Source organism: Bacillus sp. ISL-46, from assembly GCF_018613205.1.
Genome location: NZ_JAGGQR010000038.1, coordinates 87695 through 145365 on the forward strand (window position 1 = coordinate 87695; position 57671 = coordinate 145365).

Here is a 57671-nt window from a genome sequence, read left to right on the forward strand (position 1 = left end):
AAGGGTATGATGCCCGTGAGGCTGGAAAAAAAGGTCCGACGGTAACCATAGGAAGTGTATGTTGCCCGTGAGGTCGGAAAAAAAGGTTCAATGGTAACCATAGGAAGGGTATGATGCCCGTGAAGCCGGAATAAAAGGTTCAACGGTAACTAGTGAATGCGACTAAAGCCCGTGGAGATAAAAATTAGAAACTAGCAAAACCTTTAATGAATTGTGAATTTGTTTAGACATTGGTTTACCTACTTTCCACTTCAAATGGTAATTAGTTTATGTAATTTTCTTAGTGTTGTTTAATAACTTTCTTTCCTTCTACGCGTTTAAAGATAGTTCTTTTCACATTAAACACCTCACCGTTATTTTACAACGTTTCATATCGTTTATAATATATTTCCAAAAAAACCATTAGTGGGTATAGAAAAGTCGTCTGTGTAATATGCTGAGTTTTTGATATTATTAAAACGTTAATGGGCCCAGTCGTAGGACTGGGCTTTATTTGTCTAGAGATAGTCTTTCATTGGGACATCAAAAAATATTCCAAACCTTATTGACAGAATAATTTAATGATTCTATGATTTAATTGTTAACCTTGTTGTGATTTTGGTTTACAATTAAAAGGCATATGGTTGGAATTTCGGAACTTTGGAATATTCGGAATTTATCGGATTTGCATGGTAAATGAAATAAAATGGAGGGATAAAGATGAATAACTGGATGGAACTTGCAGATCGTGTGTTAGATGGGGAGGAAATAACAAATCAGGAGGCCCTTTCAATTTTAGATTGTCCTGATGATGATGTACTTTTACTAATGCATGCTACCTTTCAAATTAGAAAGAGATATTATGGAAAAAAAGTAAAGCTTAATATGATCATGAATGCGAAATCTGGACTCTGTCCGGAAAATTGTGGCTATTGCTCTCAATCTTCTATTTCGACAGCACCGATTAATTCTTACAGAATGGTAGACAAGGATACTATACTTGAAGGTGCCAAACGTGCACATGATTTAAATATAGGGACGTACTGTATTGTTGCTAGTGGTAGAGGGCCATCTAATAAAGATGTAGATCACGTGGTGGACGCAGTTAAAGAAATAAAGACAACATATGGATTGAAAGTTTGTGCCTGCCTAGGGCTGTTAAAACCTGACCAAGCAAAACGATTAAAAGAAGCCGGGGTAGATCGTTACAATCATAATATCAATACATCTGCGAGCAATCATGCAAACATCACAACTTCACATACATACGATGATCGAGTCAATACGGTTGAAACGGTAAAAGAATACGGAATGTCTCCATGTTCAGGTGTCATTGTAGGGATGAAGGAGACAAAGCAAGATGTAGTCGATATGGCTAACAGCTTAAAAGCTCTTGATGCGGATTCAATTCCAGTTAATTTCTTACATGCGATTGATGGTACTCCGTTAGAAGGAGTAAAGGAATTGAACCCACTTTATTGTTTAAAGGTTTTGGCATTATTTCGTTTTATCAATCCAACAAAGGAAATTCGAATATCAGGTGGACGAGAAGTTAACCTACGTTCACTCCAAGCATTGGGTTTATATGCAGCCAATTCCATCTTTGTCGGTGATTACTTAACAACGACTGGACAAGCTGAAACGGAAGATCACAAAATGTTACTTGATTTAGGATTTGAAGTAGAATCCGTAGAAGAAATGAAAGCTAGCCTTAGCTAGAGGGTTTATTGTAATACCAAATCAAAGCAAGAGACACCCTGACCGAAGTCATTAGGTGTCTCTTTTTTTAGTATATAGCTTATAACCATCCGCCAATTTCTAAGATCGTCAGACCAATCTCAACAACAATGAGAGTTACGATGATCCATTCCACGAATAGGCCACGAATCGAATGGCTGATGGTGGAAAAACCATCCATGATGTTATATAAAATCTCCGTTTTGCTTTTTAAAATTTTATAGCGATCATTCAACTCAAAAAACTCCAACATCCTGTCATAAAAATCACCAGCTGTGCTGCTTGTCCATGTAATATCAGGCTTATCCAAAATCATGATATAGGCAAGCGTATTATACTCATGACGGACGATTTTTGCAGTGGTCCTTGCCAGTTCCTTGTTGCCGATTCTCAGTTTTCCTTTCTCTAGCCTGTCGATCATGGTTTCAAGTTTGTCGTGGATTTTCCCGAGTTGTTCCTCTGTTTTCTCGAGTGCCACTGATTTGGCGATTACTGTAGAAATCAATTCAGGATAAAAATCCTCATATTCTGGCACGACCACATATTCGTCGGTCAATTCAATATTCTCCGTTTCACAGATATGAAGGCAGTAATCGTCGCTATATCTATCAGCCTGTTCGATTTCAAAGTCTGGTTCAAAGGAATGGATGTAGTGAAGTAGGACTGTTATCTCATCAACGTGTGTGTGATTAATGAAGACAATGCTGCCAAAAGAAAAGACTAACACCATTTGCGAATCAACTACATTTTTATGGAGGATCGATTCTAGAATATCGCCTTTCAGGATTAGTGGCTGTTCCCAAGTGAATTTCTTGGGAATACCGCAATGGATGGCAATTTTGTTCAAGTCAATTTCATGGGTAATGGCAAATGCTTTAAAGGTAATTTCTTTCACTTTGATCACCTTTCCAGTGATTTGTCCTTTCTTTGATTTTATTCTAATCAACACAAAAACATGCTTGGACAATTCTTAGAGTAATTTATGGTGGATGTAAATCGCCAATGCATCGTATTACAAAAAAAGATAAAGGGACAAACTAGTTTTGAAAGGGGGAAGTTATGGAAGAGAATAAAAAGGTACCGCAGAAATTAAGTTATGAATCAGATGGAAAAAATGGGTAAAAATAACAATAATGTAAAGGCTAACAAAAAAGATCAGTCTGAATTTTTTAATACTACACAAAGCAGTGAATGAAAAAATAAAAGAGCCATCCCCGAAGCGGGTAGAATAAAAAAATCTTGGCAGCCTTAACTGCCGGGATCTTATGTCTAAAGAAATGCGAAGAAGTGCTCAAAATTTTGAGTGCTTCTTTTATTTTCTTTTTCAACTTAAGAGCAGTTCAGTTGCATTAGAGAAATAATTCCATTATGTCTCATATCATCCATAAGGATACCTCCATTTATTAGGATATAAGGTAGAGTTTTACTGGATGAGAAATAAATATATAAAATATGTGTGGCTTTTATAACTAAGATAAACTGAAATTTTTGGTTACATTAATACTCTGGAGGTGATTATAATGGTAGATAACAAAAAGCAAAGTAGGTCAACAGATGCTGAAGTACGTGCAAATCAAGCTGAAGCGTCTCGGAACCAAGCTGGATCTTCAGGTAAATACGGAACGGAATTTGCTAGTGTAGATAACAAAGTAACCAGAAAAATTGAACCAGTAATTGAACAACAATAGAAAAAAGGCACCCTTTATGGGTGCTTAGTGTGTAATTATTTGTTTTCTGGTTTGGGAATTATCAGAACAATGAAGAACAAGAAATTTCCTTCAAGTAACTATACTCCTTATGATGACACCGAACTAAAAAGACTACTAAGGATATAGCCTCTTAGTAGTTTTTATCTCAAGTAGTATATAACTAACCATTTTTGCGATTGCTTAAAAAAATATATCAATAATTATTATTTTTAGTTCCATCCGCAAAATTTAAAGATGGAATTTCCTTCTACTTGAAATAAACTTTCTAACTTAGCTATTAGATTTTTTATTTTTAACAGATTCCTCTAATAGCAGGGCGTTTTCTAAGCCATTATCACTAAATGCATTATCGCTATTTAAATTATCCACAATGGGAACGTGATCCATAGTATTATCTGTTTTGTTTGAACCTCTTTGTAACTTGTGATTATTAACTTTTATCATTTATTTTCCTTCTTTCCCTCATTTTATATTACTTTAACCTTTTTACAGTGTGAAAATGCAGAAAAATTTAATGAACTAATTTATTAAGTTTGTGAAAAATATACTTAAATAAACGGGTGCTTGAGTGGATGAAGGAGCTGCAAACAAATGCAGCCTATTTTATTCAACTCACGAGGCAGTTTTGATCGAAGTAGAGAAATGACTCCCTTATGTTGGAATTGACCGAAATTTGCAACAAAAAAAGGAGTTGTTTTGTATATATTTCAAAATAAATCAGAGAATAAAAAGATGAAAGAAAACAATGGAGGAATTGACAATGAAGGAAAGTAATCGAAATCAGAACGATCCTGAAAATAAAATGAAAATATTTAAAAACATAAATCAGTCAGCTTTAAACTACGTGCAGCCAGCTATTGAAAATGAGGCAGAGTCGTCTCGAGATGCAACTCAAAACTTAGTTAACAATACAATCAATAAACAAGAAACGTAATGGTTTAAGTCAATTTATATCTGATTGACTTATTTTTTATTACTACAAACTTAAAGCGTAAAAACGGAAGACCGAACTTACTTTAAGTCAAGATTCAGTGTGGTGAGTTAATAGTTACAAACATATAAAAACATATCGATGATTTTTACTAACGTTGGCGATGCTTCATTAACGAAGAATCGCTTTTCCTTTTTCAAGTAACCTGCCGCTTATATACAGTATCAGCAAAAAAACGTTGATGTGATGCACCTTTTATCATTGTTTATATATATCCAAAGATAAGCGTTTAAAGACTTGTCTTGGAGCCTCTGTAGGTACGATTTGTCTTGAAAGGCTGAAGCAGTTGTTTCATCAGGCATCCAAGCCTATCATACCCACCCCTCCAAGTAAAGTCCTATGTTTGTTAACGTTGAAAACTATAAATACTTACTGTAGATAATGCTTCTACAAAGATAAAAAACTGGCATTTTTACTATCTTTACTTACGTTGAATACGGTAGAAAATCATACTGTAGATAAGTAAGTTATTAGTTTAATAAGGAATCCGGTTCTGAAAGATGTCCACTAAGAATTAGAAATCCATTGGTGTTGAAATATATACGTTTTTCATTGTCGTTTTTTGTGTAGTATCGCGATTTCGAATGCAACGTGTAACAAAGTACACCACCTTTTTGAAAGAATTATGAGCAGTATAAGAGAGATTGTGAAGAAATTCACTTAAATTATCGGGTGCTTTTATTGAACAAGTACTTGTTTAAAAAAAAATTCAAAGAATGTTGATATATCCACCAACATCCCTTTTGTGTTGTCAATTACACTCCACACATTGTGAAGCGGTTGCGTGGTTGGAGTTGGTATAATAGAAAAGCAGTTGATATAGAAAAAATCTATACCATCTGCTTTTTTGTTTATAAAAATACCATTCAGGACCGATTTTCGTTAAAATAAACATTGCTGATTTTCACAATAGTTTTTCACACATTATAAATGTACAAATGTACTTGTGTTTGATAATAAGTTATTAAGCATGATATAAGTGTAAAAGAAGTGGAACATTTGGCTTTATATTTTTTGATTGAGAGTTTGAAGTTGTATCCATAGTGAGAGGATTTGAGTTTGAAATGATAGATAATTTTTGGCGTGATTTACCACGACCATTTTTTGTACTTGCACCAATGGAAGATGTGACAGATGTTGTTTTTCGTCACGTAGTAAGTGAAGCCGGTCGACCGGATGTATTTTTCACAGAGTTTACAAACTCGGATAGCTATTGTCATCCAGAGGGCATGAAAAGTGTGCGTGGCCGTTTGATTTTTACAGAAGATGAACAGCCAATGGTGGCTCATATTTGGGGGGATAATCCCGAATATTTCCGTCAAATGAGTATTGGCATGGCAGAGCTAGGATTTAAAGGCATCGATATTAATATGGGATGCCCTGTACCGAATGTGGCATCGAGAGGGAAAGGTAGTGGCCTTATTCTGCGTCCAGACGTTGCGGCAGAACTTATTCAAGCAGCAAAAGCGGGCGGACTGCCTGTCAGCGTGAAAACACGACTTGGCTATAAGGATGTAAATGAGTGGGAGGAGTGGCTAACGCATATTTTAAAACAGGATATTGCGAACCTTTCTATTCATTTACGTACAAGAAAGGAAATGAGCCAAGTAGAGGCGCATTGGGAGCTAATTCCGGAAATCAAAAAATTACGTGACCGTATCGCACCAAATACGCTACTAACAATCAATGGAGACATTCCTGACCGTCAAACTGGGCTGCAGCTTGCTGAACAATATGGTATTGATGGCGTTATGATCGGTCGAGGTATTTTTAAAAATCCTTTTGCTTTTGAAAAAGAGCCAAAAGAGCATAGCAGTAAAGAATACCTTGATCTTTTAAGACTGCAGCTTGATCTTCAAGATCAATATGCGGAAGTACTGCCACGTTCAATCACAGGGCTTCATCGCTTTTTCAAAATTTATGTCAAAGGATTCCGTGGAGCTGGTGAATTAAGAAATCAATTGATGAACACGAAATCAACAGATGAAGTGCGTGCATTGCTTGATAACTTTGGAAAAGAATGTTGATGGAACGGGGACAGTGAAATGATGTAACTCTCAAAAAGTTAGAGAAAAAATGAATCACATCAACTCATGTGTACTTATTTTATTCAGTTTCAAGTTCCTTTGCAGCCGGCAACTTTTGTTTTGATAAAGTCTGTTTTCTGAAAGAAAAAGGTCTCAAGAATGTAATAAACCCACCAGCACCCTTGTGTTGCCACATACACTCTGCACATTGTGAGGCTGTGGCGAAAATTGAATTGGTATGAGAGTAACAGGCTTGTCCATTAGCGATAAGCCTGTTTTTCCGTCCATTGGAGCCGAAGGTGGAAACAGGACTTTATCTTGTCTGGAAGAAGTATCAGATGTTTACAAAAGCAGCAAATGTGTTCTTGGAACAAATCTAGTGTAGTATATTCTAAGTTGAATAGCTCTTTTATCAAACTAACTATAGAAAAAAGACTTTCTAATGGGTTACTATTTTATAAACTAAAGGGGCTTATCTTAAATATTTGGATGGAAAATGCTGGATATTTTGTTTTGCGAAAAAATGGCAGCATTCTTGTGAAAATTGAAGGATGAAATAGGATTGTTTGTGAAGAAATACACTTAAACAATCGGGGGCATTTCTAAATAATCTGGCTGCTATGATGCAGCCTTTTCTTATTCGACTAAAGGGCAGGTTAGCGAAATAAGTGATATGAGAGGATGAGCATTATTTCAAGGAGGAAATATGCTCCTTTTTGCTGAATTTATATTAGAACTCTAAGGAGAATTTATGAGGTGAGCTATATGCTGGAAGAGTTAGATGAAGCAATTACAAAACCACACAATAAGACTGATGTGGATATACACCTTGTTGGTTTTAAAAAATATTTAGACAAAATAACAGTTAATATTAACCTAACATTTTGTTATGAAGAGGAAATTCAAGAGGAGTGGCAGATTGTATGTGAAGACATCGGAACTCATAGGTTTGAATACGATGTGTTTGAAGAATGGGAGGTACTTAGTGAACACGAGTTGCTATGGAATTATAACAAAGAATGGGGTGAGATATTCTTTAACGGAAGAACTAATTCGACTACAGAAGTTATTGGGGAACTTTATAAAACTCATAATGACAATACCGAAGGTTACATACCGTTCGGTGAATACATAAATAATAGAATTGATACACTTCTAGATGGAGGATTTGGACTTTTTGCTAAGGGACCATTAAACTTATTGGATTCATATAGGAATGTGTTAACAAAGTACGGTTATAAGACAACTGTGTTGCCACTACATTATAGAAACGAACAGGACTATTCAACAGATTATAGACTATTAGTAATGGGTAACTCCTATGTGGTTGCTAAGAATTTTTCAGCTCATAAGGTTAAAGGATGATATTTAAGGGAGTTTGTGAAATATTGTACTTAAGCTAACGGGTGCAAGAGTTTAAAATATGTTGTGGGGTGTTAATAATGGGGGCTTTATCCTTAGTCGCAGGTGTTGTATGTATCGTAATTTCGTTGAGTTTTTTTATACCAGATTTAATGAAAGCAAAAATCTGCTAAGGACAAATGGGGAGTATTTTTTGAATTTGTTATAGAGCCTTTTGCGGGATTAACATCCTTGTTTTATTTAGGACTTCTACTGATATTATATGGCTTATTGAAGGTTTCAAATTTACTATGAATTTTTTTCAACAGGCAAAACCGCCTGTCTGACGGGGTAGTTTGGAGAGATTGTGAAAGACTGTACTTAAACTACCATGAAAATATGTTTCTTCAAGATAAGAAAATGACAATACTTAAGAAGACCCTGCTCAAACGTTAAAAAAAAGAGGAGAGCGATAATAATAAGTCTATGGATTAGGGTTGACTGGATTAAGGTCAGTATCAGTATTGACCCATCCTAACCATTTTCATTCTCTGTGGTGAAGAGCCGATTTTTGCGATTCATGGATGGCTAACGGGTGCGTTTCTTTAATAAGGAGGAACGCTCTTTTTGACTAACGAAAACAATTTTTAAAACCGAACTTTATCAAAAAAATATATTTCTAAGGAAAATAAATCGTATTACAGCTTGTCCAGTATTGCTATTTCGAAGGCATTAGCAACCGGTGGAACTGTACATACACTGAACTACCGGCAATATTGTTTGTATTATTATTGAAATATTCTAATTTCGATGGGACAAATATATACTGTATAATAGATAAAAAATTAGGGAGGCAGTAGCATGAAACGATTAGCAGTCTTTTGCGGTTCAAGTTTCGGTGCTTCAGAGGCGTATAGAACAGGAGCTATTCAACTAGGAAAAGAGTTAGCTAAACGGGACATTACATTAGTATACGGCGGTTCAAGTAATGGGTTGATGGGTGCAGTTGCAGATACAGTATTAAATGAAGGCGGTCATGCGATTGGTGTGATCCCTAAAGTATTGGAGGAACGTGAAATATCTCATAAAGGCTTAACGGAGTTAATTACTGTTGAAACCATGCACGAGAGAAAGGCAAAAATGGCTGATTTGTCTGATGGATATGTGGTCTTGCCTGGTGGAACCGGTACACTTGAAGAGTTTTTTGAAATGTTCACGTGGGGTCAGATTGGTTTGCATCAAAAGCCATGCGGTCTTTTAAATATTAATCATTATTATGACCCATTGATCAGCTTGTTTGACCATATGATCGAACAAAGATTCCTCCAAGAGAAATTCCGTTCGATGGCAATTATTGCAGAACAACCAGACGTATTATTAGATAAATTTTTAGACTATATACCTCCAACGATCAAATCATATGAATAGGAAATGGATATGTCGTTGTGCCTGGGAAAGATTAAGAAGACCTATGCAGATATAGCTGGTTTTTATGGGATAAAGGAGAAGAACGGCCCGGCATTAGTATTAATCGGGGTGAACCTTATCAACAGTAAATGAGGTTTTTTAAACAATAAATACTCGCTTCTTACTTTATTGTGATGCTTTTACGTAGACACAGTGCATCGAACGGAACGATCAACACAAAAGTAGAAGCGAAATCCAAATTAGCTGCCGTAAGTGTAACTCTTCCTAAAACGGGAGGGGAACACTGGGATCCACTTGCTAACTTTTGACACAGCGGCAAAGGCAAAAGCTCAATTTCTTATCAATGATCCAATGCCTTAGTTAGCAATATTGTGTCGATCATCCGGGTGGTGCCTTGCACCATTTTTTATGTTTTTCCAACCCAGGCATTTTCTGAGTATCCACGTTCTTCCCAGTACCCAATATGTTCATCTTTAATGAGTTCAATCCGGTTTAACCATTTAACGGATTTGTAAGCGTACATTTTCGGGACGATTAATCGAACAGGACCGCCATTCTGTTGATTAATTAATTTTCCATCTAATAACATGGCGACCATTATATCCTTCTCAATTGCTTGCTTTAGGGATAAGGTATCGGTGTAAACTCCATCAGCAGAATAAAATTTTACGTATTTTGCCTCTTTTTTAATACCTGAATTCTCAAGAAGCTTCTTTAATGGTATGCCTTCCCAAGTGATATCATAAACGCTCCAGCCTGTTACACAATGGAAATCACTTACTTGTACATCCCGTTTAAGCTGTACAAATTCACTCCAATTATAATGTTTTTTCTGTTCAACTAGACCATCAATCGTCAAGTTCCAATTCTCATTGGTGAATTTCGGAACCTCTGTAACTGTATAATACCGAAAATCTCCCTTCTTGCCCCCGCCGATAGGCGGGGAGGAGTTTGGCTTAGGCTCGGGCAAGGGCTTTAGTTGATTACCATCCGTTAAAGCTTCTGTCTCCCCGTATGTTGGGAGATAAGACCTTATCCATTTTGTAAAGGTTGGTAAAAAGGTAATAGCGATTAGGCTTCCGCTTAACACTTTTAAAAAGGTTCTTCTTTTATAAATCGGATTCCGGTCATCAATGATGATAGGTTCCTGTAAGCTCTTTTCTGATTGTTTTCCTTCCCCTAGTCGATTAAACCATTTACTGCGGGTAATGCTGTGATAGATGGTATATGGGGCCCCAATCCATGTGGCTAAATCATGGACGAACAATGACCAGGAGCTAATATACGGTGGAAATTGTCTATGAAAGGTTAACAAAAAACCTGAAGCAATCAATAGAATTAAGATCGTAAAGATAAGATAGAGATTGCGACGATTATTTTCCTTTTTTTGAAGTGTCTTGAGATGCTTCTTCATCTTAGGAAGATAAAACATCAAAGGTAGACAAAGAATGACTCCACTCCAAATATGAAGATCCCTGATCCATACTCTGACGGATGGAAAAATGGAACGAAAGGAAGAAGAAAATAAGATAGAACCTGTTACACTTAATACTAGAAATAAAATGGCATTAGAATGATGTAGTCGAATAAGTCTTTTGCCGAAATTCAACTTCCTTTGAAAAAAAAGTCGATAATTCATTCCTTACACCGACCTAACGTTTAATAATGGGGATAGTAACAGTAAAAGTACTCCCTTTTTCAAGCTCACTTGTCACACTAATAGTGCCGTCATGACTTTCCACGATCGAATGATAAGAGTAAAATCATTATCCTTCCATAGCCTAATGGCTTCTTCCCCGTTTTTTGCCGTCTAGACAAGATAGCCCTCGCGATCCAAATACCGTTGGCAAACATCCAAAATAGAAGAGCAACAGCAATTGGTAAAATTAATAATAGAATATGCAAAACAATCTTCTACCGAAATTACATCCAAACAAATAAAAATCTCATTTTGAACTGTTCCTGTGAACGGTATCATAAGTAACGGCGAAATAAATTGACTTTAAAGAATTATCTTTGGAAAACTAAATTTCCAGCCAAATAAGTTTCTTTAACTAGAATGGTATCTATCATGTCGATACTAATTTCAAATATGTCCTGGTTTAGAACAATAAAGTCAGCATGATTGCCTATAGCAAGCTGTCCGACATGAGGAATCCGTGTGATCTCTTGTGCTGCTTTTGTGTAAAGCATGATCGCGGTTGATACATCTATTCTTTGCTCTTGTCCAGTATTAGAACCATCATACGCTAAGCGTGTAACAGCGGACTTGATTCCAACAAATGGATTTACAGGATCAGCCCAAGCAGTCGCAGGAGCATCGGAAGAAAACGCCACTTTTATCCCTGCTTGCAGCATAGATCGAATAGGATAGGTTTGTTTTGTACGCTCAGATCCAAGGTTTTTATGGTAGCTCTCAATTTCTGCAAATACAAAAATGGGCTGAGTAACAAAGGCAATACCTGTTTCAGCAGCCCGTTGGATGGCTCGGGCTGAAGGCATTGCCGCATGCTCAATGCGAATAGAGGGGCCATTTGTAAGCCAGCCTTTTTTGCCATAGAAAGTGTCAATAATTAAGTCAATCGCCTGCTCGCCCATTGCATGGACAACTAATTGAATATGGTTCTGTTCAGCGGCTTCTGCAGCAGCTAATAACTCTTCCTTAGTTGTCGTTTGAATACCGTAATTTTCATCTTCCCCTAAGAATGGTGGATTGACCCATGCTGTTTTTCCAGAGACGCTTCCGTCTGAGAATAACTTGATACCGCCAATGTGAATTTGATTTTCTCTTTTGATTTTATCTGCTTCCAATAAAGGTTTGTCCTTCAAATCATCCCACAGATAATAGAGAACAGTACGTTGTTTTAGTCCTTTTTTGACAGCTGATTTATACATGTCCATGTAATCAGTTGGTAGAATTCTACTCGAAAGGTCTGTAATGGCTGTGATTCCATGGGAAAGCAGGAAAGAACTTAATTCGGCAAGTGACGCAGCGTTTTCTTCAAGAGATTTGGTGGGCATAATGCGATGGACGAGATCTTTCGCATTTTCACGTAATATTCCTGTTGGTTCACCATTTGAATCCCGATCAATTTTTCCGCCTTGTGGATCGGGTGTATCTTTCGTAATGCCTGCTAGTTCCAATGCTTTGCTGTTTACTACGGCAATGTGGGTACATGTCCGGCTAATGAAAATTGGAATATCCGCTGTGGCTTCATCTAAATCCCAGCGTGTTGGCTCTCTTCCTTCTGATAATTTCCCTTCATCATAACCCCAGCCTTCAATCCATTTACCTATTTCATATGATTTACATAAATTCTGAATTTGTTCAATTAAATCTGCGATTGAATTGACGAGTGGAGGGGTGCAGGCAATCTGGGTTGATGCATTTGCAAGCCACAATGGGTGTAAGTGCGAATCGATAAGACCTGGAAGCACTCTGTGCCCTTTAAGATCAACACAGTCTCCTTTAATATTTTCTAGACCTGATTGCTCACCAATCCACAAAATCGTACCATCACGCACAATCATGGTGCTTGCATATGGTTGTTCTGGATTAGAGGTGAAAATTTTCCCATTGATAAAAGTTTGTATTGAGTGTTTTCGGATGGCCATTTGACTTTTTCCACCTCTCAATTATCTTGTTTTGGAAAGTGATAAGCATATATGAAGTAGAGGAAATCGTCAAAAGGAAGGGACGACTCGCCCTCGAGCTCACCATTTCCAAAAACACTTGTTTTGATGGAGTTTCCCCATACTTGAAGGCTGTCGTTATTTGGATTGTAAAAGTAAACGCGAAGGTAGCCTTTTGGGTCATGGGATACTCTTTGAATAAGTACTGCATGGGCTCCAAGCACTTGACCAGATTGGTTGTAAATGGTAATCCCAGCAGGCTGGGGAAGACCTTCATTGACATTTGGATTACTCGAAGGGTGATAGTGCCGATAGAATCGGGCTGTAAAGTCTGAATCACTATAAATATCTGAAAACTCGGGCCAAACTCCATTGATATGAAAAGAGGGGTTGATCCATTTATGGGGATCATGCCCGCGTCCATTCGCAGCCTTTAACATTTCAAAATAGATAGAATCAAGGTGAGGAATCAAGAGTAGTGAGACGGTATCAATATTTTCCTCATCGTCCAGTGAGACATGAGGAAGCGCATCTGAAGATATGGGTCTTCCTTCAAAATTAATGGTGATCTTTCCATGTTCAAGAAAATGATTAAATAATTTGAGCAACATGACAGGATCCTTTTGTGACCAATAACTGAGCGCTCTTGTTGATTGGCATGTTGGGTTAAAACCTTGGCCAATCCCTAGGGGCTGCCCTAAAACGCTTATCATTCCTGAGACTATAAGAGAACGAATTGCAGATGTATCTAATATTTTATGAGCGGCTATAAGCCTATTCTTAATGTGATCATGAATGGGAACGTCTACAAGTTTCACCAATTCACTTATAAATTCGCTCGTAAATACATCCCGCTGTAGAAGGCGTATCAAACCGTAAATGCTTCTCCTAGTATTCATCGTAACGGCTGAAGTGATTAAAGAAGAAACAAAAGGCAGATTTGAGCGCAAGTTTTCCTTGGCCGTTTCGTCCACGACCAGCAGGCTCTGCAGCAAGTCTGTCTTTTCTTTATTTATAAATTTTAAAAATAATACATGGAAGGGTGAAACAAGACCGGTATGCTTCGTGGATTCACGCAGCTGCTCGGCTTCCTTGATTAGTACTAAATCATTACTGGTTTTCAGTTTATTTTCATAACTTTTCTTAGCAGCAGCTGCTAAAACTGATGGTGAATAGACTACATTTTCGTATTTCATCAAGCTTGAATCCGCAACGTTCCGGTCGCCGGCTAATCTTCTTGCATTGGCAATCAATTTCAGGATTTTTTTCGTTACGATAGGCCTTTGGACAGCGAGATTATCTATTTCCTGATACAGAATTTGAAAAACATGGGAAGAAAAACAATGGTCTGAGATAAATCCCAGAAGCTCTGACGCTTGTTTGTCTTTGTAAAGCTGCGTTACCCGATTTTCTTCCGTTTCCTTCATTAAAAGAAGATCCAGATTCAAAGCCATGACCTTCGTTAAAAATTCAGTTGCTTCTTCCGCCGACATTTCTGGATGTACATAATCACCTCTTGCAATGGCGAGAATTCTCAGATCGCTCATTGCCTCAGCTGCTGCAGTGATGCAGCCGGCATGCAAAGTGCCTCTTACAAGAGTGGGATTAAGCTTGCGGACATTCTCCCATGGCTTCCCCGCAAATACCCCAGCTTCGTCAAAGAGATGCGCATATTTAAAAATCTTTGCCAATCCATTCGGTTCTTTGAGAAGGGCAGCAGCTTCTTCAAAAACTGCAGATTGAAATAAACTTTTGGTTAATGCGGAAGTTTTCCATAACTGATAAAAGGCTCTTTGAAATGAATCCTCCGAAGTAAATAGAAAAAGTCCCATATATCCATTCCCTTCTCTGCATATTGCCTTCACAGTATCATATTGACAAAATATAAAGAGAATTACTTATTAGGAGAAAAAAACACAAATGCTTTGTTCAGACCGAGAAATGATGGCGATTTAGCTGGCAGATTTGTTCTTCAATATTACCAACTGAACTGAAGAGGCTAAAATTGCAGGAGTGTAATAGTCTGTTTAATTTTATGAATATTCTTTAAATTGAAATAATTATTTGATTAATTTAACATAAAACGCTAGATATTTCAAATAAAAAAGAACCACGAAATAATATTTCGGGTTCTTCGAATCTTTTGACTCATAAATAATCAATCTACTATTCGGCTGACATATATTCTTTCTCCAAAACTTCTTTTATAATGTTAATTCCATTTTCCAATTCCTCTTTTTTTCCATTTTTATCAATCATCTGACTGCCGCTTGCTGATTCAGGTTCAATCTCCCAGCGTGCATAGGTTGGAAATAAGTTACTCAATTATGATCGGCTCCTTATCATATATTCTCGTACCATTCCAATTGCCATTTTCAAAAAATGTTTTTTTACCGGAAACGATCATGACGCTTTCAACGCCTTTTTCCAAAGAATTAAGAGCGGATTGAACTTTCGGAATCATCCCGCGGCTGATTTCCCCATTTGCAATATAGGTATTGACGTCTTGTTTTGAAAGGTAACTTGAAAGCGAGCCCTCAATGAATACTCCATCCACATTGGTAACAAATAGGCATTGTTCTGCATGAAGGGCCTTAGCCACCTCTGCTGCCACATAATCTGCATTAATATTAAGTTTTTCGCCGTTTTCTGTTATTCCTATCGGGGTAATGACCGGAATATAGTTCCCATTAACAACAAGTTCTAAGAATTCTGTATTCACCATGCTGATTTCTCCAACGAAACCAAGCTCTTTCCGGTTAATATAATCAGCTTGTAAACAATCGCCATCACTTCCATTTATCCCAATAGCGGAGAATTGGTGCTGCTGAAGCATTGCCACAAGCTTTCTGTTTGTTTGGCCTGATAGTATCATTTCAGCGATATTTAGTGTATGCTCATCTGTTTTACGAAGTCCATTTACAAATTGTGGTTTCACATTAAATAATTCAAGCATTTCATTAATATCAGGCCCGCCGCCATGGACAAAGACCAGTTTAAACCCACGCTTTTCCAAATCGGAAAGGCTTGTAAAAAAAGAGGGTGTTAACTCGTCCAAAACACTGCCGCCACATTTAATAACAATATATTTCATCTTTTTTCACCGATCCTTACGTACGATAGCTGGCATTAATTTTGACATAGTCATAAGATAGGTCACAGCCCCATGCCTTACCGGATCCTTTACCCACATGAAGATCAACTAAAATCTTAATAAATGGCTGATTTAAATAATTGTGTGCTTCGTCCTCTAAAAACACACACGGTACACTATTTTCTAACATCTTAATAGGACCGATGGCGATATCGACTGTATAAGGGTTGATTGCCGCCTTTGTCTGCCCGATCGCACCGATGATTCGTCCCCAGTTGGCATCGGCACCAAATATGGCGGTTTTCACTAAATTTGACCCAACAATTTGTTTGGCAATGAATCTTGCTTCCTCATGATCCTTTGCTCCTAGTACCTCAACTTCAACTAACTTCGTAGCTCCCTCTCCATCCATAGCAATTTGCTTGGCTAAATTTTCACAGGCCTTAGTTAAAAGCTCAACAAATGTTTCCCATTCTGGATGTTCTGGATTTAACGGATTATTACCTGCCAGCCCGTTTGCCATAACAAGAACCATATCGTTTGTAGAGGTATCTCCATCCACGGTAATTTGATTAAAAGTATTATTGGTTACCATTTTTAAGGCTGCCGATAAATTCTCAGGAGGGATGGCTGCATCCGTTGTTAAGAAACCCAGCATAGTAGCCATGTTAGGGTGTATCATGCCGGACCCTTTTGCCGATCCCCCAATTGTAATGGTTTTGCCGTTAATGATGGCTGAGTATCCGCAGCTTTTCATCACAATATCGGTAGTCAGAATAGCAGTTTGAAAATCAACGGCATCACTGTTTAAATTGCCTGGTGATAATGATTGAATGCCGTTTGTGATTTTATCCATATCTAAATACTTCCCAATAACACCTGTTGATGCAACAGCCACATAAGTTTCCTTAATGTTGAATTTTTCAGATGTTAACGAGCGCATTTTTAATGCATCCTTGTGTCCTCTTACTCCTGTACAAGCATTGGCACAGGCACTGTTTACAATAACAGCCTGTAAGAGTCCTTCACTCGCTATGCTTTCTCGGGTTACTATTAAAGGAGCTGCTTGGAATTGGTTTGTGGTATAAACTGCCGCAGATGAAGCCGGGATTTCACTAATAATGACCCCTAAGTCCTTTTTAGTATAGCGGAGGCCGGCATTGACCCCTGCTGATGTAAATCCTTGTGGTGATAGTATATTCCCATTTTCAATTTCAACTAATTTATCCTTTATCAAAGTTGGCATTCTGAATCCTCCTTATGGGTACAAGGGAATAAACTCTAATCCCGTTTTCTCATCTAATCCATTCATCAAATTGGCATTTTGAACCGCCTGACCGGCAGCCCCTTTCATGAGATTATCGATAACAGAAACGATGGTTAATCTTCCTGTTCTCTCGTCAACATGTAATCCAATATCACAATAATTGGAGCCTGCTACTTCCTTTACAGATGGGAAATAACCTTTCTTTCTTATCCTTACAAACGGACTCCTCAAATACTGTTCTTTATATAATTCAATGAGTCTATCAGTACTCATTTTTTCTGTAAGCTTTACATAAATGGTAGCCATGATTCCTCTTGTAATCGGCAGCAAATGGGTATTGAAAGTAATCGGTGAAACTCCTGCATTCCAAAGGTTCAATTGCTGCTCGATTTCAGGAATATGCTGATGTTCATTTACCTTATATATTCGGAAATTTTCATTAATTTCCGAGAATAGCAGGCTTTTAGATACAGATCTTCCAGCACCGGAAGCACCAGATTTTGCATCAATAATGATTAAATCCGGGTCGATCAGTCCTTCTTTTACCACTGGTGCAAGACCCAGAAGAGTGGCAGTAGAATAACAGCCAGGATTAGCGATTAATTTTGCATCAATAATTTTTTCTTTATTCCACTCACTCAACCCATAAACAGCTTTTTTCAATAAATGGCTATCAACGGGTTCATGCTTATACCATTTTCTATACATTTCTCCATTGGTAAGCCGCAGGTCACCGGATAAGTCAATCACTTGAATACCTGTATCTGCGAAGGCTGGGACAAGCTTACTTGATACCCCTGATGGGGCGGCTATAAAAACGATATCTGAATGCTTGGCTATTTCTCCAGCATCGATATGCTCCAGTTTTAAGTTTGTAATTCCGTTCAAATGTGGGAACTCTTCATATAATGGAAGCTCATCCCTGGTCGTATGCACAGATTGTATTCTAAATACAGGATGATGATGTAATATACGAAAAAGTTCACCACCGCCATATCCAGTAGTGCCAATGATAGATACTTTCATGACGCTCCTCCTTGAGACGGTGTGTATTCATTCCCACACATAATTTTTACCCCAACTGTCTTTTGCCAAAGCTTCGACTTCTTCCACACGGCTGTCTTCTACCATATAGATGTCTCCCTGTTCGTATGGGTTATAGTGAAAGGCATACATTCTTGACAAAAACTCATGAAATGGAAGGGACGATTCACCCTCAATTTCACCGAAACCGAAAACGCTTGGCTCTATACCTTGACCCCAATTCTGGCCGCTATCGTTGTTGGGATTGTAAAAATAAATCCGGTAATCCCCATTCTGGTCTTTTTTAATTCTTTGAATTGCTACGGCATGCAGACCGAGCAGCGCCCCGTGTACGTTTGTCGTAAAAATGCCAACCGGGTTTGGATAAATCAATTCGTATCCTTCGTTATAATCCGGATGGTGGGTGGCATAGAACAGCCTAACGAATGTGGAATAGTTAGCGACTTTCAGTGTGAATGGATTGATGACATTCATAAAGCCCTTTGGAATCCATTCACCATAAAATTCCGGGTTCACCCACTTATGACCGTCCTCTCCGCGAAGGATGGTTCGTTTCATCATTTCTGTATAAATTTTATCGAGGTGGGACACAAGAACAATGGATACAGGATCCAACTCTTGGTGGATTTCTCCTGCAACTCCGACCTCGAGGAAGCTTGAGTGGATGGTTTCACCTTCAAATGTCATGTCAATATCATGATCACGGGCGGCACGGGCAATGTATTCCAGCAACTGGCCAATTCCATGCTGGGACCAGAGGGATATGGCTCTCGCTGACTGGCAGGTTGGATTGAATCCCTGCCCGACACCAAGTGGCTGTCCGAGAACACTAACGACTCCAGCAACAAGTACACCATTTAGACTAATCCCGCACTGTTCATATTCAGGCTTTGAAAGGATCTGCTTTACCTGAGAATGAATTGGAAGCTCAAACAGGCGGCGAATGGCAGGGAGGAGCGAATCCTGCGAAAGAACCCCTCGGTCAAGCATTCTTGCAAGGCCGTAGATTGCCTGACGTGTTTCAGGAAAAATAGACAGCTGAATCATATCGTGAACCAGTTCTTTGTTGGCATTGAAGCTTGCAGTTCCTGTTTCCGATAAATCAAGGGCAGCTGGAATAAAGTCAGGATACTTCCGGTTAAGGAAACGCAGCAGCACGGCATGATAGGGTGAAACAAGCCCGGTATCTTTCATCGCTCCTGCAAAGATTCTAGCCTCAGCCTCAAGTTCATCCGAATAAGCATCCGCTAATTTAATCCTATATTTCCTTTGATTGGATGTTTCTTTGCTGAGCGGTGTTGGAGCATTGGCCGCACGTGAGTACTTTTTAAGAGCCTCGGCTGTTTTTTCATCCTTTACACTTTCAATTAATGGTTCAAACATGCTGATCATGTTTAAAATCCGTCCAGTCATAATTGGACGCTGAACAGTAAGGCGGTTGATCTCCTGAGCAATTTTATCAGCTATTGCTTTAAACGATAGCTCTTGACCCAAGTAGTGAAACAAGTGCTGAGCCCGTATCATATGATCTTCTAATTGAATACGGTTTTCCTCGATTTCCCTAGGGAACAAAAGATCGAGATTAAGAGCGAGGATTTCATTTAAAAATGCGCATGCTTCTTCTGAGCGGATGTTCTCGTGTATGTAATCACCTTTGGCAATCGCAAGCATTCTCATTTCACTTAACAATTCAATAATGGATTGAACACCTTTTAGCTTCAGTGAACCGCCGGCAAGCGGAGACTGCATTTTCGCAGGGTCTTCCCACGGGCCGCCATGAAAGACGCCAGCTTTGTCAAACCGAGGGGCATGTCCATAGAGGATCGGAAGACCGTCCTCTGAACGAGCAAGCTCAATCGCTAGTTGGAAGACGTCCGTCTGGTACATGCTTTTCGCAAATGGTTTAGCCTCCTCAAGCCTGTCAAGGGCCGTTTCAAATCTATTTTTTAAGACTGATGTTAGTTTACTCATTCTTTTCTTCTTTGTTTGATTCGTCATCCTTTTCTTCCCCCCTTAAAGGTAAAAATCATATTTTTCATATTGTTTCATGAGTGTTCTCATGACTTCACTGTCATTGCCGGAGAAAAAAATCGTCCCATAATGGTTCCCAAAGCCCACTCGTTCTGCCACTTTGGAGGTGACAGGAATGAACATATCATGTCTTTCAAAATAAGGATGGTTTTTGAGCTCCTCTGGCATATTCAGTCTTTCAATGATTTTTACGTTTGGGTAAACCATCAAGCTGCCGGCATATCCCTTTGCAGATACCACTTCCTCAGGGAAAAAGGCCTCAAGTTCTTCTTCGGTTGTATCAGGGTCGCTACAAAGCACCTGTGCTTGAAACGCACTGAAGCCGTATGCCTTTTCGATCAATTCAAAAATATGACCACCAGGAACACGTGCAGCCACCTCGCCGAAATTCAATGTTCCATCCGGGGCAATAAAATATTCAGGGTGTATCACTCCATATTTGATTTCAAAGGCGTCGACAAGCTTCTCGATTGCTTCCTTGATCTGCGGCCGCCATTCTTCAAGGGAAGGGGAAGCAGGCACGAAGTTCGAGTGACCTAGCTTTACGTATTCGGTTATATTTAGAAATCTTACCTTGCCATCATGGATAAAGGCCTCACAGGAGAATTCCTGACCATCTAGGTGACTTTCCATCAGAAGGGGAAATTCTGACTCGGAAATTTGTTCAATGTCTTGTCGGTCCCGAATCAACCGGTGGCCAACGGTTCCTGCCTTATTAAATGGTTTTACATGAATAGGGTCATTCATATCTCCATCCAGTTTGATTAATGCTTCATTTACTCTATTTAAGAAACGATAGATATCATCTTTGTTTTCAGCTTCTGCAAATACACCCACACGGATGCCTGCCATTTGTGCTTTACGCTTCATCAATCCCTTGTCTCTCAATAAAAGAGATTTTTGGAAAATGCGCGTGTTATTCTGTAGCCTAGCATTCAAGGCACCCGCCCATTCAACGGTTTCCTCGTAGATTGGTACAGCTACTTTTGTATTAAGATCCTTTAATTTTTCATAGAGATCATCAGACCGTTCATCTAAATTGTCGAATACCCATGGGATAAACTGGATGTCATGGGTGTCAGCAAACCCTTGAAATTCAGGGGGACCAACAACCACATAGGGTCGATTCATTTTGTCAATCGCTTCGATTGCGTGCAGGCTCCAGCCAAGCAATGCTGTTATTTTTCCCTTGTTTTTTTTCATCTGCAAAACTCTCCCTATTTTTGAAATATGTAAAAGATCATAACAGCCCTATTTTAGCAAAAAATATTATTGTAATTTTCAGATTTACAATAATAGTACAAATGTTTAAAACTGTCTTAACAAAATATTTACATTGATTAACTAAAATAAGGTAGACATCATGTTGTCATATTCAAATATTCGGGCAAAGGGGTATGTTAATGAGCGACTGGTATAGTAGATTGACTGATTATTTTCCAGAAAAAGAAATGAAATCCAAAAAGCATTTTGAAATCCTTTTTCACGAAAAACAAGGAATCTATCAATTAGAGGAAAGTACAGATTATGTAATAGTCTACTTCGAAATGTCTGATTGTATCTTCATAGATTATATACTAGTGACCCGAAACAACCGTGGAAATGGGAGAGGAAGTAAGATCCTTGACCAGCTAAAACGAAAGGGAAAAACGATCATACTGGAGGTTGAACCAGTTACTATTCTAGATCCCGACTCGGATAAAAGAATAAGATTTTATGAAAAGAATTCTTTCTTAAAGATGAATTCCATTCGTTATGAAAGAATCCATATGGTCACAAATGAGTTGAATAAAATGGACATTTTTTGCTGGACACCAGTACATAGAACGGAAGAATGGGTGTATGACCGAATGAAAGCTATATATGATGATGTACATGCTTTTAAAGCAAGTGAACTGTATGGGCGCAATCCCCAGCCTGTATCAGATGTCCTTTGGATAAGAGAATTAACATATAGTAAAGCTTAGTTGAAAATTGTTATAAAAGTCACTAGAGTCAGTCACACACTACGTTATTGTGTTGGGGACTGGCCCTTTTTTATTGGTGAAAGAGCCAGTAAGTTAAGGGGTGGGATAAAACTCTCTCTATTTTTATCGTCTAAAGTAAGGGTTAATAATATTCAAGTTCCAGTGTGAATAAATTATAATAGATAGAAAAATAGGGAGGCAGGATCATGCAACGATTAGCAGTCTTTTGCGGTTCAAGTTTCGGTGCTTCAGAGGCTTATAGAACAGGAGCTATTCAACTAGGAAAAGAGTTAGCTAAACGGGACATTACATTAGTATACGGCGGTTCAAGTAATGGGTTGATGGGTGCGGTTGCAGATACAGAATTAAATGAAGGCGGTCATGCGATTGGTGTGATCCCTAGAGTGTTGGAGGAACGTGAACTATCTCATAAAGGATTAACCGAGTTAATTAAGGTTGAAACCATGCACGAGAGAAAAGCGAAAATGGCTGATATGTCTGATGGATATGTGGTCTTGCCTGGTGGAACCGGTACACATGAAGAGTTTTTTGAAATGTTCACTTGGGGTCAGATTGGCTTGCACCAAAAGCCTTGTGGTCTTCTAAATATTAATCATTACTATGACCCATTGATTAGCCTGTTTGACCATATGATCGAACAAAGATTCCTCCAAGAGAAATTCCGTTCGATGGCAATTATTGCAGAACAACCAGACGTATTATTAGATAAATTTTTAGAATATATACCTCCGACGATAAAAACCTACTGAGAAAAGGCGAACAGTAACAGGTACTGTTCTCCTTGTAGTACTTAATGTGTCCCAGAAACATTTAAGGTAGTGTTGGTGACGGAGGTTTTCTTAAATGTGGAAGTGTTGATTTTTTCTTGTAATTTTTCATAATAAAGGTCTGGGTTGACTGGTAATTCTACCATTTCGTTTAACCAAGAAGATAAGTAAATGGCATTTGAAATTTCCAGCGCCTTTATTCCGACCTCACCTGGTGCCAATAACGATGAACCTGTTACAATCGAATCGATCCAATTTTGAACAATCATTGAATGATTCGCATTTTCAGACTTTACTAGAATTTCGACTTTCTGCCATTCAGGCTTACCGAATCCGCCTGTATACGAAGCATTAAATTCACGTTCTGATTGTGTTAATCGGTAAAAAGTAAGTTCTTCATTTTCAACAATGATTTGCCCGCGATCTCCAGCAACTTCGAAGCGATTCGACCCGGGAGCTTCTCCAGTTGAAGTAATAAATACACCTGTTGCCCCATTTTCATACTCCAAAAATGCGGTTACATCATCTTCTACTTCAATATCATGATACTTTCCTATTCTGCACATGGCACGAATGCTCTTTGGCAGTAACCCTGTTGTCCACTGGCAAATATCTAAATGGTGAAGTGCCTGATTCAATAGAACACCGCCACCTTCGCCTTTCCATGTGGCTCTCCATTTACCTGAATCGTAATAGCTTTGTGGACGGTAAATATCCGTAACAATCCAGTTGATCCGTTTGATATCGCCAAGTTCACCTGAGTGAATAAGGTCCCGTAATTTTTGATAAAGCGGATTGGCCCTTTGGTTATACATGATGCCAAACACTTTTCCACTAGATTTCGATGCCTCATTCATTTCTAGCACATCTTTTGTATAGACGCCTGCTGGTTTTTCAATGAGGACATGTATTCCTTTAGCAAAGGCTTTTTTGGCGAGTTCTGGATGACTGTAATGCGGTGTGGCAATAAGAACGGCATCAATTCCTGATTCATTAAAAAAAGTCTCTTCATCCTGGAAAATTTGCACATTTCCTTTTGTACTGTTTTTCACCCACTCGATTCGACTTTCATTCCTACTGCAAATCGCCGTTAAAGCTGCCCCTTTGATTTGTCCTTGATCCAGCATTTGAACATGGGAACTGCCCATATTTCCTATTCCAATCACGCCAACCTTAACTAAACCCATTTCTATCCCTCATCTTTTATGGAATTCTTTTTTTAATATGAAAATCCGAGAATTTATTCAAGAACGTTCTTTATATAGTATTAATGATAAAATAATTAACCACATCATGATACAGATGTATCATTTTTCTTAACTATAGTATAATGAATAGTAAAATCATATGTCAATCACAAACTTTTCCCATAATTTTCTTAGTGATTCTTTAAAACATATCTATTCCACGATCCAATATACAAAAACAAGTCAAATTTCAGTTATAATAGATGGGATATATTTGAGGAAGGAGTTCATACTTTTGAACAACGATAAACAGGATCAAACGAAAATATCTACTGTTCAGGTGATCTCTCGTGCGGCTAATATTCTAAGGGCACTTAAAGATCATCCCAAAGGATTAAGCCTGTCGAAAATTGCCAAAGAAGTGGGCCTGGCTAGATCTACGGTTCAAAGAATTGTTGCTACACTAGAACAGGAAAAGTTTGTGGCAGCAGTTTCCTCTGACGAAGGATTCCGTCTAGGGACCGAGATTGCGATGCTTGGGGCTGCTGTCCAGAGTGATTTAAGGGAAGAAGTTAGACCATTTTTAATACAATTATCGAGCCAAGTCAATGAAACGGTGGACTTGTCCGTATTAGATAACGGGAAGGTGCTTTTCGTGGATCAAATTATCGCTCCGCATCCATTACAAGCGACTTCACAACCCGGTGCGTCCTTTCCATTACATTGCACGGCCAACGGAAAGGCCATACTAGCCTCCTTACCTATAGCTGAGGTTGAGAGATTGTTACCGGAGAACCTGCCGCAGTACAATGACCATACGCTTACAAGCCGGTATGAATTGTTAAAGGAATTAGAAGTGGTTCGTAAAGAGGGGGTTGCTTTTGCCAAGGAAGAACACATACAAGGAATTTGTGCTGTGGGCGCAGTTATTTCTGATCAAATGGGGAATTTAAGGGCAATTTCGATTCCGCTCCCATCTACTCGTTTTTATGGCAATGAAGAGAAGCTAGCGGATGCTCTTCTTCAAACTTGTCGAACGATTAACCAGCACTTTAATAACAAAGGAAAATAATGATGACCTTAAGCAAAACAATAAAATAAGCTAGACAAGATATATCATAATGACATATCTTGTCTAGCTTACCTTTTTTGTCTAGAATGCTAAAGTATTCTAGTCCGTTTCACAAATGACGGTGAAATTAATATAAAAAAGAAAGCCAGTGTTTTACACCGACTTTTTTTAACTTCGTTCTTCAGTTAACTCATCCCGTTAGTCACTATAGGATGTTGTTCAGTTTTTATTTTTTTCTTTATAATCTTTTGTTTTTTCATTCCAGAAAGATATGAAAAAATTAATACAAGCGTTGTTAATCCTAACGTAATTAACAATTCAAAGGTCATTTTTCCATAAAACACACTATTGTAAAAAAATCCACCCATGCATCCGCCCAGTATCGGGCCTGCTACTGGTATCCATGCATATCGCCAATTTGAATGACCTTTACCTGGGATGGGTAAAAGACAATGCATGATTCTTGGCCCTAAATCACAGCTGGATTAAGCGCAGCACCGGTTGAGCCGCCTAAAGATAACCCGAGAGTAATAATTAAAAACCCGACGGCTATGGGATGGAGACCTTCTGTAAACTTGTTGGCACCAATCGATAGAATCCCAAGTACGAGAATAAAAGTGGCTAATATCTCACTTAAAATATTAGAAAACGTATGCTGAATAGCAGGACTTGTCGCAAAAACACCCAGTATGGCGTTTGGATCCTTTGTTTCTTTCCAATGAGGAAAAAATTGCAAGAAGACTCCTGTTGAACCAATCATTGTTCCTATAAACTGAGCGATTATGTAGTCTGGTACCTGCTCCCAGGGGAAAGTTCCTGAAAATGCAAAGACTAAGGTTATCACTGGATTTAAATGGGCCCCGCTATATTTTCCAACCGTAAAAATGGCCAAAGTTACCGCCAGCCCCCACGCAAATTGAATTGCAAACCAACCTGCATTATGAGCAAAAGACTTTTTTAACGCGGTGCCAGCACATACACTCCCGCCTAAAAAGATTAAAATGGCCGTACCAACGACTTCTCCCCAAAAGGCTGTCATGTCTATCCTCCATTCTGAACCATGGTGAACCGCGGGGATGGTTCTGATGGCTTTTTAGTGGTTGAGTTAACCATAATTCAGCCATGAGAACCGTCCCCTTGGCACCCCCTTGGCACCTATAATAAATGACTAGTTGCTTGGATGAAGAACTGAGATTGTTGATAGTTATAAGTGACTTTGGAGAAGTCAAAGGGCTGGCCATTCGTTAAATGAAAAATCGTTTCAACGTAGAGTTTTGGTGATCCAATCTCTAAACCTAAATACGCTGCTTCTTCCTCATTCAATTTATCTACATGAAGGAATATATCTGAAAAACCGACCTTTAATCCTAACCCTTCCCTAATGTAATTAAATATCGATTCTGAAACAATTTCCTCATTCAAATACGTAACGATGGATTTATTATAGTAGGATTCTTCGAAGCATAAGGTTTGCCCGTTAATATACCGAACTCTTTTTACATAATAGACATCGTTATCGAGCGTAAGGTTTAAATTACCAGCCGCTTCTTGGGTTGGTTTTCTTAACTCTAATTCAATTACTTTTGAGGTTACATGGAAATCCTCTAGGTCCGATTTAAATCCTTGATTTGAAAGCAGACTAATATATCCTTTTCTCTTATGTCTTCTAACAAAAATTCCGCTCCCTCTGACTTGAAAGACGGCTCCTTTTTTCTCCAATAGCTCTAGAGATTTAGTAATCGTACTCTTGCTCACTTGGAATTGAGTCATTAAGGTTTCTAAAACTGGAAGCTTATCTCCTTGTTGAAGGGAATTATCTTCAATATATTTTTCTATTTCAAATGCGATTTGCTGGTACTTTAACATATTCATTCCTCATTAGTTAAATTTACTTGCTTCATTATTAGAATTATAGCATAAACCGAACAAAAATATTATATATTTATAATTTTATTATTTGGGTATTGATAAATTATACCGGTACAATTACAATGAATTATACCGGTACAATATTAATATGACCTTATAAATTTAAATGAAAGCGTATAATTAATTGAGGAGGATTCACATGTCGGGAAAAGTTAGAGATTACACGAAGCTCGCGAATGACATACTCGAAGCTGTCGGCGGAGAAGAGAATGTCATCGGGGCAACACGTTGTGCAACTAGACTAAGATTAGTGCTAAAGCGCTCTAATCCCAAAGCCAAAGAAAAGGTAGCTTCTATGCCTGGTGTCATCACGGTAGTAGAGAACAGCGGTCAATTTCAAGTGGTAATTGGACAGCACGTAGGGGAAGTCTTTGAGAAGTTTTCAAGTTTAGTAAATTTAGAAACATCCAGTGAAGAAAGCGAACAAAAAGGAACGATCTTAAACCGAATTATTGCGACGATGTCAGCGGTTTTTGCGCCGTTTATCTATATTCTAGCTGCAGCTGGTATTTTACAAGGTACGTTAATTTTAATTAATTTGGTGTTTGATAGTTTTGCAAAAACTGGTACCTACGAGGTTTTAAGTTTTATATCATGGGCACCATTTACTTTTTTACCGATTTTTATTGCGATTACAGCATCTAAACACTTTAAAGTAAACACATTTATAGCAGTGGCCTGTAGTGCTGCCTTAGTTAGTCCAACATGGGCAGAAATGGCCGCGAGAATTGCGGGTGGAGAAAGCATTACGTTCTTAGGGCTGGCGTTATCTAAGACTACGTATACATCTTCCGTGCTTCCGCCGCTCTTTTTAGTATGGATTTTGTCTTACCTTGAAAGATTTTTGAATAAGAGTATTAACGAAGTAATCAGACCTTTATTTGTTCCATTCTTTAGTATGTTAATTATGGTACCTTTAACGATTGGATTTATTGGTCCTATTACAACTATGGGAGCAAATGGAATTGCTGATGGTTATAATTTCTTAGCAGAAAATGCACCTGTGGTGGCGGGCGCCATTATTGGCGGGTTCTGGCAGGTAATCGTTATTTTTGGTGTGCATTGGGGAGTCACTCCAATGGTATTAGCGAATTTTGATTTATACGGCCGCGACTCCTTCCAGGCGTATCAAACAATCGCCGTTATCGCACAAGTGGGAGCAGTCCTTGGTGTTATTTTAAAAACAAAAAGCCAAGAAGTGCGGAAAGTCGGTATTTCAGCTGGTATCACTGGATTATTTGGTATTACAGAGCCAGCGATTTATGGGGTGACACTAAGATTTAAGAAACCGTTTATATTTGGTTGTATTTCAGGTGCAATTGGTGCCATAGTAGCAAGTTTCTTTAATGTTTATTACTTTGCCTATGCAGGGTTGCCAGGACCGCTAACCCTTGTAAATGGTATAAGTGCAGACTACCCAATGTCGTTTTGGGGAATTTTAATAGGTGTGGCAATTGCTATCATTCTTCCAATCGTTTTAATTCAAATTTTCGGATATGGTGAAGATAAAGCGGAAAAAGCAGGCAGTGAAAACGCACCAGAAGTGCAAGCACAACCGAATTTCCAACCAAATAGTGAAGAAGCAATCGCTGCTCCTTTTGTTGGTAAAGTTATGCCGCTTTCACAGGTTCCAGATGAAGTATTTAGCTCAGGTATGATGGGGAAAGGTGTAGCAATCGAGCCTGCAGGAAACAAATTATATGCTCCTTTTGATGGAACGGTTGTGATGATTGCACCTACCAAGCATGCGATCGGCTTGCGTTCAGAAACTGGTGTTGAAATGCTTATGCATATTGGTTTAGATACAGTCACATTAGATGGAAAACCTTTCACATTAAACGTACAAGATGGAGATAAAGTCAAACAAGGTGATTTACTCATCAAATTTGATAAAGAATTCATTCACGATAAAGGGCTAAAAACAATTACGCCTCTAATCATTACGAATACACATGCGTTTAAAGAAATTATTATCGAAAATATTAAAGAAATTACATTAGATCAGAAATTATTCACAGTAGTGAAATAAGGGGGAAATGGACATGGCAAAATTACCAAAGGATTTTCTATGGGGCGGCGCTTTAGCCGCTCACCAATTTGAAGGTGGATGGTATCAAGGCGGTAAAGGACCAAGTGTTGTTGATGTCTTGACAGCAGGAGCACATGGCGTACCAAGAAAAATAACAGAAACAGTCGAGGAGAATGAATTCTACCCGAATCATGAAGCCATTGATTTCTATCATAAGTATAGAGAAGATATCGCTTTATTTGCAGAAATGGGATTAAAGTGTTTAAGAACTTCCATCGGATGGAGCAGAATTTTTCCAAAAGGTGATGAAGTTGAACCGAACGAGGCAGGATTACAATTCTATGATGATGTATTTGATGAATTGCTCAAGTATGGAATTGAACCTGTCATTACCTTATCTCATTTCGAAATGCCGTTACATTTGGCAAGAGAATATGGCGGATTTAAAAATAGAAAAGTAGTAGACTTTTTTGCGAAATTCGCTGAGGTTTGCTTTAATCGTTATAAGGACAAAGTGAAATACTGGATGACTTTTAATGAAATTAATAACCAAATGGACGTGAATAATCCCCTGTTTTTATGGACAAATTCAGGTGTTACTGTAGAAGAAGGAGAAAATGCGAAAGAAGTCATGTACCAAGCAGGTCATCATGAATTAGTTGCAAGTGCTTTGGCTGTAGCAAAAGGAAAAGAAATTAACCCAGAGTTCCAAATTGGGGCCATGGTTTCGCATGTTCCGATTTATCCTTATTCATCCAACCCAGAAGATGTGATGCTAGCAGAGGAAGAAATGAGACAACGCTACTTCTTCGCTGATGTACATGTCCGCGGATCTTATCCAAGTTACGCTTTAAAAGAATTTGAAAGAGAAGGGTATAATATCAAGTTCGAAGATGGCGATGCAGAAATCTTAAAAAATGGGACGGTTGATTATTTAGGTTTCAGTTATTATATGTCTACCACCGTTAAAAGCGATGTGGTAAAGGATAACCTTGGAGATATCGTGAATGGCGGATTACCTAATGGTGTAGAAAATCCATATATTAAATCCAGCGACTGGGGTTGGGCGATTGATCCTACTGGACTCCGCTATACATTAAACCGTTTTTATGATCGCTACCAAATTCCATTATTTATCGTAGAAAATGGTTTTGGTGCGGTGGATATAGTAGAAGAAGATGGCTCCATCCATGACCCAGAAAGAATTCAATATCTAAAATCACATATTGAAGCATTAGAAAAAGCAGTAAATTACGATGGTGTTGATTTAATGGGATATACGCCATGGGGAATCATCGATATCGTGTCATTCACAACAGGTGAAATGAAAAAACGTTATGGTATGATTTATGTTGATCGTGATAATGAAGGTAATGGATCCATGAAGCGATATAAGAAAGATTCCTTTGATTGGTATAAAAAAGTAATCGAAACTAATGGCAAAGAATTATAATACCTCCTCTTAGTGTGAACAAAACCCGAATAATGGACTTCTATTAAAGAAGTCCATTATTCGGGTTTTTTGTGTGAATATTAAAATGATAGGTATCCCATTTTTTCAACGAACGGTTTAATAAATTTTATTAGACTGTTTTCTTCTCTAATTAAAACTTTAGTTAATAGGTTCATGACATGATTAATAATTGAAACTAGAACAATTAGACGTTTCAACCTATTAAATAAATAAAGTAAATTTGGTTATTTTTTTAAAATTATCGCGAAAAGGATGAAATGAATTGAAAAAATTTAAAAAATAATGAAAAAATATTAAAAAAAGTAGTTGAAAATGAAAAAATATGATGTTAAATTAAAGGAGAAGAAAAAATACTATGAAAAGTTAAGAGGAGGACAAAAATGAAAACGGCTACTAAACTTAAATTGGCTACCCGAATTAATTCCATTCTTCCAACAGTTAATAATGATATTCTTCTAGCGATAGAATCCATTTCAAAAATTGATGGAATAACAAGTGTTGATCTTAACTACCCAGAACATTTTGAAAATCATTCTTTACAAGCAATACAAACGACATTATCAAATGCGGGTTTAGAAGTGAATGGTTTGGCATTGCGTTTTAGAAGTCAGTTTATAAATGGGGAGTTAGGAAACAAAAACTCTAGCATTTCAATGGAAGCGTTTCAATTATGCTGTGAGGCAGCCGATATCTGCCGCAGTTTAGGGGGAAAGGTTTTAACTATTTGGTTAGGATATGACGGTTTTGATTATCCTTTTCAAGTAAACTATCAAGAAGCTTGGAATCAAGTTAAAGAATATTTTTGTAAACTTGCTGACTATGCACCAGATTTGAGGATTAGTATTGAATATAAACCTTTTCAGCCAAGGGCTTATTCACTAATCGATAGTGTCGGGCTTTCCTTGTTGATGGTAAACGAAATTGGACGACCTAATGTCGGAGTAACGCTTGATTATTGTCATATGTTAATGAAACATGAGAATCCAGGATTTGGACTAACTCTTGTAGCGAAGCAAGACAAACTTTACGGAGTACATATCAACGATGGCTACGGTTTAAATGATGATGGTTTAATGGTGGGTACTTCTTCATTCTTGCAAACTTTAGAATTTATCTATTATTTAAAGAAATTCAAATATCAAGATGCTATCTATTTCGATACTTTTCCTGTTAGAGAAAACCCAATCGAAGAAATTAAACAGAATGTTAAATTAATAAATAAAATATTCTATCTCGTTGACCAAATTGGTCTAGAGAGAATCGAACAAATCATCGAGGAAAATGACGGCGTTGCTGCTACACAATTGCTATTGGAATGTTTGAAATAAATAACCCTATAAACTAGAAAAACAAAAAAGGTATTTGCCTAAAAATTTTTTATATGAATGAAAACGGTTACCTATTATAGGAGGGTTCACATGTTGAAAAAATTACCTGTTTTATTGTCAGTTGTTTCGTTATCTATTGGTCTTGCAGCATGTAGTAGTCAATCCAGCGGAAGTGCAGATAAAGCAAATGCAGGTTTTAACCCAGATGATGCAAAAGGAATTGAATTTAAAGAACTAAGAAGTAGTCTTGGAGATATTCCAAAACCTGAGGGCGATGTGAAGTTCGGAGCTGTTGCAAAAGCATTTGAAAATGAATATTGGAGAACCTTGAAGGAAGGGTATGAAGAAGGCGTAAAGAAACTTCAAGATAGGGGATACAAAGTATCCATCGATGTGAAGTCTGCACAAGGTGAAGGTGATGAACAGGGACAATTATCGATTGTTGAAGATATGGTAAACAAGAAATACACTGCCTTATTATTATCTCCAATATCCGATAGCAATCTTGTTCCAGGTGTCGAAGAGGCTAAAAAAGCAAAAATTCCTGTTTTTAATGTTAATGATGGACTAATCAGTGAGGCTCCAAATTATGTTGGTCCTAAAGCTATTCAAAATGGTGAATTGGCTGCTGAATGGATTGCGAATAAATTAAACAGTAAAGGTGAAGTTGCCATCGTCGTAGGGATGCCAAAAGCCTTTGCTGCAAGACAAAGAACAACCGGTTTTGAAAATTATATGAAAGAGAATGCACCAGATATTGAGATTGTTGCAAAACAGAATGCGGACTGGGATCGTGCAAAATCAAAGGATTTAGCCGAAACATGGATCAAAAAGTATCCAGATCTAAAAGCAATTTTCTGTAATAACGACACTATGGCGTTAGGTGTTCAAGAAGCGATTAATGATTCTGGCAAAGATATACTTGTTGTTGGTGTAGATGGTATTGGTGAAGCGTATGATTCAATCCGCAAAGGTGAATTGGACGCAACGATCGATTCATTCCCAAGATTTAAATCTCAAATTGCTATTGAAGCGACATTAAGAGCTTTAGGAGGACAAAAAGTACCACGCGTTGTATGGACTCCGCAAGCATTAATTGATAGCACCAATGTTGATAAACCTGCAGAGGAAATTATTCAATGGACAGAGCCACAGTTTGCTGAGTAGAAAATCAAATTATTAATACCAAAGTCGAATCATTTGATTCGACTTTGGTAATAAAGGGGAAACAAATGATGAAAAGAAGGTCTGAAAACATTATTAATTTTGAAAATATATCAAAAACTTTCCCTGGTGTTAAAGCCTTAAAAGGAGTTAATTTTAGCATTCAAAAAGGAGAAATACATGCACTTCTAGGGGAAAATGGGGCAGGAAAATCTACTTTATTAAATATTCTTCATGGAGTTTACGCTGAATACGAAGGTGTAGTTAAAATAGATCATGCTCCTGTTTCATTCAAAAATACGGATGATGCCATAAAGCAAGGAATCGCAAAAGTTCACCAGGAAGTAAATCTAATCCCACACATGACCATTGGACAAAATATTGCGCTTGGATATGAACCAAGAAAAGGGCCTTTTATTGATTTTAAAAAGATTCACAAAAAAGCAAACGAATTACTAGAAAAACTTAATTGTAAGTTTCGGAGTGAGGATCTTGCTTCGGAGCTAAGTACAGGTGAGATGCAGATGGTTCAAATAGCCAAAGCTTTGTACCATAATGCTAAAGTTATCTCCTTTGATGAACCAACTGCTTCATTAACGACTAATGAAACGGATGCTTTATTCAAAATTATCCATGAACTAAAAAATAATGGCATTACGATTCTTTATGTTAGTCATCGGCTTAATGAGATATTTGAAATTTGCGATCGGGCTACGGTTTTACGTGATGGAACATTTATTCAAACATTAGAAATTGCTGACATTACGAAAGAGGATTTAATCAGGTACATGGTTGGTCGTGATGTTGCTGCCTTTGCAGTCCGTACTAAACCATCCAATGTACGCGATGAGGTTGTTTTAGAGGTTGACAATTTATCGATAAATGGAGTGTATGAGCCAATTTCCTTTCATCTAAAAAAGGGGGAAATCCTAGGCTTTGCAGGACTAGTGGGTGCTAAAAGAACAGATGTTGTACGGACTATTTTTGGTGCTGATCAAAAAGATAGTGGAACAATCAAGATTAATGGTAAAACTGTTGAGATAAAATCACCAACCCATGCTCTTAAGTTTGGTATTGGATTAATCCCGGAGAACCGGAAAACGCAAGGATATATCAAAAATTTTGATAATGCAAAAAACACTGGTATTGCCAGTTTAGATAAATTTTTAAAGTATGGGTTTGTAAGCTACAAGAGGCTAAATGAAAATTGCGATAAATTTATGAAGGAAATCGATTTAAACCCGAAGGATCCTAACTATTTAACCAATGATTTAAGTGGTGGTAACCAGCAGAAAGTAATCTTATCAAAATGGCTTTCTTCTGATGCTGATATCTTAATTTTAGATGAACCCACAAAAGGTGTAGATGTGGGTGCGAAGGCTGAAATTTATCGGGTCCTGGAGGATTTAATCGAAAAGGGTAAATCCATTATCGTCGTATCTTCAGAATTACCCGAAATTATTGGATTGTGTGATCGAGTGGTAGTAATGAGGGAAGGTAAGAAAGTTACGGAACTTAAAAAAGATGAATTAAATGAAGAACGAATTCTTCAATATGCAATGGGGGTAAGCGGAAATGTTTAATTTAAAGGGTTTAAGTCGTGAATTTAGTATTGTCATTGCCTTAATCATTATGATGGTTATTTTTTCTATCATTGATCCAATCTATTTAAGCTATAACAATCTCATTGATATCGTTGATCAGAGCGTAATCAATGGATTGTTAGCAATCGGGATTACCTATGCGATTATTACCGCAGGTATTGACTTATCAATTGGTTCTATTTTCGCGATTGTCATTGTTGTGGTAGGAGATTTACTGGTTAGAGGGGTCAATCCCATTTTAGCGATAGTGGCCGGTGCAATCATTGGTTTCATCCTAGGTGCTATTAACGGTTTACTTATTACAAAACTAAAATTACAGCCTTTTATTGTTACGTTAGGAACGATGAGTGGATATCGAGGGTTAGCTTATATTATAACTGGGGGATGGCCAGTATTAAATATTCCTAGTGATTATAGAACCTTCCTAGACGGAGATCTCTTTGGAAGTATCCCAGTTTCTGTCATCCTATTATTTGCGTTTGCGATTGTCAGTCATATTATCTTAAAGTATACCAAGTTTGGAACTTATATATATGCACTTGGCGGGAATGAAGAAGCTACTAGACTATCAGGAGTTAATGTAACTAGAATAAAAATATACACATATGCTTTTTGTGGTGTTGCTGCTGCACTTTCTGGAATGATCTTATTAGCTCGTTTAGGAAGTGGAGAACCAACAGCGGGACAATCCTATGAATTAAATGCAATTGCTGCTGCTGCCATTGGTGGAGCTAGTTTAGCAGGTGGTAAAGGGAACATTTTAGGAACACTTCTTGGTGCTTTGCTTTTGTCTGCACTAAAGGTGGGACTAGTAGTAGTAGGTGTCGATGCATTTTGGCAATATATAGCTACCGGTGCTATTATTGTAGTAGCTGCATATTTTGAGGTGATTCAAGAAAAACTTCAAAAGTTAAATCGTAAGAATTCACATTTGAAAACTAATATAAAAAATAGTCTTTCTGAAAAGGTTGGTAGCTAATCATGAGTGGAGGATTTGTAACGGTTGTTGGCAGTTTGAATTTCGATATCATTTTTAAACAAAAGAAATTACCTGCCATTGGTGAAACCTACTCAGCAGATAATATTTCTTTTTGCAGCGGTGGAAAAGGAGCAAACCAAGCCGTTCAATGTGCTAAATTGGGCTTGAAAACCTACATGGTTGGAAAAATAGGTAATGATTATTTTGGAGAGGTTCTAAAACAAAATCTTACCAAATATGGTGTTGATACTACTTGTCTAACAACGGTCCCAACCAATACAGGAATAGGGGTTGTAAACGCAATAGAAGATGGAAGTTTAGTTGCAACTATTGCTAAAGGGGCAAATTACTCCTTAACCCAAACTGATATTGACCATGCTGAAAATGTGATTGCGGAAAGTAAAGTCGTCATTCTACAATTAGAAGTTCCGATTGAAGTTGTGGAATATACGATAAAAAAGGCAAAAAAATATAACTGTTACGTGATTTTAAATGGAGCTCCTGCTAGTGAGATTTCCGAAGAGGCATTAAAGATGGTTGATTGTTTTGTGGTAAATGAGTCAGAAGCAAGTTACTATGCAGGAAAAGAGGTCTCAAGTTACCAGGAGGCTGAAAAAGTATGTGAACTACTTCATGCTAAAGTAGGGCAGCACTTAATCATAACCCTTGGAGCAGAAGGAAGTCTAATCTTTAATGGTACGGAAAAGCTTTATATCCCACCTAATAAAGTAAAAGTGGTCGAAACAACTGGTGCAGGGGATTCCTATATAGGGGCTTTTGCCTATGGGAAGATTAATGGAATGGATCTTCGCGAAGCGGGTAATTTCGCTTCGAAAGTTAGTTCATTAACGGTTTTAAACATCGGCGGACAGGATGCTATGCCTACCTTAGATGAAGTGAAAAGCAGTTCAGTTGTATAGTTAATATTTCGAATAATAAAAAATGGGGCTTGGAGTATGATACCTTATGTACGGCAAAAAAAAATTGTAGAAGAACTAGGAAAGAAGGAAATTGTATTTTTAGAAGACTTAGTCGGGCTTTTTTCCGAAGTATCAGAGTCGACGATTAGGCGAGATCTAAAAATGCTCGAGGAAGAAGGACAAATCCAAACTCTTAGGGGCGGAGGAGTGAAGTTAAAAAGTAGTTCCTACGATATCCCAGTGGTAGAAAAGAAAGAAATGTACAAGGAAGAAAAAGAACGGATTGCTAGATTTGCTGCATCATTAGTTAAGGATAATGAAGTGGTTTATATCGATTCAGGTACGACCTGTTTGCAAATGATTAAATATCTAAAAGATAAAACCATTACAGTTATAACTTCTAATATACAAGTTATTTATGAGTTAGATAGTCCTACCATAAATTGTATTGTTCTTGGTGGAGAAGTAAATAAAACACTAGACTCTATTTCAGGACCATTGACAGAATTGACTTTAAAAAATCTATATTTTGACAAGGCATTCTTGGGAACATCAGGGTTTAGCGTGGAAAATGGGATAAATACACCTGATTTTAGAGAAGCGAATAAAAAAGCAATTGTAAAAGAAAAATCAAAAGAATGCTATGTATTAGCTGACAATTCAAAAAGTGATAAAAACACATTATGTAAGGCATTCGAATTAGATGAATGCATCATAATAACCGATAAGTCTTCCATGTTATTAGAAAATCATGCAAAGTATTTTATTGCAGATTAATTACCACTCTAGGGGTTGAGAATAGTGGAATTGGACTCAATGGTGGAATAATTGGTTATATTGAGGACAAAGAGAATACAGTTTGTGAGTGTATAAGGAAGTCATAATGCATAAAAAGAGATTGGTTTCAAAATGAAACCGGTCTCTTTTTAAACTGCTTTTTAAAATCGTGTCTGAAAGCGGGCTTCATTCGGACAAGGAAAGGAGAAAAAACCTGATCTTGTCCGAATGTATCCGGTCTATAGCGATGGTCACAAAACCTTTCAAGCCAAAAGAGATTAAAATCAATTGCTTGTACATCCAACTTATTCCATTCATAAATACTGCTTTTTGTATTAATCTTTCAATCACTAAATGAAAATTAAGCGTTATTTTTAAACTCTTTTAAAGAAAATAAATCGTTGAAATCAGACCAACTCATTTTTCGTTTCAAATATTCGCGAAAAGAGAAGCAGCTTTTTTCTTGGGGATTATTATAAAGAAACGAAATAAACTTTTGTAAACGAACTTGGATCATAAAATAATAACAATTATTTTGATCTAATACAGGGATTTCAATGACTTTTATTTTCTGGCAAACCACATTTTTGAACTCTAGGCTCTTACATAACAAAATATCATCTTCTTTTTACCGTTTTTTTTATATTATAACGTATTATCTCCGCAAAACTATTTAAATATTAAATGTTCAAAAATAATTCAGATTATTTTTATCGAAAAAAACCAGACTCTTATTTTAGAATCTGGTTTTTTCCATAGATATTCAGATAAGGGAAGCAACATCTTCGAAAACGTACTTCCCATCACAAATCATCATTTCTACTATTATTTTAAGCTAGTCGCATCTTAAAATCTTGATAGCCAAATTCACGCACGACACGACAATCTCCATCTTTATCTTGAATAGCGATGGCCGGTAAGGGCATGCCGTTAAAAGTGGTGTTTTTGACCATCGTATAAATCGCCATATCACCGAAAACTAAGCGGTCGCCGCTCTTTAATGGCTGATCAAAAGAATAATCTCCGATGACATCGCCTGTCAGGCAGGTTTGCCCGCCAAGTCGATAGGTAAATGGCTTCTCGCCAGCTTCCCCTGATCCAAAAAGCGGGGGACGATAAGGCATTTCCAATACATCAGGCATATGGCAGGTGGCAGACGTGTCAAGAATCGCAATCTCCAATTCGTTTTGATGGAGATCAAGAACAGACGTTATCAAGTAACCTGCATTGAGAGCAATCGCTTCTCCCGGCTCAAGATAGACTTCTAAACCATAGTTATCTTGCATTCTCTTAATACACGCTTCTAATCTTGGAATATCATAATCTTCTCTTGTAATATGATGACCGCCGCCAAAGTTGATCCATTCCATTTGCGGGAGCCATTCACCAAACTTTTCTTCCACTGCATGAAGAGTGGTTTCTAAGTCGTCCGAGTTTTGCTGACAAAGAGTGTGAAAATGCAGACCTGAAACGCCATCAAGCAAATCGGGACGAAAATGCTTTTTTGTTACACCAAACCTAGAACCCGGTGAACATGGGTCATAGATGGCATGCCCAATTTGTGTGGAGCATTCAGGATTGATGCGCAAGCCTACTTTACAACCAGCTTGAAGAGCTTTATCTTTAAATTTTTCCAGCTGTGAGAAGGAATTAAAGATAATATGGTCGGAAATGGATACAATTTCATCGATTTCATCCTCACGATAGGCAGGGGCAAAGACATGATTCTCTTTGCCCATTTCCTCGTAACCTAGACGTGCCTCGTACAAGCCGCTTGCGGTTGTGCCACTTAAATACTTTCCAATGAGAGGATACATGGTTGTCATAGAAAATGCTTTTTGCGCCAAAACAATCTTAGCTCCTGTCCGTTCCATGACTCCGTTCAGGATCTTTAGATTTTTTTCGACAAGACCTTCATCGACTACATAACAGGGTGTTGGTAATTCCTCAAACCGCATCTTAACGAACAAGCTCCGGCTCTTTTACCTTAATAGGCTCAGAATCTACTAGCTCTGGATATAAGTCTTCTTGCCATGGAAGTCCCCATTTGTTTAATGCGTCCATGAATGGATCTGGATCAAATTCTTCAATATTGAATACACCTGGTTTGTTCCATTTACCAGTCATCAGCATCATCGCACCGATCATCGCAGGAACACCTGTTGTATAAGAAATGGCTTGAGAACCGACTTCTTTATAGCATTCTTGGTGGTCACAAACATTGTAAACGTAATAAGATTTCTCTTTTCCGTCCTTTTTACCTCTAAAGATACAGCCGATGTTTGTTTTACCAACTGTACGAGGTCCAAGTGAAGCTGGATCTGGTAGCATAGCCTTCAAGAATTGAAGTGGAATGATTTGTTTTCCTTCATATTCAATGGGCTCAATGGAAGTCATGCCAACATTCTCAAGACATTTTAGGTGAGTAATGTAGCTTTGGCCAAATGTCATGAAGAAACGGATCCGCTTAATGCCTGGGATGTTTACAGCAAGAGATTCAAGTTCTTCATGGTAAAGCAAGTACATATCTTTCTCGCCAACTTCAGGGAAGTTATAGACGCGTTTGATTTCCATTGGCTCGGTTTCGATCCACTCACCGTTTTCCCAATATCTTCCGTTAGCAGAAACCTCGCGGATATTGATTTCCGGATTGAAATTAGTCGCGAAAGGATAGCCATGATCCCCGCCATTACAGTCAAGGATGTCGATGTACTCGATTTCATCAAAGTGATGTTTAAGCGCATGGGCAGAGAATACGCCTGTTACACCAGGGTCAAAGCCGCTTCCTAAAAGAGCCGTAATACCAGCCTTTTCAAACCGTTCGCGATAGTCCCATTGCCATTTGTATTCAAATTTCGCCGTATCTTCTGGCTCATAGTTTGCTGTATCCATATAGTTTGTTTTTGTAGCCAGACAAGCATCCATGATCGTTAAATCCTGATACGGTAATGCTAAGTTCATCACGATATCTGGTTTTACTTCTTCAATTAAAGCAATCAACTCATCAACATTGTTTGCATCAACCTGTGCAGTTGTAATTTTCGTTTTGCCGCCATCTAGTTTGGCTTTTAAGTCATCACATTTGGACTTTGTCCGACTTGCGATACAAATCTCTTCAAATACCTCACTGTTTTGAACACATTTATGGATGGCTACTGATGCCACTCCACCACAACCAATAATAAGCGCTTTTCCCATTTTCTTATCTCCTAACTTAATAGACTTTTGACCGTGCAAAGAGGAGTTCTATAACAATATTTCAATGGTCTGAACGATAATAATTATTGTCATAACCCCTAAAAAAAACTGTTGAAACGCAACAAAAAAAGCAAGTGCAAAGCGCATAATCGCGCACAACACTTGCTTTCGATATAATCATCAATATTAAAAAAGCATAAGTATACCGTAATGAAAATCATATGTATACTTTCACCATAAAGGTCCGAGGACATTTGTAAGGAAGCTCTATAATATTCAAAATATATCATAATAGGATCAGAGTCTATATAGCAAATAATCACTTTTACCACTCTTATTGACCGTTTCACAAGTTGTGTGCATATGCACTGGTTGTAAAGTAACCAACTTATAAAATTTGAGCTTTTAACTCAATCAATAAGGCAACTAAAGTTGCCATTCGGCATTTGACCCGGCTGTCCGTATGGCCTTAACTTCCTTGAGGAAGTGGTCAAAAGTTATCTGCTTGGAAAGATCCCGACATATTGAATATTCGCTTTCCAAATTACGCACTTTTTATATTATCAGCATCTAAAATAAATAGCAATAAGAAAAATGAAAAAAATTGTCGGAACTCCCCAGAACTCCCCATGGTCATCTTATCGACAATCTATCAAACTTCGTGGCGTGACTAAGCACGGAAGCTAAGAATTTGCACATAAAAGAACCATCCCCATGGTCTCCAATGGACCTGGGCTGACTGGGGTTACCTTATGAGTTTAACTTATTACTCGCTTAATCAAGTATTCTATTATTTGCCTTAGCAAGCTCTACGAAAAAGGTGAGGATGTGGAAAGAGATTTAGCTATTGATGAGCAGTGGTACAGAAAAGCTGCGGATTACGTGGATACAAAAGCACAAGAAATTATTGTTCTAATTGGACGTTGTTCATTAAAGGACTAGTTATTATTTTAAATATTAAAGATTAATAATTACCTTGTATGAATGGTTAAAAGAAAAATCTATAATTTTTTTTTGGTGCCTGACACCCGATGAGTTAATACATTGGGTGTCAGGCACTTTTTTTGAGAGGTATTGAAATTATTCGGAAAATTTAAAATACGCTACTTGCGTAGTGAAAACCTCCATGATATATTAAATGTATAGAAAATATAAAACTTGGTTTATCCTAATAAACCAAGTATATTTTTTAGATTAATTATAAAACTGGGTTTACTATAATAAACCGACGGAATTGAAAGGATCTTGGTGACATGGAGAAAAAGTATTGGGTTCCAGCAATTGAACGTGTCGATAACATAGTAGATATGATTGCTCACCACCCGGAAAAATATCGATTGATTGATATCGCTAATGAATTAAACATTAATAAAAGTTCGATGTTTTCCCTATTAAATACTTTGGAGATATTAAATTGGGTGAAGAAAGAGAAGGATGGTACATATTCCCTTGGAACAAGACTAGGAATGCTTTCCCCTTTGTATTTTAAACAGTTTGATTTTATTGAAACGTTTAATTTGACAGCGCTTCCAACGCTTGAGAGGTTGGATGAAACCCTTCAGCTTTCCATACTGGATGGTACGGAAATTGTGTACCTTGCAAAAAAAGTGGGATCATCTCCCGTGAGTATTACCACCAACCCAGGAATGAGATACCCAGCCCATGCCACAGCTATGGGAAAGGTTCAGCTTTCCCAATTTACGTACGAGGAATTTAAAGGATTATATCCGGAAGATTCCCTGAAACCGAAGACACAATATACGGTTAGAAATTTAGCCGAGCTATGGGAACAAATTATGAGTGTCAAGGAAAATGGGTTTTTTATGGAATACCAAGAGGCTGTGGAGAATTTTTATTGTGTCGCCGCTCCGATTATAAATCATGAAAACAGAATAATTGCTTCCGTTAGTGCGACGGTGCCGATTTCTAAGTGGGACGAGAAAAAGGAGAAAGCTCAGGCAGAAATTATAAATTTAGCAAAAGAAATTTCTTTAAGAGCTGGATTTGTGGCTTCAATTAAATTTTGATGAAAGAGGGAGCGGAGTGAGATTAAAAAATAAAGTAATTTTAATTACCGGAGCTGGTTCAGGGATTGGCAAAGCGACCGCTATTGTTTTTGCGAAAGAAGGCGCCTATGTAATCGTGAATGATTTATCGAGTAATGCAGGAAATGAGACTGTGGAGGAAATCATCGAATCAGGTGGTGAAGCAGCATTTATTCAAGCAGATGTAACAAATGCCACGGATGTAGAACGAATGATTAGTCAGGTGGTGGAAGACAAAGGCAGGATCGATGTTCTGTTTAATAATGCTGGGATATCCGGTGTTGGGGCAGTGCATGAAACAAGTGAGGAATTATGGGATCGGGTGGTAAATGTCAACATAAAAGGCGTCTTCTTGCCATGTAAGTATGCGCTGCCGCACATGATGCAGCAGCAAGGGGGTACCATCATTAACATGTCCTCTTGTATTGCTGAAATTGGCCTAGCGCGCAGAGCCTCTTACTCTGCAACAAAAGGAGCCATTCTCTCATTATCAAAATCGATGCAGGTCGATTATGCCCCTTACAACATTAGAGTGAACGCTCTTTTACCAGGGACAATCCTTACTCCTTTTGTTGAAGACTTTTTGAAAAACTCTTATGACGATTATGAAGAAGGATTAAATGGCATTAGAAAAAGACAGCTAAGTGGAGATTTAGGTCGTCCGGATGATGTGGCAAAAGCAGCTCTATTCCTTGCATCGGATGAATCGAAGTTTATGATGGGTTCCCCACTGTATATTGATGGTGGCGTGACATTTGGAAAAAATGCTTAATACCAATATGGGAAGGTGATCAATATGAAACTAGTAAATTATAAAGTTAGTTCGAATGATGAATCTAAATTTGGTGTGAAAACAGATGCGGGTATAGTAGATATTGTCAAAGCGTGGGAAACAGCTAATGAACCTCATAAAATTCCTCTTTCTTTAGAACAGTGGTTACATACAGATGAAGACTCTAAAGAAATTTTTCAACATTTTGTCAATTCTAACAAAGATAACAGTGATTTCTTGCTCCAGGAAAATCAGATTGAATATGGGCCATGTGTACCTAAAAGTGCAAAAATCATTTGTGTGGGCCTAAATTATCGAAAGCATGCGGAAGAATCGAAAATGGAACCGCCTAAAACCCCTGTACTATTTAACAAGTATGGCAATTCCCTTGCAGGACATGGCCAAAAAGTGGAGATTCCCGCCGATGCAAAGCAAGTTGATTTTGAAGCAGAACTTGGAATCGTGATTGGAAAAGAAGCCAAAGGGGTGCCGAAGGAAAGTGCGTTAGATTATGTGGCGGGTTATTGCAATGCTAATGATTTATCGGCAAGAGATCTTCAATTCCGCACGAATCAATGGCTTTTAGGAAAAGCTTGTGATGGTTTTTGTCCGGTTGGACCTTATCTTGTGACTGCAGATGAAGTCGGCGACCCAAATCGACTGAAAATAGAAACGATTGTTAATGGAAAGGTTAGACAATCTTCCAATACAGCTGACATGATTTTTTATTGCGATGAGATTATTAGTTATATTTCTACCTATATAACGCTGGAGCCAGGTGATCTGATTATCACTGGAACACCAGAAGGAGTAATACTGGGTCTCCCGCAACATGAACAGGATTGGCTGACAGATGGAGATGAAGTAACGATTAAGATTGAGAAGCTTGGTGTGTTAACAAACCAGCTGACCTTTCCGTTAGTAAAAACCGAAGAGCAAAAGCAATCAGTCACCAAGCAGAATTAAATGTTCAATTACCGAACAAATGTAAGGGGTTACAATGGAAAACTATTATTTCATTAGGGGGAGAAAAGATGAAAAAAAGGGGTTCAGTAATTCTATTAGTCTTATGTTTGTGTATTTCGATGGTATTAGCAGGGTGTGGGAAATCTAAAACTGCCTCAAAGGAGAAGGATGTCTATACCGTTAAAATCGGCTATGAAAATCAGCCTGGTGAGCCGCTAGATTTAGCTGCGCAGGAATGGAAGAGGCTTGCTGAGGAAAAAAGTAAGGGGAAAATTAAAGTGGAGCTTTATCCTAGTTCCCAGCTTGGTTCAAAGCAGGATGTTATTGAACAGATGAAAACAGGCGCCAATATTATTCATATTGCCGATGCCAGCTTTTTAATGGACTACGTTCCAGATATAGGAGTCCTTTCTGCACCATATTTAACTGACAGCTATGAGGATTTGTTTAAAGTAACGGACAGCGATTGGTTTAAAGGCTTAGAAAAGGATTTACAAAAAGAAGGCATCCATATCGTCACGACAAAATGGATATATGGCGACCGTCAATTAATCACGACGAAACCAGTGAAGGAACCGAAGGATTTAAAAGGGCTTAAAGTACGTGTCCCGAGTAATCCGTTAGCGATTAAAATCATGGAGAAAATGGGGGCAACGGCTACTCCGCTGCCACTTGGAGAGGTTTATCCATCTATCGCTCAGGGTGTTATAGATGGAATGGAAAACCCGCTTCCTGTTATCCTTGGGTCCAAAGTTTACGAGAAAGCGAAATTCCTTTCTTTAACAGCACATACGAATATGATTATCCAGTGGATCGCCGGTCAGTCTTATATGGAATCACTGCCTGATGATGTCGCGAAAGTGTTGAAGGAAACTGGAGATGAATCTGGTAAGTTTATGGAGAAAAAAGTGAAAGAATCAGAGGTATCTGTACTGAAGGACTTAAAAGATGCTGGGGTAGAAATTGTTGAGCCGGACAAAGCAGCCTTCAAAGAAGCTACTAAGGCTGTATATAAAGAAATGGATGAGTGGAGCCCTGGATTGTACGATAAGATTCAAAAGATTATTAAAGAATAATAGGGTGTGTGGGATGGAATGACCGTTACCATCCCACTATATGACCTCCTTGTTCCTTATTAATGGATTATGCCGGTTGTAACGTATTGGATACATAGTCAACTAAAGGGGTGAAAGAACAAATGGTGAAACAACTTGGTCGTTGGATAGTAAATTTAGATAGCATATTCGCCTCCATTTCCCTGGTTTTAATTATTAGCGTTTCTGTCGTCGGAGTATTTATGCGGTTTGTATTAGGGGAACCATTACAATGGACGGAAGAGATGACCTTGGCTTTATTCGTTTGGTTTACCTTTCTCGGTGCAAGTGTTGTCGAAAAAGAAAATGGACATGTTGGCATAGAGTATTTTGTAGAAAAACTAAATCCCTCAATAAAGAGAATCGCCGATTTGTTTAAGGAAATTGTTCTTACTTTTATTAGTTTATTCGTCTTTGTTTACTTAGGTAGTCAGTTGACAGCACAGGCGGCAACGAGATTAACTCCTGTACTCAGAGTTAGTTATATCTACATTGATGTAGCTGTGGTTTTATGTGGAATATTCTCGGCGATTCATATTATTTCTCGCATTGGTAAGATGAAGCAACAAGTTAAAATCAATGAAGGGCAAATAAAAGGATATCAGACTGCATCCCAGGAGGAGGCGAAACTATGACAGTCGCGGTTACATCCATTTCCTTATTAACGCTGTTTTTGTTAGGTATTCCAGTCGCCTACGCGATCATCGGAAGCTGTTTACTCTATTTTTTACTTTCTGTAGATATAGAGCCAATGCTGCTCGCTCAAAGAATGATTGCCGGAATAGAATCTGTCCCACTTCTTGCTATCCCCTTCTTCGTCGTTGCCGGCGTGTTAATGAACTATACGGGAATTACTCGCCGAATCGCCGATTTTGCTGAAGTGATTACCGGACATCTTCCTGGAGGAATGGCTCAGGTTAGTGTCGTGTTAAGTACGATCATGGGAGGACTATCAGGATCTGGTTTAGCAGATGCGGCGATGCAAGCGAAAATGATGCATCCCGAAATGATTAAAAAGGGATACGCTCCTGGCTTTTCTGCATCTGTCATTGGCGCATCGTCCCTTATCACACCATTAATTCCCCCGGGGATTGGTATGATCTTATATGGCTATATCGGAAATGTTTCGATTGGTAAGCTATTCATGGCTGGAGTTGTTCCTGGCTTGATGACATGTGTGCTCATGATGATTGCCGTTCATATCGTTGCTAAAAAAAGGGGTTATCTTCCCACTAGAGAAAAAATGGCACGGCCTAAAGAAGTGGCCGTTGCTTCGAAGAATGCCATTCTCGCCCTATTACTGCCAGTCATCATCATTGGCGGGATCCGTATCGGTGTTTTTACACCTACTGAAGCGGGAGCCGTGGCGATCGTCTATGCATTATTGATTGGATTTTTATTTTATCGAGAAATGAAACTTCCACATTTAAAAGAAGCGCTTAAAGAATCTGTTTCCACTGCTGCCTCTATTTTAATTATTATTGCTGCAGGTTCTGCTTTTGGCTGGATTCTTACTTGGGAAAGAATTCCGCATGTTGCCACTCAATATGTAACGAATATGGTAAGTACACCAATTGCTTTTCTGTTAATCTTGAATGTCTTTTTATTAATCCTAGGGATGTTTATCGAAGGAAATGTCGCCATTGTTATTTTAACGCCGCTGATTATACCGATGGGTCAGGCTTATGGAATTGATCCTGTCCATTTAGGAATGGTCTTCTTATTTAATATTGGAATCGGGACGATTACCCCGCCATTAGGAACAGCCATTTTTACAGTTTGTTCTACAGCAAATGTAAAGATAGAGGAATTTTTAAAAGAAGTTATCCCTTTTTACATTGTTTTAATCATCGCGTTATTGCTGATTACATTTATCCCGGTAATTTCCCTGGGGTTACCTAGTCTATTAATGTAATTTGACGGAATATTAAATCTAAATTTCATAAAACTCAGCAGAAAAAGGAGAATGAGTTATGCGGGTTATTCGGTACCAAAATGAAAAGGGAACCCCGGTTTTAGCAGCTTTAACTAATCAATCTGAGGTTTACCCCCTTGCATATCAGGATTTTATGGAACTAGTGGCGTACGCGCAGACTACCAAGCAGACTCCTTTGTCCCTTATTCAAGAAGTGATCAAAGCGGAACAGCCGGAGAGGGTGAAGTTAGCGGAACTTTCCTTGCTCCCGCCCATCGTAGCGCCGGAAGTATGGGCAGCAGGTGTCACGTATGAAAAAAGTAAAGAAGCCCGAAATTATGAAGCAACAGCTGGAAAGCTCGATGCGACGACGTTTTACGATAAAGTGTATGACGCAGACCGCCCAGAGCTTTTCCTGAAATCGACCGCTGCTAGATTAGTAGGTCCTAATGCTGAAGTGTATATCCGCAGTGACTCCAATTGGCAGATCCCTGAACCAGAACTGGGACTCGTCATCAATAAAACGGGAGAAATTCTGGCTTACACGATTGGAAATGATATGAGTTCCCGGGATATTGAAGGAGAAAACCCGCTCTACCTTCCTCAGGCAAAAATATGGAAGCATTCCTGTGCCATTGGCCCTGCACTTCTGCTTGCAGACGCAGTAGAAGACCCTTACCAGCTTGACATTATTTGCAGAATTTATCGTCATGGCCAAAAGGTAGTGGAAGGGTTTGCTAACACGAATCAATTAAAAAGAAAATATGACGAATTAGTTTCTTATCTTTTAAGAGATAATGAGATTTTTGATGGGACCGTCCTGTTAACCGGTACCTGTATCGTTCCACCAAATGAATTTACGCTGCAGGATGGCGATTTAATCGAAATTGAAATTCCTAAAATTGGAGTGTTAAGCAATCCGGTGAAGGCACCGGTTAATAAGCATGCTGCTCTTTATTAATAAATTGATGAGGGAGCCTTTACAAAATGGATAAAAATTATAATGCTGTGATGATTAAACCAATTGATAATGTCGCAACGGCACTGGAATATATTCCGGCGAATGCAATCGTAACACTCACTTGCCAAGATAAGAGTGTATCAGTAAAAGTACAAAAGGATATTGAGTTTGGTCATAAGTTTGCCATCAGCCTGATCTCTAAAGAAGCGAATATCGTAAAATACGGTGAAGTGATTGGCAGGGCCATTCAAGATATTGAACCAGGGGTACATGTTCATATTCATAATATTGAAGGAATACGTGGAAGAGGTGACCAAGTTGGAAATAACAAACAACAAATTCTGGGGATATAGAAGAGCGGATGGAAGAGTTGGGGTTCGGAATCATGTGTTAATTTTACCAACGATTACATGTGCAACCCAAGCAGCTAAACAGATTACAGAATTGGTTTCGGGAACGGTATCGTTCATTCATCAGCATGGCTGTGCTCAAGTTGGAGTAGATTACGAGCAAACCTTTCGTACGTATGTAGGTATGGGGGCAAATCCCAATGTATACGGAGTCGTTGTGCTAGGTCTCGGCTGTGAAACACACCAAGCTAGAAGTGTGGCAGGAGAATTAGCCAAAACCAATAAACCTGTTGTAGTGGTTTCAATTCAAGACCATGGCGGTACATTATCCGCGATTGCAGAAGGAGCAAAGATCGCAGCTAAAATGGTGCAGGATGCTTCTGCACAAATGAGAGAGTTATGTGATATTAGCGAACTAGTCATTGGAACGGAATGCGGCGGATCTGATGCTTGTTCCGGTTTATCTGCGAATCCTGCTGTTGGATTTGTCAGCGATATGATTATTGAGCGTGGTGGAACCGCCATTTTAGCTGAAACGACAGAGTTAATTGGAGCCGAGCATTTATTAGCAGAGCGGGCAGTGGATGATAAAGTTGCCCAAAAGGCATATCAAATCATTCATGCGATGGAAAACCGCTCTCTTCAAATGGGGGTGGATATCCGAACAGGAAATCCGAGCCCTGGAAACAAAAAGGGCGGTCTTAGCACACTAGAGGAAAAATCCTTAGGTGCCGCTACGAAAGCAGGAAGCAAACCATTACAAGAAATTATTGACTATGCCGAGCCTCCTACAAAAAAAGGCCTGGTTTGGATGGATACCCCAGGACACGATATTGAACAGATGACAGGAATGGTGGCCGGCGGAGCTCAAGTTGTTCTTTTTACAACGGGAAGAGGGACTCCTACTGGTTCTCCGATTGCTCCGGTAATTAAAATCTCAACCAATACTGGTATTTTTGAAAGAATGTCAGAAAACATTGATTTGAATGCCGGAACGGTTATCGAAGGAAAAGAGTCAATTGATTCTGTAGGTGAGAGAATTTTTGATGAAATTACGAAAGTTTCATCTGGTAAATTGACAAAAGCTGAAATTTTGAAACAGCACGATTTTGGCATTTGGAGGATCGGACCAACTTTCTAATAGGTTTTTTGGAGTTGGTGGGAGCACGGCTTATCAGCAAACCTACATAACTCATCTAATCAAAAAACAGTTTATTTGCGAATCTATCTTCACAGAAAAGGGGATGTAAATGATGCAAACAATATACAAAACAAAAACATATAAAAATTTTATCAATAACGAGTGGGTAGAATCTGCCTCACAAGAAGTAATTAAAAGTATTAATCCTGCCAATAAAGAGGAAATCGTAGGATATGTACAAAATTCTACAAAAGAGGATTTGGACAAAGCGGTAGAATCTGCACATCGGGCAAAAAAAGTGTGGCGAAAGCTTGGTCAAGCGGCTAGAGGACAATTACTTTTTAAGGCAGCTAATATCTTGGAAGAAAATCTTGACGATGTGGCTGAAATGATGACAAGAGAAATGGGCAAAACACTTCCAGAAGCAAAAGGAGAAACTGCAAGAGGTGTAGCCATTCTTCGCTATTATGCAAGCGAGGGTATGCGTAAAGAAGGAGATGTTATTCCTTCTACTGATAAAGATGCATTGATGTTTACAAAACGGTCACCGCTTGGTGTAGTTGGGATCATTACTCCATGGAACTTTCCAGTGGCTATTCCTATTTGGAAAATCGCACCTGCCCTTGTATATGGTAACACGATTGTACTTAAACCGGCGACGGAAGGAGCAGTGACTGCGGCTAAGGTAGTAGATTGCTTGGTGAAAGCCGGTCTTCCTGAAGGTGTGTTGAACTTTATCACGGGTTCAGGGTCTGTTATCGGTCAGGCGCTAATTGAACATCCTCTATTAAATGCGATTACCTTTACCGGATCTGAAGGCGTTGGTAAAAATGTAGCCAGAGCAGCAACAGAGCGCGGAATTAAATTCCAAATGGAAATGGGTGGGAAAAATCCAGTTATCGTCGCCAAGGATGCTAATCTTGACTTGGCGGTTGAAGGTGTAATCAGTGGAGGCTTTCGCTCAACCGGGCAAAAATGTACGGCTTCAAGCAGGGTTATTGTGGAAAAAGCAGTTTATGATGAATTTAAAGAAAAACTGATCCAAGAAACCAAAAAAATTACAGTGGGTAATGGCTTACAAGATGGTATTTGGATGGGGCCATGTGCAAGTGAAGCGCAGTTTAACACTGTACAAAAATATATTGGAATTGGTAGAAAAGAAGGGGCAACCCTAATCTTGGGCGGTGAAGTTTTACAAGGAGAAGAATATAAGAACGGATTTTATATTACTCCAGCTATCTTTGAAAATGTAACACCACAAATGGCTATTGCCCAGGAGGAGATCTTTGGCCCAGTCATCGCGTTAATCAAAGCTGATTCATTAGAAGAAGCGATTGAACTTGCAAATGATACAAAATATGGCCTAAGTGCTTCTATCTTTACATCCAACATCAATTCTTTATTGAGCTTCGTCGATGATATTGAAGCAGGTCTCGTAAGAATCAATGCAGAAAGTGCTGGTGTAGAACTCCAAGCTCCGTTCGGTGGAATGAAAGCATCAAGTACAGGTTCCCGCGAACAGGGAGAAGCAGCCAAAGAATTCTTTACGGCCATTAAGACGGTGTTTGTAAAAGGGGATTTTTAAGGAAGCTAGTGTGCTCAGGTAATGTCAAGCTCAGAGGTATGTCAAAGATTGATAGTTTTTTGATAAGCAATTTAAGAGGTTAAAGGGAGAGGTGTATTAATCGCACTTCTCTCTTTTTTTATGGATCCAGTCTGAATGCAGGTCTCATTCGGACAAGTAAAGGAGAAAAAAGTTTGAGTCTGTCCGAATGCATCAGATTTAGATGAGTTTATTAACTTAATAGAATGAACTGTATCTTAGGTATTGAAAATAGGAAAAATCCAGTAGCACATAGCTGACGGATCTCAGTTTAGGTAATAAAATAAATGTCTTACTACATTTTTATAGATGTTATAAAAATGTAGGAGAGTTTCTTAAGAAAAAACAAAATGCCCTGCTTTTTCTGTGCAGGGCATTTCGTTATCTTACAATGAGGTCCCTCTATAAATCTTGCTTTTTCGTTTATAGCTCAATTTATTTTTATTAATGATAAATTTAGGAAGAAGCACTTTAGAATAAGATAAAGTCCCGAATACACCCACCGTTGGATCCGAGAAAAGATTGGTTAAAAGGATATACAAAAAATAATATGTATAAATTACTGTAAAAATTTTTTTACAATATGTACATTCTTATCATTACTTAATTATAAAGTTTATAGTGCTGAAAGTTAAAGAATAATAGGATTTAACAGCAAAAATCAGACAAAATAAAAAAAGAAAGATAAGTTGGCACAAAATTTGCATAATAAAAAATCATAAGAAAAATGTCTCTTTTTGGCCGATGATACTAGGAAGCGCTTACAAGGAGAGAATCAAAGGAGGGATTTTATTTTTAGTTAAAATAGATTTAGGGCAGTACAGCTAACAATATTAAAAAAGGGGATGGTATGTTGTGAACAACAAGGGGAAGATTTTTTATGGTTGGTGGATTGTAGTAGCAACTTTTTTGATTATGATGTTAATTTATGCTCCGATTGCTAACTTAGTTTCACTATTTACTCTGCCTGTTACCAATGAACTCGGATTCGAAAGGTCCCAGTTTATGACGTATTATACGATTATGGCTTTAGCTGCAATGGTTGTAGGCCCTATAGCAGGTAAACTAATGAAAAAGATGGACATTAGGATATATTTAACATTATTTATCTTAATAGGAGCTAGTGCATTTGTTGGCTTTTCATTTTCAACAAAACTAATTCATTTTTATTTATTTGCAGTACTTATGGGTGCATCCCTATCAGGTGGAGCAATGATCCCAACATCCGTTCTTATCACAAATTGGTTTAATAATAAACGTGGATTATGTTTGGGTATAGCGTTATCAGGGACTGGTTTCGGCGGTGTCATCCTGAGTCCTTTAGTTAACTGGCTCATTACAGCCTACGGATGGAGATCAGCCTATCTTGTTCTAGGGATTTTAATAGGTATAGTATTAGTCCCATTTGCAGTATTTGTAATTAGATTAAGTCCAACTGATAAAGGTTTAATGCCATTAGGTGAGGCAAAAACTTTACATCCTACGAAAAAGAATGTATTAACAGGTACAACTCAAGGACAAGCACTTAAGTCAGTGTCATTTTGGACTCTTTGTTTAGCCGTCTTAGTAGGTGGCATTGTGGTTAATAGTATGCTGATCAATCTTGCCCCATATTTAGCAGATATAGGTGCCACAGCCAAAACAGCGGTATTGCTATTATCAATAGGTTCGGCAATGGTGATCATCGGAAAGCTGCTGGTCGGGCGCTTATTTGACAAGTTAGGATTATTCACCACCTTACTTATTATTTCTACAGGAAGTTTGGTAAGTTTTATATTCCTGATGAAAGGGAACATTCTATTACCTGCCATTCTTTATACCGTTTTTTCAGGTATAGGTGCAACGGCTGTAACTGTTTCACCTGCTTATCTTACTGGAGCGCTTTTTGGTGAGCTAGAATTTGGTGCAAAATATGGGGTAGTATCAATATTTATATCATTAGGTGCAGCGATCACTCCGATCGTATCAGGTGCGATATTTAATATGAACCATTCCTATGAATTATTACTATATGTTTTAATTGTGCTTTCTGTTGTTCAATTCGGATTGTTCTTCGTTTCCATTAAATTGAAGCCTAAATTTTCTAAAAATTCATTGGATGAAGATGTAGCATAATTTAAAAAATGGAAAGGGGTATTTTTATGAATAAGACGATAAACATGGCTAACACTTTATCAAGCGCAGTTGAGATCAAGGATGAACTAATCAAACACCGGAGACATCTTCACGAAAATCCTGAACTTGGATTTGACTTACCAAATACAGTCGCATACGTGAAAGAAACATTAAAAGGTATGGGGCTCGAGCCCAAAAAGGTCGGGAAAGCAGGATTAGTTGTAACTATTGGCAAGGGAAATGGAAAAACTCTTTTGTTAAGAGGAGACATGGATGCTTTACCTATAAAGGAAAATACCGATTTGCCGTTTAAATCGACGAATGAATTTATGCATGCTTGTGGTCATGATATCCATACGACATTCATGCTCGGTACAGCAAAGTTATTAAAGGAAAGAGAAAATGAAATCAACGGAACGGTCAAAATCATGTTTCAACCAGCTGAGGAAATTGGCGCTGGAGCGAAGGATATGGTGGCCAATGGGTTAATGGAAAATCCAAAAGTAGATGCAGCACTTGCCCTTCATGTTGATCCAGGCTTGGAAGTGGGGAAATTCGGATATAAACCAGGCATTGCTGCTTCATCATTAGATGGCTTTTTCCTAAAAGTACAAGGAAAAGGCGGACATAGTTCTGAACCTCAAAAAGCCATTGATCCATTGATGATTATCAACGCAATCTACAGCCAATTAAATACGTTAGTGGGTAAAGAAATAGATCCAAGTGAAAGAGCCGTTCTTGTTGTTGGGAAGATGGGTGGCGGTACGGCTGCAAATATTATTCCTGATTCCGCACATCTCGATGCAACCTTACGTACGTTAAATCCTGTAGTTAGGGACCATCTATTTAAGAGAATCCCAGAAATCATTGATGGAACGGTGAAAATGATGCGTGGTACCTATCAGCTTGAAACCCTATCAACACCTTCGTTATATAATCATGCAGAATTATGCGAACAAATGTCACCATATATAAAAGAAGTTATTGGTGAAAATAACCTCGAAGTTAACAATGAACCATTATCCGGTACAGAAGATTTTTCCTATATTAGTAATCTTGTTCCTACGATGTTTATGTGGGCGGGTGCCAACGGATTAGGAGATCGCAATTATCCCCTTCATAATCCGAATGTCGTCTTAGACGAAGGCGTTATACCATGGGGAGTAGCTGTCGCTGTGCATACGGCAATAAATTGGATCAATAATTAAACAACCTATAAAAAAGGTAGGTGGTAAAAATTTTTTTACTCCTTAACAAAAAAATTTTACATTAAAAATGATTGCTGGAATTTCTCTAGTAATATATTAGAACAGCCAGGGATTACCTTTTATTAGAGGAGGCAATGAAATTGGAAAAGAAAAATCTTGAATTGGCGATTCAGCTTCGTCATGAGCTCCATGCTCATCCAGAATTATCAAATCATGAAGTTTGGACGAAACAGCATTTGATTAATTTTCTTAAAGCAAACACAAATCTTGAGATCGTTGATAGAGGCCTTTGGTTTTATGCCATCTATCGTTCCAAAGTGGGAAGAAGAAACGTCGCATTCCGCGCGGACTTCGATGCTCTTCCAATAGACGAAGTGATTGATCTGCCATACGGTTCCCAATATCCTGGAGTTTCTCATAAATGTGGACATGATGGACATGCTGCAACCCTTTGCGGTTTTGCTCTGGAAATTGACCAGAAGGGTTGTGACAATAATGTCTTCTTCCTGTTTCAGCACGCTGAGGAAACAGGTGATGGTGCTGCACAGTGTTCTGTTTTCATAAAGGAAAATAGCATTGATGAGATCTTTGCTTGGCATAGTATGAGTGGTCTTAAATACAATACCGTATATGTCATCGATGGAACAGCGCATTGCGCTTCCAAGGGTATGACCATCTATATGGAAGGTGTTCCTTCTCACGCCAGTGAACCAGAGAAGGGAATAAATCCAGCCTTTGCAATTGCGAAAGTAATTGATGCCATTCCTGGATTCATTGATCCTGCAAACAATAGGGGGTTAGTTCTCTGTACAGTTGTTCAGGTAGACATTGGTGCAAAAGCATTCGGTGTCAATGCCAGCAGGGGTGCTCTTCGAATGACCATTCGTGCACTTTACGAGGATGAACTGGACAGACTTCAGAAGAATCTAGAGGGTTTTGCGAAGACTGAAGCTGAGAAGTATGGATTGAAAGTGAGCTTCGAATATCAGGATGAATTCCCGGAAACTTCTAATCACAAAGAAAGCTCTAACAAGATTCGTCAGGTCTGCAAACAAAATGGGCATCAGATGTTGGAGTTATCTGAAGCATTCCGCGGTTCCGAAGATTTCGGTCACTACACGAAACTCACAAAAGGTGCCTACACCTATATTGGAAACGGTGAAGATTATCCGAACCTGCACAGTTACGAATTTGACTTCAGGGACAATCTCATTGAAACAGCTGTGGAACTGTTCAAGGGACTAGCTGTATTATAAGATGACATTTGGTGCCTGACCCCCGTTACGTAGTGTATTTGAAAAGTAGCAATAGAAAACAATAAAACACTGCATTAGAAGATTCATTCTAATGCAGTGTTTTTCTTTACTCCGCCATACGGTTTTGCCAAATTAATTTGAAATAGTGTTGATATTAAAGGTAAATTTCATCGTTCAGTTAGAAATTCTACCAGAAACAGTTAAGAAAGTACTTGAGCTTTGTCAGCAACAAAATGTTCCTGTTCGATGCTGGCGCTGGATTTAACGGTGCACAAAAAGGCATGCCGTCATTTGATGATGTGAAAAAACGATTAAGTCATTGAACCATGATCCATATTTTGGTTCGTGGTGTTATGGCTCGATCACGTTAAACTCTAGTGATGAACTAGAGTTTATTTCCAATGGAGTTAGTAATTAAATATTTAGTTATCAAAAGGTATGTTGAAATATTTAAATAAAAAACGAATTATTGCAGATAATTTATATATATGGAAGGAGGGGGACAATGGAAAAGAACAATAATGATAAAAATCTTACAAACAAGAATCAAGAAGAAAGCTTGGAAATTAGTTCTACAGGTTATGGATATGAGTCTGTTACAACAGAAACAGGAGCGGAACAAACAAAAAAACAAGCAAAAGGGACGAGCCAATCTTGTGGAGGTTTGTAATTTCTCCCATTTGATTATGAATCTTTCTTTTTTATTCTTCAAGAGTCCATACTAGAAACGATATAATAAAAAATGGTTATTAATAACAAACATTATAAAAGAGGGAGTTTCCAATTAACTTGGTAACTCCCTCTTTTATATAAAAATAGTTTTCGCCAAAATGAATCGCCATAGCACCATTCATGAAAAATCAAATGATTTGTGGATTTCATCACAGTTATCAACAGCTAGAGTAACAGCTTTTCATTTTACTCTATTGTAATGGAAGCCTCACTTGTTGTGCCCGGCTGGCGACGTACCGTAATGGAATCAGTCAGCGTGGCCTTGTCAGAAGAGTTACCGACTTTCACCTCGTACGTACCTTCAAGAGTTTTCCACGCGTCAGCATCGGCATCCCAAATGGACAATGGGTGGTTAGACGCTGACGGGTCGATGGTAATTGTGACATGCTTCTTCTCACCTGGTTCTAGCCAGATTTTCTCAAAACCAACTAAGCGTTTAGGTGGCTGGTTCGCATTTTCAGGCAGACCTAAGTAGACCTGAGGCACTTCAGCGCCGGCAACGTCTCCGGCGTTCTTCACGAAGAACGCAACCTTAATAGGCTTGGTACCATCAGTGGTCTCCGGTGTGACAACGAGCTTAGAAATCTCGAAGTTGGTGTAGGACAAACCATGACCAAATGCAAAAAGAGGTTTGATACCTTTGGAGTCGTACCAGCGGTAACCCATTTCTAGACCCTCCGAATAGTACACTTGCGGAATCTCCCTGCCAGTACTATCTAACACTCCTTGATTAACTCCAGGGTAGCGGTCGGCGGTGCTAGTTGGCGTGTCCGCTTTTGCTACTGGATAGGTTACCGGAAGCTTACCGGATGGGTT

At 38.3% G+C, this 57671-nt stretch carries 48 protein-coding genes and 1 pseudogene (1 of these 49 cut by a window edge); 31 read left to right on the forward strand and 18 right to left on the reverse strand.

The genetic code is table 11. The features are described from left to right. Positions 1–699 precede the first annotated feature (699 nt). On the forward strand, positions 700–1698 hold the full coding sequence (gene bioB / locus J7E67_RS18245) for a biotin synthase BioB (RefSeq protein ID WP_214732556.1): 999 nt from the start codon (positions 700–702) through the stop codon (positions 1696–1698). Positions 1699–1777: 79 nt separating this feature from the next. On the opposite strand, the gene J7E67_RS18250 is transcribed toward bioB, so the two are convergent. Then, on the reverse strand, positions 1778–2662 hold the full coding sequence (locus J7E67_RS18250; RefSeq protein WP_251026849.1) for an RMD1 family protein: 885 nt from the start codon (positions 2660–2662) through the stop codon (positions 1778–1780). Positions 2663–3236: 574 nt separating this feature from the next. Here J7E67_RS18250 and J7E67_RS18255 point away from each other — a divergent pair. Beyond that, positions 3237–3404, forward strand: coding sequence for a hypothetical protein (locus J7E67_RS18255; protein WP_214717520.1), 168 nt, complete (start codon positions 3237–3239; stop codon positions 3402–3404). A 291-nt stretch (positions 3405–3695) separates the two neighbouring features. On the opposite strand, the gene J7E67_RS18260 is transcribed toward J7E67_RS18255, so the two are convergent. Continuing rightward, positions 3696–3869, reverse strand: coding sequence for a hypothetical protein (locus tag J7E67_RS18260; protein WP_214717518.1), 174 nt, complete (start codon positions 3867–3869; stop codon positions 3696–3698). 316 nt (positions 3870–4185) lie between these two features. Here J7E67_RS18260 and J7E67_RS18265 point away from each other — a divergent pair, with 316 nt between their 5' ends. The 4 genes from J7E67_RS18265 to J7E67_RS18280 all read left to right on the forward strand — a co-directional run bounded on the left by J7E67_RS18265 (position 4186) and on the right by J7E67_RS18280 (position 9212). Next, entirely contained in the window at positions 4186–4359 is a 174-nt protein-coding gene (locus J7E67_RS18265; RefSeq protein WP_214717516.1) for a hypothetical protein, read from the forward strand. 1121 nt (positions 4360–5480) lie between these two features. Further along, positions 5481–6443 carry a tRNA dihydrouridine synthase gene (locus tag J7E67_RS18270; protein WP_214717514.1) on the forward strand — a complete coding sequence of 321 codons (963 nt, stop codon included), beginning with the start codon at positions 5481–5483 and terminating at the stop codon, positions 6441–6443. Positions 6444–7208: 765 nt separating this feature from the next. Beyond that, positions 7209–7808, forward strand: coding sequence for a hypothetical protein (locus J7E67_RS18275; protein WP_214717513.1), 600 nt, complete (start codon positions 7209–7211; stop codon positions 7806–7808). A gap of 837 nt (positions 7809–8645) precedes the next feature. Continuing rightward, on the forward strand, positions 8646–9212 hold the full coding sequence (locus J7E67_RS18280) for an LOG family protein (RefSeq protein ID WP_214717511.1): 567 nt from the start codon (positions 8646–8648) through the stop codon (positions 9210–9212). 406 nt (positions 9213–9618) lie between these two features. On the opposite strand, the gene J7E67_RS18285 is transcribed toward J7E67_RS18280, so the two are convergent. From J7E67_RS18285 to J7E67_RS18325, 9 genes are all read right to left on the reverse strand, one after another. Then, entirely contained in the window at positions 9619–10851 is a 1233-nt protein-coding gene (locus J7E67_RS18285; RefSeq protein ID WP_214717509.1) for a molybdopterin-dependent oxidoreductase, read from the reverse strand. 371 nt (positions 10852–11222) lie between these two features. Next, positions 11223–12827 (reverse strand): amidohydrolase, encoded by a 1605-nt coding sequence (locus J7E67_RS18290; RefSeq protein WP_214717507.1) that lies wholly within the window; start codon positions 12825–12827, stop codon positions 11223–11225. A gap of 17 nt (positions 12828–12844) precedes the next feature. Further along, positions 12845–14677, reverse strand: coding sequence for a hypothetical protein (locus J7E67_RS18295; RefSeq protein WP_214717505.1), 1833 nt, complete (start codon positions 14675–14677; stop codon positions 12845–12847). 334 nt (positions 14678–15011) lie between these two features. Further along, complete coding sequence (locus J7E67_RS18300; RefSeq protein WP_214717503.1) at positions 15012–15170, reverse strand: hypothetical protein; 159 nt, start codon at positions 15168–15170, stop codon at positions 15012–15014. Further along, the gene (gene argB, locus J7E67_RS18305; protein ID WP_214717501.1) at positions 15163–15939 is read right to left on the reverse strand and encodes an acetylglutamate kinase; all 777 of its coding nucleotides are present in this window, start codon (positions 15937–15939) and stop codon (positions 15163–15165) included. The genes J7E67_RS18300 and argB overlap by 8 nt, the downstream gene beginning before the upstream one ends. A 16-nt stretch (positions 15940–15955) precedes the next feature. Beyond that, positions 15956–17185 (reverse strand): bifunctional ornithine acetyltransferase/N-acetylglutamate synthase, encoded by a 1230-nt coding sequence (argJ, locus tag J7E67_RS18310; protein WP_285290736.1) that lies wholly within the window; start codon positions 17183–17185, stop codon positions 15956–15958. Between the two features lie 12 nt (positions 17186–17197). Next, the gene (argC, locus tag J7E67_RS18315; RefSeq protein ID WP_214717499.1) at positions 17198–18232 is read right to left on the reverse strand and encodes an N-acetyl-gamma-glutamyl-phosphate reductase; all 1035 of its coding nucleotides are present in this window, start codon (positions 18230–18232) and stop codon (positions 17198–17200) included. 27 nt (positions 18233–18259) lie between these two features. Continuing rightward, positions 18260–20248 carry a hypothetical protein gene (locus tag J7E67_RS18320; RefSeq protein WP_251026850.1) on the reverse strand — a complete coding sequence of 663 codons (1989 nt, stop codon included), beginning with the start codon at positions 20246–20248 and terminating at the stop codon, positions 18260–18262. Between the two features lie 15 nt (positions 20249–20263). Further along, positions 20264–21484, reverse strand: coding sequence for an ATP-grasp domain-containing protein (locus J7E67_RS18325; protein ID WP_214732557.1), 1221 nt, complete (start codon positions 21482–21484; stop codon positions 20264–20266). Positions 21485–21684: 200 nt separating this feature from the next. Between J7E67_RS18325 and J7E67_RS18330 the strand changes: the two genes are divergently transcribed. After that, a complete protein-coding gene (locus J7E67_RS18330; RefSeq protein WP_214717495.1) occupies positions 21685–22248 on the forward strand; it encodes a GNAT family protein in 564 nt (187 codons plus the stop codon). Between the two features lie 206 nt (positions 22249–22454). Further along, positions 22455–23018: an LOG family protein gene (locus tag J7E67_RS18335; RefSeq protein ID WP_214732558.1), complete on the forward strand. Its 564-nt coding sequence runs from the start codon at positions 22455–22457 to the stop codon at positions 23016–23018. Between the two features lie 41 nt (positions 23019–23059). On the opposite strand, the gene J7E67_RS18340 is transcribed toward J7E67_RS18335, so the two are convergent. Then, positions 23060–24223 (reverse strand): Gfo/Idh/MocA family protein, encoded by a 1164-nt coding sequence (locus J7E67_RS18340; protein WP_214717490.1) that lies wholly within the window; start codon positions 24221–24223, stop codon positions 23060–23062. 295 nt (positions 24224–24518) lie between these two features. Between J7E67_RS18340 and J7E67_RS18345 the strand changes: the two genes are divergently transcribed. Then, positions 24519–25295 carry an IclR family transcriptional regulator gene (locus tag J7E67_RS18345; RefSeq protein ID WP_214717489.1) on the forward strand — a complete coding sequence of 259 codons (777 nt, stop codon included), beginning with the start codon at positions 24519–24521 and terminating at the stop codon, positions 25293–25295. Positions 25296–25480: 185 nt separating this feature from the next. Here J7E67_RS18345 and J7E67_RS18350 read toward each other — a convergent pair. Continuing rightward, positions 25481–26334: pseudogene (locus tag J7E67_RS18350) on the reverse strand (MIP/aquaporin family protein). Between the two features lie 116 nt (positions 26335–26450). Next, entirely contained in the window at positions 26451–27161 is a 711-nt protein-coding gene (locus J7E67_RS18355; RefSeq protein ID WP_214713679.1) for a GntR family transcriptional regulator, read from the reverse strand. A 202-nt stretch (positions 27162–27363) separates the two neighbouring features. Here J7E67_RS18355 and J7E67_RS18360 point away from each other — a divergent pair, with 202 nt between their 5' ends. The 8 genes from J7E67_RS18360 to J7E67_RS18395 all read left to right on the forward strand — a co-directional run bounded on the left by J7E67_RS18360 (position 27364) and on the right by J7E67_RS18395 (position 37499). After that, positions 27364–29253: a beta-glucoside-specific PTS transporter subunit IIABC gene (locus J7E67_RS18360; protein WP_214713677.1), complete on the forward strand. Its 1890-nt coding sequence runs from the start codon at positions 27364–27366 to the stop codon at positions 29251–29253. A gap of 13 nt (positions 29254–29266) precedes the next feature. Then, positions 29267–30706, forward strand: a complete 1440-nt coding sequence (gene bglA / locus J7E67_RS18365) for a 6-phospho-beta-glucosidase (RefSeq protein ID WP_214713675.1) — start codon at positions 29267–29269, stop codon at positions 30704–30706. Positions 30707–31107: 401 nt separating this feature from the next. Next, positions 31108–32055, forward strand: a complete 948-nt coding sequence (locus tag J7E67_RS18370) for a sugar phosphate isomerase/epimerase family protein (RefSeq protein WP_214713673.1) — start codon at positions 31108–31110, stop codon at positions 32053–32055. Positions 32056–32145: 90 nt separating this feature from the next. After that, the gene (locus J7E67_RS18375; protein ID WP_214713671.1) at positions 32146–33222 is read left to right on the forward strand and encodes a sugar ABC transporter substrate-binding protein; all 1077 of its coding nucleotides are present in this window, start codon (positions 32146–32148) and stop codon (positions 33220–33222) included. A gap of 65 nt (positions 33223–33287) precedes the next feature. Next, positions 33288–34802, forward strand: coding sequence for a sugar ABC transporter ATP-binding protein (locus J7E67_RS18380; protein ID WP_251026851.1), 1515 nt, complete (start codon positions 33288–33290; stop codon positions 34800–34802). After that, positions 34795–35802 carry an ABC transporter permease gene (locus J7E67_RS18385; RefSeq protein WP_214713669.1) on the forward strand — a complete coding sequence of 336 codons (1008 nt, stop codon included), beginning with the start codon at positions 34795–34797 and terminating at the stop codon, positions 35800–35802. The genes J7E67_RS18380 and J7E67_RS18385 overlap by 8 nt, the downstream gene beginning before the upstream one ends. A 2-nt stretch (positions 35803–35804) precedes the next feature. After that, complete coding sequence (locus tag J7E67_RS18390; RefSeq protein ID WP_214713667.1) at positions 35805–36722, forward strand: ribokinase; 918 nt, start codon at positions 35805–35807, stop codon at positions 36720–36722. Positions 36723–36758: 36 nt separating this feature from the next. Continuing rightward, positions 36759–37499 carry a DeoR/GlpR family DNA-binding transcription regulator gene (locus J7E67_RS18395; protein WP_214713665.1) on the forward strand — a complete coding sequence of 247 codons (741 nt, stop codon included), beginning with the start codon at positions 36759–36761 and terminating at the stop codon, positions 37497–37499. Positions 37500–37860: 361 nt separating this feature from the next. Here the strand turns inward: J7E67_RS18395 and J7E67_RS18400 are convergent, their stop codons facing one another. The 3 genes from J7E67_RS18400 to J7E67_RS18410 form a co-directional block, all read right to left on the reverse strand. Next, entirely contained in the window at positions 37861–38082 is a 222-nt protein-coding gene (locus tag J7E67_RS18400) for a DUF2535 family protein (RefSeq protein WP_308160494.1), read from the reverse strand. A 247-nt stretch (positions 38083–38329) separates the two neighbouring features. Further along, positions 38330–39457, reverse strand: a complete 1128-nt coding sequence (nspC, locus tag J7E67_RS18405) for a carboxynorspermidine decarboxylase (protein ID WP_214713685.1) — start codon at positions 39455–39457, stop codon at positions 38330–38332. A 1-nt stretch (position 39458) separates the two neighbouring features. Further along, the gene (locus tag J7E67_RS18410) at positions 39459–40697 is read right to left on the reverse strand and encodes a saccharopine dehydrogenase family protein (RefSeq protein WP_214713660.1); all 1239 of its coding nucleotides are present in this window, start codon (positions 40695–40697) and stop codon (positions 39459–39461) included. 1253 nt (positions 40698–41950) lie between these two features. Here J7E67_RS18410 and J7E67_RS18415 point away from each other — a divergent pair. From J7E67_RS18415 to J7E67_RS18480, 14 genes are all read left to right on the forward strand, one after another. Then, positions 41951–42724, forward strand: a complete 774-nt coding sequence (locus tag J7E67_RS18415) for an IclR family transcriptional regulator (RefSeq protein ID WP_214713658.1) — start codon at positions 41951–41953, stop codon at positions 42722–42724. A gap of 16 nt (positions 42725–42740) precedes the next feature. Further along, positions 42741–43514 (forward strand): SDR family NAD(P)-dependent oxidoreductase, encoded by a 774-nt coding sequence (locus J7E67_RS18420; RefSeq protein ID WP_214713656.1) that lies wholly within the window; start codon positions 42741–42743, stop codon positions 43512–43514. A gap of 24 nt (positions 43515–43538) precedes the next feature. Continuing rightward, positions 43539–44480 carry a fumarylacetoacetate hydrolase family protein gene (locus J7E67_RS18425; protein WP_214713654.1) on the forward strand — a complete coding sequence of 314 codons (942 nt, stop codon included), beginning with the start codon at positions 43539–43541 and terminating at the stop codon, positions 44478–44480. 68 nt (positions 44481–44548) lie between these two features. Then, positions 44549–45556 (forward strand): C4-dicarboxylate TRAP transporter substrate-binding protein, encoded by a 1008-nt coding sequence (locus J7E67_RS18430; RefSeq protein WP_214713652.1) that lies wholly within the window; start codon positions 44549–44551, stop codon positions 45554–45556. A gap of 122 nt (positions 45557–45678) precedes the next feature. After that, the gene (locus J7E67_RS18435; RefSeq protein ID WP_214713649.1) at positions 45679–46209 is read left to right on the forward strand and encodes a TRAP transporter small permease; all 531 of its coding nucleotides are present in this window, start codon (positions 45679–45681) and stop codon (positions 46207–46209) included. Continuing rightward, positions 46206–47489: a TRAP transporter large permease gene (locus J7E67_RS18440; RefSeq protein WP_214713647.1), complete on the forward strand. Its 1284-nt coding sequence runs from the start codon at positions 46206–46208 to the stop codon at positions 47487–47489. The genes J7E67_RS18435 and J7E67_RS18440 overlap by 4 nt, the downstream gene beginning before the upstream one ends. Positions 47490–47547: 58 nt before the next feature. Next, positions 47548–48450: a fumarylacetoacetate hydrolase family protein gene (locus tag J7E67_RS18445; protein WP_214713645.1), complete on the forward strand. Its 903-nt coding sequence runs from the start codon at positions 47548–47550 to the stop codon at positions 48448–48450. A 26-nt stretch (positions 48451–48476) separates the two neighbouring features. Further along, positions 48477–48803, forward strand: a complete 327-nt coding sequence (locus J7E67_RS18450) for a UxaA family hydrolase (RefSeq protein ID WP_214713643.1) — start codon at positions 48477–48479, stop codon at positions 48801–48803. Beyond that, positions 48775–49941 carry a UxaA family hydrolase gene (locus J7E67_RS18455; protein WP_308160493.1) on the forward strand — a complete coding sequence of 389 codons (1167 nt, stop codon included), beginning with the start codon at positions 48775–48777 and terminating at the stop codon, positions 49939–49941. Before J7E67_RS18450 ends, J7E67_RS18455 begins: the two co-directional genes overlap by 29 nt. Before the next feature lie 112 nt (positions 49942–50053). Then, positions 50054–51526 (forward strand): alpha-ketoglutaric semialdehyde dehydrogenase GucD, encoded by a 1473-nt coding sequence (gene gucD / locus J7E67_RS18460; RefSeq protein WP_214713683.1) that lies wholly within the window; start codon positions 50054–50056, stop codon positions 51524–51526. Positions 51527–52399: 873 nt separating this feature from the next. Next, positions 52400–53659 (forward strand): MFS transporter, encoded by a 1260-nt coding sequence (locus J7E67_RS18465; protein ID WP_214718371.1) that lies wholly within the window; start codon positions 52400–52402, stop codon positions 53657–53659. A gap of 26 nt (positions 53660–53685) precedes the next feature. Continuing rightward, positions 53686–54867 (forward strand): M20 metallopeptidase family protein, encoded by a 1182-nt coding sequence (locus J7E67_RS18470; protein WP_214718369.1) that lies wholly within the window; start codon positions 53686–53688, stop codon positions 54865–54867. A 140-nt stretch (positions 54868–55007) separates the two neighbouring features. Further along, positions 55008–56123: a M20 metallopeptidase family protein gene (locus tag J7E67_RS18475; RefSeq protein ID WP_214718368.1), complete on the forward strand. Its 1116-nt coding sequence runs from the start codon at positions 55008–55010 to the stop codon at positions 56121–56123. Between the two features lie 505 nt (positions 56124–56628). After that, a complete protein-coding gene (locus J7E67_RS18480) occupies positions 56629–56793 on the forward strand; it encodes a hypothetical protein (RefSeq protein ID WP_214718367.1) in 165 nt (54 codons plus the stop codon). Positions 56794–57041: 248 nt separating this feature from the next. Here the strand turns inward: J7E67_RS18480 and J7E67_RS18485 are convergent, their stop codons facing one another. Next, positions 57042–57671, reverse strand: partial view of a beta-glucosidase gene (locus tag J7E67_RS18485; protein WP_308160807.1) — the final stretch only. 1260 nt of this gene lie beyond the right edge of the window; 630 of the gene's 1890 nt are visible here — the last part of the coding sequence; its start codon lies beyond the right edge, outside the window; its stop codon occupies positions 57042–57044.

Excerpts from the sequence above, each read along its gene's own strand:
- bioB (WP_214732556.1), top strand. The coding sequence starts at position 700 with ATGAATAACTGGATGGAACTTGCAGATCGTGTGTTAGATGGGGAGGAA.
- J7E67_RS18255 (WP_214717520.1), top strand. The coding sequence starts at position 3,237 with ATGGTAGATAACAAAAAGCAAAGTAGGTCAACAGATGCTGAAGTACGT.
- J7E67_RS18260 (WP_214717518.1), bottom strand. The coding sequence starts at position 3,869 with ATGATAAAAGTTAATAATCACAAGTTACAAAGAGGTTCAAACAAAACA.
- J7E67_RS18265 (WP_214717516.1), top strand. The coding sequence starts at position 4,186 with ATGAAGGAAAGTAATCGAAATCAGAACGATCCTGAAAATAAAATGAAA.
- J7E67_RS18270 (WP_214717514.1), top strand. The coding sequence starts at position 5,481 with ATGATAGATAATTTTTGGCGTGATTTACCACGACCATTTTTTGTACTT.
- J7E67_RS18275 (WP_214717513.1), top strand. The coding sequence starts at position 7,209 with ATGCTGGAAGAGTTAGATGAAGCAATTACAAAACCACACAATAAGACT.
- J7E67_RS18280 (WP_214717511.1), top strand. The coding sequence starts at position 8,646 with ATGAAACGATTAGCAGTCTTTTGCGGTTCAAGTTTCGGTGCTTCAGAG.
- J7E67_RS18285 (WP_214717509.1), bottom strand. The coding sequence starts at position 10,851 with ATGAATTATCGACTTTTTTTTCAAAGGAAGTTGAATTTCGGCAAAAGA.
- J7E67_RS18290 (WP_214717507.1), bottom strand. The coding sequence starts at position 12,827 with ATGGCCATCCGAAAACACTCAATACAAACTTTTATCAATGGGAAAATT.
- J7E67_RS18295 (WP_214717505.1), bottom strand. The coding sequence starts at position 14,677 with ATGGGACTTTTTCTATTTACTTCGGAGGATTCATTTCAAAGAGCCTTT.
- argB (WP_214717501.1), bottom strand. The coding sequence starts at position 15,939 with ATGAAATATATTGTTATTAAATGTGGCGGCAGTGTTTTGGACGAGTTA.
- argJ (WP_285290736.1), bottom strand. The coding sequence starts at position 17,185 with ATGCCAACTTTGATAAAGGATAAATTAGTTGAAATTGAAAATGGGAAT.
- argC (WP_214717499.1), bottom strand. The coding sequence starts at position 18,232 with ATGAAAGTATCTATCATTGGCACTACTGGATATGGCGGTGGTGAACTT.
- J7E67_RS18320 (WP_251026850.1), bottom strand. The coding sequence starts at position 20,248 with ATGACGAATCAAACAAAGAAGAAAAGAATGAGTAAACTAACATCAGTC.
- J7E67_RS18325 (WP_214732557.1), bottom strand. The coding sequence starts at position 21,484 with ATGAAAAAAAACAAGGGAAAAATAACAGCATTGCTTGGCTGGAGCCTG.
- J7E67_RS18330 (WP_214717495.1), top strand. The coding sequence starts at position 21,685 with ATGAGCGACTGGTATAGTAGATTGACTGATTATTTTCCAGAAAAAGAA.
- J7E67_RS18335 (WP_214732558.1), top strand. The coding sequence starts at position 22,455 with ATGCAACGATTAGCAGTCTTTTGCGGTTCAAGTTTCGGTGCTTCAGAG.
- J7E67_RS18340 (WP_214717490.1), bottom strand. The coding sequence starts at position 24,223 with ATGGGTTTAGTTAAGGTTGGCGTGATTGGAATAGGAAATATGGGCAGT.
- J7E67_RS18355 (WP_214713679.1), bottom strand. The coding sequence starts at position 27,161 with ATGTTAAAGTACCAGCAAATCGCATTTGAAATAGAAAAATATATTGAA.
- J7E67_RS18360 (WP_214713677.1), top strand. The coding sequence starts at position 27,364 with ATGTCGGGAAAAGTTAGAGATTACACGAAGCTCGCGAATGACATACTC.
- bglA (WP_214713675.1), top strand. The coding sequence starts at position 29,267 with ATGGCAAAATTACCAAAGGATTTTCTATGGGGCGGCGCTTTAGCCGCT.
- J7E67_RS18370 (WP_214713673.1), top strand. The coding sequence starts at position 31,108 with ATGAAAACGGCTACTAAACTTAAATTGGCTACCCGAATTAATTCCATT.
- J7E67_RS18375 (WP_214713671.1), top strand. The coding sequence starts at position 32,146 with ATGTTGAAAAAATTACCTGTTTTATTGTCAGTTGTTTCGTTATCTATT.
- J7E67_RS18380 (WP_251026851.1), top strand. The coding sequence starts at position 33,288 with ATGATGAAAAGAAGGTCTGAAAACATTATTAATTTTGAAAATATATCA.
- J7E67_RS18385 (WP_214713669.1), top strand. The coding sequence starts at position 34,795 with ATGTTTAATTTAAAGGGTTTAAGTCGTGAATTTAGTATTGTCATTGCC.
- J7E67_RS18390 (WP_214713667.1), top strand. The coding sequence starts at position 35,805 with ATGAGTGGAGGATTTGTAACGGTTGTTGGCAGTTTGAATTTCGATATC.
- J7E67_RS18395 (WP_214713665.1), top strand. The coding sequence starts at position 36,759 with ATGATACCTTATGTACGGCAAAAAAAAATTGTAGAAGAACTAGGAAAG.
- nspC (WP_214713685.1), bottom strand. The coding sequence starts at position 39,457 with ATGCGGTTTGAGGAATTACCAACACCCTGTTATGTAGTCGATGAAGGT.
- J7E67_RS18410 (WP_214713660.1), bottom strand. The coding sequence starts at position 40,697 with ATGGGAAAAGCGCTTATTATTGGTTGTGGTGGAGTGGCATCAGTAGCC.
- J7E67_RS18415 (WP_214713658.1), top strand. The coding sequence starts at position 41,951 with ATGGAGAAAAAGTATTGGGTTCCAGCAATTGAACGTGTCGATAACATA.
- J7E67_RS18425 (WP_214713654.1), top strand. The coding sequence starts at position 43,539 with ATGAAACTAGTAAATTATAAAGTTAGTTCGAATGATGAATCTAAATTT.
- J7E67_RS18430 (WP_214713652.1), top strand. The coding sequence starts at position 44,549 with ATGAAAAAAAGGGGTTCAGTAATTCTATTAGTCTTATGTTTGTGTATT.
- J7E67_RS18435 (WP_214713649.1), top strand. The coding sequence starts at position 45,679 with ATGGTGAAACAACTTGGTCGTTGGATAGTAAATTTAGATAGCATATTC.
- J7E67_RS18440 (WP_214713647.1), top strand. The coding sequence starts at position 46,206 with ATGACAGTCGCGGTTACATCCATTTCCTTATTAACGCTGTTTTTGTTA.
- J7E67_RS18445 (WP_214713645.1), top strand. The coding sequence starts at position 47,548 with ATGCGGGTTATTCGGTACCAAAATGAAAAGGGAACCCCGGTTTTAGCA.
- J7E67_RS18450 (WP_214713643.1), top strand. The coding sequence starts at position 48,477 with ATGGATAAAAATTATAATGCTGTGATGATTAAACCAATTGATAATGTC.
- gucD (WP_214713683.1), top strand. The coding sequence starts at position 50,054 with ATGCAAACAATATACAAAACAAAAACATATAAAAATTTTATCAATAAC.
- J7E67_RS18470 (WP_214718369.1), top strand. The coding sequence starts at position 53,686 with ATGAATAAGACGATAAACATGGCTAACACTTTATCAAGCGCAGTTGAG.
- J7E67_RS18480 (WP_214718367.1), top strand. The coding sequence starts at position 56,629 with ATGGAAAAGAACAATAATGATAAAAATCTTACAAACAAGAATCAAGAA.